40 protein-coding genes, 2 tRNA genes and 2 rRNA genes (2 of these 44 only partly in view) are annotated in these 57671 nt (G+C 36.0%); 25 read left to right on the top strand and 19 right to left on the bottom strand.

The annotated features are described in order from the left end of the window. A protein-coding gene (locus tag QE431_RS12045; protein WP_307296132.1) for a DNA mismatch repair protein crosses the window boundary here: on the bottom strand, window positions 1-1463 show its 5' portion. It extends 310 nt beyond the left edge of the window; 1463 of the gene's 1773 nt are visible here — the first part of the coding sequence; it begins with the start codon at window positions 1461-1463; the stop codon falls past the left edge of the window. 61 nt (window positions 1464-1524) lie between these two features. Further along, window positions 1525-2358, bottom strand: coding sequence for a universal stress protein (locus QE431_RS12040; protein ID WP_057116038.1), 834 nt, complete (start codon window positions 2356-2358; stop codon window positions 1525-1527). Between the two features lie 169 nt (window positions 2359-2527). Between QE431_RS12040 and mnmE the strand changes: the two genes are divergently transcribed. Further along, on the top strand, window positions 2528-3928 hold the full coding sequence (gene mnmE, locus QE431_RS12035) for a tRNA uridine-5-carboxymethylaminomethyl(34) synthesis GTPase MnmE (RefSeq protein ID WP_134142142.1): 1401 nt from the start codon (window positions 2528-2530) through the stop codon (window positions 3926-3928). A gap of 119 nt (window positions 3929-4047) precedes the next feature. On the opposite strand, the gene QE431_RS12030 is transcribed toward mnmE, so the two are convergent. Beyond that, window positions 4048-4467 (bottom strand): helix-turn-helix domain-containing protein, encoded by a 420-nt coding sequence (locus QE431_RS12030; RefSeq protein WP_307296128.1) that lies wholly within the window; start codon window positions 4465-4467, stop codon window positions 4048-4050. A gap of 103 nt (window positions 4468-4570) precedes the next feature. Here QE431_RS12030 and QE431_RS12025 point away from each other — a divergent pair, with 103 nt between their 5' ends. From QE431_RS12025 to QE431_RS12005, 5 genes are all read left to right on the top strand, one after another. Beyond that, window positions 4571-5338, top strand: coding sequence for an SDR family oxidoreductase (locus QE431_RS12025; RefSeq protein ID WP_307296125.1), 768 nt, complete (start codon window positions 4571-4573; stop codon window positions 5336-5338). Window positions 5339-5437: 99 nt separating this feature from the next. Beyond that, window positions 5438-6055, top strand: a complete 618-nt coding sequence (locus QE431_RS12020) for a TetR/AcrR family transcriptional regulator (protein ID WP_281865791.1) — start codon at window positions 5438-5440, stop codon at window positions 6053-6055. A gap of 56 nt (window positions 6056-6111) precedes the next feature. Next, window positions 6112-7443: a TolC family protein gene (locus QE431_RS12015; RefSeq protein ID WP_307296121.1), complete on the top strand. Its 1332-nt coding sequence runs from the start codon at window positions 6112-6114 to the stop codon at window positions 7441-7443. 13 nt (window positions 7444-7456) lie between these two features. Then, window positions 7457-8575 carry an efflux RND transporter periplasmic adaptor subunit gene (locus QE431_RS12010; protein WP_307296118.1) on the top strand — a complete coding sequence of 373 codons (1119 nt, stop codon included), beginning with the start codon at window positions 7457-7459 and terminating at the stop codon, window positions 8573-8575. A gap of 8 nt (window positions 8576-8583) precedes the next feature. Continuing rightward, window positions 8584-11634 (top strand): efflux RND transporter permease subunit, encoded by a 3051-nt coding sequence (locus QE431_RS12005; protein WP_307296115.1) that lies wholly within the window; start codon window positions 8584-8586, stop codon window positions 11632-11634. A 226-nt stretch (window positions 11635-11860) separates the two neighbouring features. Here QE431_RS12005 and QE431_RS12000 read toward each other — a convergent pair whose 3' ends face one another. Genes QE431_RS12000 through QE431_RS11970 form a run of 7 tightly spaced genes read right to left on the bottom strand, consistent with a single transcriptional unit; the run spans window position 11861 to window position 17266 of the window. Continuing rightward, the gene (locus QE431_RS12000) at window positions 11861-12397 is read right to left on the bottom strand and encodes a 4'-phosphopantetheinyl transferase superfamily protein (RefSeq protein ID WP_307296114.1); all 537 of its coding nucleotides are present in this window, start codon (window positions 12395-12397) and stop codon (window positions 11861-11863) included. Continuing rightward, on the bottom strand, window positions 12394-12648 hold the full coding sequence (locus tag QE431_RS11995; RefSeq protein ID WP_281865786.1) for an acyl carrier protein: 255 nt from the start codon (window positions 12646-12648) through the stop codon (window positions 12394-12396). The genes QE431_RS12000 and QE431_RS11995 overlap by 4 nt, the downstream gene beginning before the upstream one ends. Window positions 12649-12652: 4 nt before the next feature. Then, window positions 12653-13927 carry a beta-ketoacyl synthase gene (locus tag QE431_RS11990; RefSeq protein WP_307296110.1) on the bottom strand — a complete coding sequence of 425 codons (1275 nt, stop codon included), beginning with the start codon at window positions 13925-13927 and terminating at the stop codon, window positions 12653-12655. Next, window positions 13924-14361: a 3-hydroxyacyl-ACP dehydratase FabZ family protein gene (locus tag QE431_RS11985; RefSeq protein ID WP_307296107.1), complete on the bottom strand. Its 438-nt coding sequence runs from the start codon at window positions 14359-14361 to the stop codon at window positions 13924-13926. The genes QE431_RS11990 and QE431_RS11985 overlap by 4 nt, the downstream gene beginning before the upstream one ends. 14 nt (window positions 14362-14375) lie before the next feature. Next, window positions 14376-15428 (bottom strand): type III polyketide synthase, encoded by a 1053-nt coding sequence (locus QE431_RS11980; protein WP_307296105.1) that lies wholly within the window; start codon window positions 15426-15428, stop codon window positions 14376-14378. Continuing rightward, window positions 15425-16138, bottom strand: coding sequence for a methyltransferase domain-containing protein (locus QE431_RS11975; protein WP_307296102.1), 714 nt, complete (start codon window positions 16136-16138; stop codon window positions 15425-15427). The genes QE431_RS11980 and QE431_RS11975 overlap by 4 nt, the downstream gene beginning before the upstream one ends. Further along, complete coding sequence (locus tag QE431_RS11970) at window positions 16139-17266, bottom strand: NAD(P)/FAD-dependent oxidoreductase (RefSeq protein ID WP_307296100.1); 1128 nt, start codon at window positions 17264-17266, stop codon at window positions 16139-16141. A 309-nt stretch (window positions 17267-17575) separates the two neighbouring features. Here QE431_RS11970 and QE431_RS11965 point away from each other — a divergent pair, with 309 nt between their 5' ends. The 7 genes from QE431_RS11965 (at window position 17576) to QE431_RS11935 (ending at window position 30228) form a co-directional block, all read left to right on the top strand. After that, entirely contained in the window at window positions 17576-18178 is a 603-nt protein-coding gene (locus QE431_RS11965) for an RNA polymerase sigma-70 factor (RefSeq protein ID WP_057116027.1), read from the top strand. A 92-nt stretch (window positions 18179-18270) separates the two neighbouring features. Further along, the gene (locus QE431_RS11960) at window positions 18271-19476 is read left to right on the top strand and encodes a FecR family protein (protein WP_307296099.1); all 1206 of its coding nucleotides are present in this window, start codon (window positions 18271-18273) and stop codon (window positions 19474-19476) included. Window positions 19477-19577: 101 nt separating this feature from the next. Beyond that, on the top strand, window positions 19578-23165 hold the full coding sequence (locus tag QE431_RS11955) for a SusC/RagA family TonB-linked outer membrane protein (protein WP_307296095.1): 3588 nt from the start codon (window positions 19578-19580) through the stop codon (window positions 23163-23165). Between the two features lie 10 nt (window positions 23166-23175). Beyond that, a complete protein-coding gene (locus tag QE431_RS11950) occupies window positions 23176-24573 on the top strand; it encodes a RagB/SusD family nutrient uptake outer membrane protein (RefSeq protein WP_307296092.1) in 1398 nt (465 codons plus the stop codon). 60 nt (window positions 24574-24633) lie between these two features. Beyond that, the gene (locus QE431_RS11945; RefSeq protein ID WP_307296090.1) at window positions 24634-26640 is read left to right on the top strand and encodes a TlpA disulfide reductase family protein; all 2007 of its coding nucleotides are present in this window, start codon (window positions 24634-24636) and stop codon (window positions 26638-26640) included. Further along, window positions 26640-28055 (top strand): alpha/beta fold hydrolase, encoded by a 1416-nt coding sequence (locus QE431_RS11940; protein ID WP_307296088.1) that lies wholly within the window; start codon window positions 26640-26642, stop codon window positions 28053-28055. Before QE431_RS11945 ends, QE431_RS11940 begins: the two co-directional genes overlap by 1 nt. A 100-nt stretch (window positions 28056-28155) precedes the next feature. Further along, window positions 28156-30228, top strand: a complete 2073-nt coding sequence (locus QE431_RS11935; protein WP_307296085.1) for a thioredoxin family protein — start codon at window positions 28156-28158, stop codon at window positions 30226-30228. Between the two features lie 180 nt (window positions 30229-30408). Here QE431_RS11935 and QE431_RS11930 read toward each other — a convergent pair whose 3' ends face one another. Next, window positions 30409-31977 carry a helix-turn-helix domain-containing protein gene (locus tag QE431_RS11930; RefSeq protein ID WP_057116022.1) on the bottom strand — a complete coding sequence of 523 codons (1569 nt, stop codon included), beginning with the start codon at window positions 31975-31977 and terminating at the stop codon, window positions 30409-30411. A gap of 606 nt (window positions 31978-32583) precedes the next feature. Between QE431_RS11930 and QE431_RS11925 the strand changes: the two genes are divergently transcribed. From QE431_RS11925 to QE431_RS11910, 4 genes are all read left to right on the top strand, one after another. Continuing rightward, a complete protein-coding gene (locus QE431_RS11925; protein WP_134142162.1) occupies window positions 32584-33288 on the top strand; it encodes a hypothetical protein in 705 nt (234 codons plus the stop codon). Window positions 33289-33298: 10 nt separating this feature from the next. Next, window positions 33299-40123, top strand: a complete 6825-nt coding sequence (locus tag QE431_RS11920) for an Ig-like domain-containing protein (protein ID WP_307296076.1) — start codon at window positions 33299-33301, stop codon at window positions 40121-40123. A 61-nt stretch (window positions 40124-40184) separates the two neighbouring features. Beyond that, complete coding sequence (locus QE431_RS11915) at window positions 40185-41096, top strand: type IX secretion system membrane protein PorP/SprF (protein WP_057116019.1); 912 nt, start codon at window positions 40185-40187, stop codon at window positions 41094-41096. Window positions 41097-41098: 2 nt separating this feature from the next. Further along, complete coding sequence (locus QE431_RS11910) at window positions 41099-43060, top strand: OmpA family protein (protein ID WP_307296073.1); 1962 nt, start codon at window positions 41099-41101, stop codon at window positions 43058-43060. 147 nt (window positions 43061-43207) lie between these two features. Here the strand turns inward: QE431_RS11910 and QE431_RS11905 are convergent, their stop codons facing one another. Together QE431_RS11905 and QE431_RS11900 are read right to left on the bottom strand one after the other, a co-directional pair. Continuing rightward, window positions 43208-43675 carry an STAS/SEC14 domain-containing protein gene (locus tag QE431_RS11905; RefSeq protein WP_307296070.1) on the bottom strand — a complete coding sequence of 156 codons (468 nt, stop codon included), beginning with the start codon at window positions 43673-43675 and terminating at the stop codon, window positions 43208-43210. 106 nt (window positions 43676-43781) lie between these two features. Further along, window positions 43782-44540: an SDR family oxidoreductase gene (locus QE431_RS11900; RefSeq protein WP_134142169.1), complete on the bottom strand. Its 759-nt coding sequence runs from the start codon at window positions 44538-44540 to the stop codon at window positions 43782-43784. A 227-nt stretch (window positions 44541-44767) separates the two neighbouring features. On the opposite strand from QE431_RS11900, the gene QE431_RS11895 reads away from it, so the two are divergent. Together QE431_RS11895 and QE431_RS11890 are read left to right on the top strand one after the other, a co-directional pair. Beyond that, complete coding sequence (locus QE431_RS11895; RefSeq protein WP_134142171.1) at window positions 44768-45205, top strand: hypothetical protein; 438 nt, start codon at window positions 44768-44770, stop codon at window positions 45203-45205. Window positions 45206-45399: 194 nt separating this feature from the next. Continuing rightward, entirely contained in the window at window positions 45400-47163 is a 1764-nt protein-coding gene (locus QE431_RS11890; protein WP_307296062.1) for a mechanosensitive ion channel family protein, read from the top strand. A gap of 122 nt (window positions 47164-47285) precedes the next feature. On the opposite strand, the gene QE431_RS11885 is transcribed toward QE431_RS11890, so the two are convergent. Beyond that, on the bottom strand, window positions 47286-48248 hold the full coding sequence (locus QE431_RS11885; RefSeq protein ID WP_307296060.1) for a hypothetical protein: 963 nt from the start codon (window positions 48246-48248) through the stop codon (window positions 47286-47288). 437 nt (window positions 48249-48685) lie between these two features. On the opposite strand from QE431_RS11885, the gene QE431_RS11880 reads away from it, so the two are divergent. Next, complete coding sequence (locus QE431_RS11880; RefSeq protein WP_057116012.1) at window positions 48686-49288, top strand: murein L,D-transpeptidase catalytic domain-containing protein; 603 nt, start codon at window positions 48686-48688, stop codon at window positions 49286-49288. A gap of 3 nt (window positions 49289-49291) precedes the next feature. Here QE431_RS11880 and QE431_RS11875 read toward each other — a convergent pair whose 3' ends face one another. From QE431_RS11875 to QE431_RS11855, 5 genes are all read right to left on the bottom strand, one after another. Beyond that, a complete protein-coding gene (locus QE431_RS11875; RefSeq protein WP_307296057.1) occupies window positions 49292-51634 on the bottom strand; it encodes an ATP-dependent helicase in 2343 nt (780 codons plus the stop codon). Window positions 51635-51868: 234 nt separating this feature from the next. Continuing rightward, a complete protein-coding gene (locus QE431_RS11870) occupies window positions 51869-52114 on the bottom strand; it encodes a hypothetical protein (protein ID WP_307296055.1) in 246 nt (81 codons plus the stop codon). A 27-nt stretch (window positions 52115-52141) separates the two neighbouring features. Next, window positions 52142-52363 carry a hypothetical protein gene (locus tag QE431_RS11865; protein ID WP_307296052.1) on the bottom strand — a complete coding sequence of 74 codons (222 nt, stop codon included), beginning with the start codon at window positions 52361-52363 and terminating at the stop codon, window positions 52142-52144. Continuing rightward, window positions 52353-52556, bottom strand: a complete 204-nt coding sequence (locus tag QE431_RS11860) for a hypothetical protein (RefSeq protein WP_057116009.1) — start codon at window positions 52554-52556, stop codon at window positions 52353-52355. Before QE431_RS11860 ends, QE431_RS11865 begins: the two co-directional genes overlap by 11 nt. 4 nt (window positions 52557-52560) lie before the next feature. Then, window positions 52561-52740 (bottom strand): DUF3606 domain-containing protein, encoded by a 180-nt coding sequence (locus QE431_RS11855; RefSeq protein WP_057116008.1) that lies wholly within the window; start codon window positions 52738-52740, stop codon window positions 52561-52563. Between the two features lie 326 nt (window positions 52741-53066). Between QE431_RS11855 and QE431_RS11850 the strand changes: the two genes are divergently transcribed. From QE431_RS11850 to QE431_RS11830, 5 genes are all read left to right on the top strand, one after another. Next, a complete protein-coding gene (locus QE431_RS11850) occupies window positions 53067-53846 on the top strand; it encodes a hypothetical protein (RefSeq protein WP_307296044.1) in 780 nt (259 codons plus the stop codon). A gap of 560 nt (window positions 53847-54406) precedes the next feature. Further along, window positions 54407-55920 (top strand): 16S ribosomal RNA (locus tag QE431_RS11845). Window positions 55921-56045: 125 nt separating this feature from the next. Beyond that, window positions 56046-56119: transfer RNA gene (locus tag QE431_RS11840), tRNA-Ile, on the top strand. A 155-nt stretch (window positions 56120-56274) separates the two neighbouring features. Further along, window positions 56275-56348: transfer RNA gene (locus tag QE431_RS11835), tRNA-Ala, on the top strand. Between the two features lie 127 nt (window positions 56349-56475). Then, window positions 56476-57671: ribosomal RNA gene (locus QE431_RS11830) — 23S ribosomal RNA — on the top strand (it continues 1686 nt past the right edge of the window). The 16S and 23S rRNA genes sit together here with 2 tRNA genes alongside, the layout of an rRNA operon.

Below are 57671 nucleotides of genomic sequence, written 5' to 3'. Positions count from 1 at the left end.
ATGATCTGTTTTAAACGTTTAATTTCAGCAAAAAAGTAAGATTCGCTGTCTGATAAAGAATCAGATAATCGCATTGAAACTAATACTGGAAGTGGATGTATTTTAGCTTCTGAAGCACAAACAACTGAACCTATTCCGCCAAGCACCATATTAATCCCTAAGCTTCTTAAAAAGGTACTCTTTCCCGACATATTAGAACCAGTCAAAATCACGAAAGAAAGCGGATGAAAATTAGTGTCATTTCCAATTCGTGTAGCAGGATTTAATAACGGATGACTTAGATTTTTAAATTCAATTTTATATTCAGAATTAATTTCAGGGAAAACAAAATCAGAGTTGTTGTAAGCTAAATTAGCAAGACTGTTTAAAGCTTCCATTTCGCCAATTATAGAAATCCAATTATCGATTTCAGAAGCGTAATTTTCTTTCCAATTTAAAAGTGATCTTAAAACGTGAAGGTTGAACAAGAATGTTCCGTTAAAAAGAATCGCAGTAACAAAATTACTGATCGTATCCATTCTTGAAAATAGTTCTGAAAGCTGTTTCAAATGCTGGCTTGCTTTGGCATTTTTATAAACTAGCTGTTCTTGTAAGTGGATTAATTTTTTAGATTGAAAAGATTCTTTTTCGATTTTTTCCAACAATAAACTATACTGTTTGATGATTTTATCAATATTATCTGCCTTTGCTATTTCTCCCTGAATCCTTTTTAATGACCTTCCTAAAACAATTAAATTGGCAATAAAAATGTAAGTCAGGTATGAAAGTAAAATAGTTTTTGAAGTGATAAAATAGGCTGCTAAAACTCCAAAGAATAATGTTGGAAGAATAATGGAAAGCGCAACTAAAACTTTAGGTAAAGTATTATTTTTAAAAGAAATCCAATGTTTTATAGCTTCAAAAGATGCTTTAGAATCTTCACTAATAATTGCTAAAGCCTGAAACTCTTGTCTCCAGTCTACTTTGTTTTTTAGTTCGTTAACAGCTTCTTGGTTTTGTAAAATTGCAGTTTCAGGAAGAGTATGCAGTAATAGATCGGCAAGTGTTTTTTTTCCGATATATGATGCCGTTCTGTTTAGATTTTGAAACAAAGAATGTTCTCCAAAAATATCTAAATCATACGCATACGGATGATGAAAATCGATAAATTCAGCACCATTTTCAAAAGGTGTTTTTTCTCTTTGTAAAAAAGAAATTTCGTTTTGATTGATTTTAAGCAGTGTTTCTGCGAATAGTTTTTGAAAAGACAAACGAGAATGTATTCTCATTAAAATGATAAAACCAGCAAAAGACAGAACAGCTAAAATCACATAAAGTATTTCGTTTGTTTTGATGTAGTAAAACATAAAAAACAATAAAAGAAAAATACTCAATAACCTCAAAAGGCTTATGCTGTTATATTTTTTGTTGGTTTTATTATATAGTTCTGAATACGTGCTAACTTTGTCCTGATATGCTTTCATTAGAATAATTTACTGAAATACAAATATAGCTTTTAAGTGACAAAATCATCAGATATTAGAATTAATCTTCGTGCATAACTAATACAGGAATTGGTACTTCTTTTGATATTTTTTTACTAAAACTTGAATCGAAAAGACTTTCAAAGAAAGATCTTTTATGTGTGATAGTGGTTAAGATATCAATGTCTTTGTAAAGAATAAAATCTATAATTGTTTCTTTAACCTCATCACTTGGCAATACTAAAAATTCAACATTGTCATTGGCAAATTCGTTTTCCCATTCTTTTATAGTTGTATCTGCCACGTCTGAATTGGAAGTTTTTACATATAAACTTTTCACTTTAGCATCTGTTTTCTTCGCTATTTTCAAGATTTTTTTAAGTTCTTTTTTATCTTTTTCACGGTAGCGAGTGGTAAAACCAATAGTTTTTATTTTCTTGAATTTTGCCTCAACTGGAACGCACAATACAGGAACCTCAACTCCCGAAATTACTGATTCGGTATTAGATCCAGTAAAGAATTTAGTCCAATCAGAAACGCTGTTTGTTCCCATTATTACAAAATCTACGTTGTCTTCTTTAACCGCATTTTTAAGGTTGTATATAAGATCGCCGTCCATTAAACGGTGTCTGATCACAATATCATCTAATTTACGTTCGGCAGCGATAGCTCTTAATTTTGGAATTTCATCTTTGAACATTTCAAATTTGGCTAACTCGATCGAACTATATATAGAAGCGTAATTCTCTGGAAAAAATTGGCTGTCGTAAACTGGAATCTCAAATGTATGAAGCAAGATTAATTCGGCTTTTACAATTTTAGCAAATTCTAAAGCATGGACAAATGCATTTGTTGCAGCATCAGAGAAATCGGTAGGGAATAGTATCTTTTTCATTTTATTAGGATTATGGTTTATCTCTCAAATTTACTCATTCTAGCAGTAAAACAACCTGATAATTATCAGTATTTTAACACTTAATGATTTGTTAATAATTCTTAATTTGGTGATTTGAGGCTGAATTAGAAATTAAGATACATTCTGCCTTTTTTTATACCTTTGCAGCATGATAAATCAAGATTCTATAGTTGCTTTGGCTACACCTTCTGGAGCTGGGGCTATCGCCATAATTCGAATTTCGGGAGCTGAGGCTATTACGATAGGTAATTCAGTTTTTAAATCAATTAAAAATAAAGATTTAACCAAACAAAAAACACATACACTGCATTTAGGACATATTGTAGACGGAAGTAAAACGCTAGATGAAGTTTTAGTTTCGGTATTTAAAGGTCCGAATTCCTATACAGGAGAAGATACAATTGAGATTTCTTGTCACGGCTCAACTTATATTCAACAGCAGATTATTCAGTTATTACTTCGAAATGGCTGTAGAATGGCCGATGCAGGGGAGTTTACACTTCGTGCTTTTTTAAACGGAAAACTAGATTTGTCACAAGCAGAAGCAGTTGCCGATTTAATTTCTTCTGATAATGAAGCTTCTCACCAAATTGCCATGCAGCAAATGCGCGGGGGATTTAGTAATGAAATTGCAAAACTTCGTGAAGAACTTTTGAATTTTGCTTCCTTAATTGAATTAGAATTAGACTTCGCTGAAGAAGATGTGGAGTTTGCTGATAGAACACAGTTTCATGAACTATTAAACCGAATTGAATTTGTTTTAAAACGCTTAATTGATTCATTTGCAGTTGGGAACGTAATTAAAAACGGAATTCCAGTTGCTATTGTCGGCGAGCCGAATGTTGGAAAATCGACTTTATTGAATGCTTTACTGAATGAAGAAAGAGCGATTGTTTCGGACATTGCAGGAACAACTCGTGACACAATTGAAGATGAATTGGTAATTGGCGGTATCGGATTTAGATTTATTGATACTGCTGGAATACGCGATACAAAAGATGTTGTAGAAAGCATCGGAATCAAAAAAACTTTCGAGAAAATAGAGCAGGCTCAGGTGGTAATTTATTTGTTTGATGGATTAAAATTCCAAACTTCAAGTTCTGATTTTGTTTCAGAAATTGAACAAATCAAGAATAAATATCCATTAAAACCTTTGCTTATTGTAGTTAATAAAAAAGATATTTTATCTGAAGAAGAAGTTCAAAACATTACAACTAAACTTGAAAATCTAAATGCAAAACTTCTTTTAATTTCAGCTAAAGAAAAAATTGGGGTAGAGGATTTAAAGAATGAATTACTTTCTTTTGTAAATACAGGCGCGCTTCGAAATAACGAAACAATTGTTACTAATACAAGGCATTATGATTCGTTATTAAAAGCGTTAGATGAGATTCAAAAAGTAAAATTCGGATTAGAATCTGGTCTTTCAAGCGATCTTATGGCGCTTGATATTCGTGAAGCTTTATATCAATTCGGGCTGATTACAGGTCAAGTTTCAAATGATGAATTACTGGGGAATATCTTTGCTAACTTTTGCATCGGTAAGTAGAAGGTACAAAGAAATACAAAGTTTAACATTTGACAATAAATTTTTAAGAATAAAAAAAGCCAGAGAATCTAAATTTTCTGGCTTTTTCATAATTTTAATTGTGTATTAATTTTTTGTATTCAAAAATTGATATTTGTGGTGAGTTCATCAATGCTCTTTCTAATAAATCCTTCTTTATCAGCATTCATTTGGGCTACTAATTCTTTTCTACTCTCGGGTATTTCGGTATACTTTTCCGCCCATAAATTAATTTCAACAATTATGGGAATTAAATCTATTCCTTTCTGTGTTAACTGATATAATACTTTGGCTTTACTCTCTGGATGTTCCAATTTTTGGATAATTCCATTTTCCTCTAATGAAAGAAGGCGGGCTGCTAAAATATTAGTTGCTATCTTCTCGTCAGATTTTGCCAATTCGCCATAGGTGCATTTTTTGTGCAGCATTAAATCCCTTACAATGAGCAGTGACCACTTGTCGCCAAAGGCTTCAAGCGAATAACTTACAGGACAGTCTGATCTTTTTTTTGGAGTTTTCATAAAATAAATTTAAATTCACTTGCATTTCGCAAGTAAATGTTTTTATATTTGCACTTTCATTTTGCAAGCAAATATACAAATAATAATATTTATAATAAAAATTATGGAATTAAACGGAAAGACGATATTAATCACTGGCGGCTCTGCTGGCATCGGATTAGAAGCTGCAAAGCAATTTATTGAGCAGGGAGCAAAAGTTATTATTACGGGAAGAGATCAGGTAAAATTAGCGCTTGCCAAAAAAAAATATCCTTCTTTAATCACTATCAACAGCGATGCATCAAGTCAGGAAGCTGCTTTGAGTTTGTACAATCAAATCAGTGAACTTGGAGGTATTGACATACTTTATAATAATGCTGGAATCATGAATGGGCAGGATAATTTAGGTCTAAGCAGTTCTAAACATTTTGAGAAAGCCTCTATGGAAATTAATACCAATTATTTAGGCGTTATTTTATTAAATGATCTTTTTATGGACATGTTGAAATCGAGAAAGGAAGCGGCAATTATTAATACAAGTTCTATTTTAAGTTACACGCCCTCTAATCTTGTTCCTACTTATTCAGCATCCAAAGCTGCAGTACGTTTCTATACAGAAGCGCTGCGAGATCATTTACAGATAATAGGAAGCCGATTAAAAGTATTCGAATTACTGCCGCCACTGGTAAAAACAAATTTGTCTGAAAATATGGAAGGCAAATCTATAACACCAGATGTGTTGATTGATGCTTTAATAAAAGCAATAAAAAACGATACTTATACCATACGTGTGGGAGATACGAAAGCAATTTATTGGTTGAACCGATTTTTGCCGAAAGCTGCCTATAAATTATTGAACCATAAGGGTGTTGTGGCTAAACTTCGTTCTTGATTTAATCAAAAAATATTTTGCTGTATAAATAATGAACAACGTTCATTTTATTTTATATCTTTGCCTCAAATCATAATTTTGCTGAGCAATAGAAATAGGATGAGTACAGTAGATAGAAAAGCACGAGAAAAAGAAGCGTTAAGAGCATTGATATTAAAAGGTGCTAAAAAGCTTTTCGTTGAAAAAGGAATTGAACAGACAACCATTAGAAACATAGCAGAAGAGATTGATTATAGTGTAGGGACGGTTTATGTTTATTTTAAGGATAAAAATGCTATTCTGCACGATTTGCATTCAATTGGTTTTCAGGAATTAGGTAGTTATTTTCAGGACTTAATTACAATCGAAGATCCAAAAGAGCGATTAAAAAAAATGGGATTTACCTATATAAAATTTGCCCTTGAAAACTCTGAAATGTATGATTTGATGTTTAATTTAAAGGCACCAATGGAATTTCTTGAAAGTTCTGATAATGAGAATTGGGATGAAGGTGCCGTTACGTTTAATTACGTAAAAAAAACTATCGAAGAATGCATTGATCAGGGTCATTTTAAAGATCATGAGGTAGAGGGTTTGTCTTTTATGGTTTGGAGCTTAGTCCATGGTATGTGCTGTCTTGAAATCAGACAGAGAACAAAAGGAGTGAAATTTACCAACCCAGATACCATTTTATATGATGGATATAATGAATTTTTAAAAATAATAGAAAAGCTTTAAATTTTTTTTTGCTCAAAAAAATGAACAACGTTCAAATTATAAACAATGTATAATAAATGAAAATAAAATTAACTTTTGCAATACTCTTTCTGGGATTTTTAGGGTATTCACAGAACAAGCTCGACAGTTATATAGAGACTGGTCTTAAGAACAACGAAGTTATTAAGCAGCATAATTTTGACATCAACAAAAGTATGTACGCTCTGAAAGAAGCACATTCTTTATTTTATCCTACTGTTTCCTTAAACGGGACTTACACGAAAGCGGAGGGGGGAAGAACAATTGATATACCAATAGGCGATATGCTTAATCCAGTTTACAATACATTAAACCAGATAACCAACTCGAACGCTTTTCCAGCTTTAGAAAATCAGTCTGTTTTAATTAATCCTGATAATTTTTATGATGCTAAGATTCATACAACAATGCCGTTGCTGAATTTTGAAATTATTTATAATAAGAGAATTAAGAGCCAGCAGACTTCACTGCAAAAAATAGAACTCGCCATATATCAAAGAGAGTTAGTAAAGGAAATAAAAATTGCTTATTACAAATACCTGCAGTCTGTCGAGGGAATCAAAATTTATGAGGATGCCCTGGCCTTGGTAAAGGAAAATCAAAGGGTAAACCAGTCTTTATACAAAAATGAGAAAATAAACAGAACTGCAGTTTTACGAAGCGATAATGAGGTAATTAGAATACAAGCCAATTTAGAAACTGCCAAGCAGACCAGTAATAATGCCAAGTCGTATTTTAACTTTTTACTGAATCAAAAACTCGATACAGCGATTGAAGCAGAAGAAAATGATGCTCCACCAATTGATGCCAATGAGGAAAATACCCAAAATAGAGAAGAACTTCAAAAGCTTAATCAGGTAAAAGAAATAAATGAAAATGTAAGCAGACTTACCAGCTCGTTTTGGCTGCCAAAACTAAATGGTTTTGCTGACTTCGGTATTCAAGATTTTGATTTTGAAGTAAACAAACAATCCAGATATTATTTCGCTGGTGCAGCTATAGAGTGGACTATTTTTTCGGGCAATAAAAATAAATACAGGCTCAAACAAGTCGAAGAAGAAAGTAAAAAAATAAGTTCTCAAACTGATAATGTAAAACAGCAGTTACTGCTTCAGTTTCAGGTTTCACAGCATAATTTAAAGTCAGCTTTGGAACAGTTCTACGCCGATAAAAATCAAAAAGTAGCTGCTAAAAAATACAATGAGGATATTACCAAATTATACAAGCAGGGGCAGGCGATTTATATTGAACTTCTTGATGCTCAAAACCAATGGGTGAACGCGCAGCTGAATACCAATATATCGCTTTATAATTCGTGGATTGCTTTTGCAGAATTAGAAAGAGCTAATGCAACCTTTACTTTTAATTAATAAACTTAAAATCATGAAATCAAGAATTAATTTAACCGTTCCTCTTTCAGGCTCGGTTTACAAATATCTAAAAAACAGTTTTATACCACACAGTAAAAAAATACTGATAGTACTTTTTGCTTTACCTTTTTTTTATGCCTGTAAAGAGGAAAAAAAGGAAAATTCACCATTTGAAAGTGCTGATATTATTCCCGTTAAAACGGCTTCTGTCCAATCATTGGCACTTAACAGTAATATCAGTGCATCTGGTTTGGTGACAACCGAAAACCAAGCCAATTACGGATTTAAAATTGGAGGAATAATAAATCGTATCTATGTGGAAGAAGGTCAGTTTTTTAAGAAAGGTCAGCTTCTAGCATCCTTAGACGAAACAGAAATCAATGCAGGTTTGAATCAGACCGATCTGAACGTAAAAAAATATGAACGCGACTATAAACGAGCGAGTAATCTTTATAAAGATAGTGTATATACTTTAGAGCAGCTTGAAAACACAAAAACGGGGCTTGATATTGCCAGAAAGCAGAAAGATGCAGTTGCTTTTAATGCACGTTATTCTAAAATATATGCTGCTGCCGATGGTTTTGTATCTAAAAAAATAGCAAATGAGGGAGAAGTAGTTGGTCCGGGATCTCCAATTCTGGCTATAAATGAAACAAGCCAGAATAATAATTATGTGCTAAAAGTGGGATTAACAGATAAAGAATGGGCAGTTGTGAAAGCAGGGCAGAAAGCTGTTGTTACTCTTGATGGATATCCTGACGAACGTTTTGATGCCTTTGTTTTTAGAAAATCACAGGCGGCAGATGCAGCATTAGGTTCTTTTCAGGCAGAATTGAAGCTGAGCCTTAAAAAAAGCAAGGCAGCTGTGGGAATGTTTGGTAAGGCAGAAATAAAAGCAGAGCATTCTGAGGATTTTGTCATCATTCCTTACAATTCACTAATAGAGGCTGATGGAAACAAAGCTTTTGTTTTTATTGTTGAAAACAATAAAGTAAAACGCCAGCCGGTTACTATCCATAAATTCGAGAACAATAAGGTATTTATTAAAGATGGGCTTCAGAAAACAGATCAGATTGTGATCTCTAACAGTGCGTATCTTAATGAACAGTCAACCATCAAGATCATTAAATAAGCGCTATCATGAAAATAACAAACTTTGCTGTTAAAAATTATCAGTTTACATTGATTATATTTTTACTGGTTGCCGTAGTAGGCTGTCTGACATTATTTACAATGCCCAGAGCAGAAGATCCTTCAACACATCCTCCTCAGTATCTTATTACGGTAATCTATCCCGGCACCAGCCCTAAAGATATGGAGGAACAAGTCGTAAAACCGATCGAGAATAAAATTTACGGACTGGAAAACATAGAAAAAATCTTAACTACGGTAGAGGACGGAGTAGCCGCTTTTCAGGTGAAATTTAAATATGGAGTAGATGTGGATAACAAGTATCAAGAAATCTCAACAGAAATGAATGCCCTTAAAAGTAGTGAGCTTCCTAAAGATATTTATCAGATTAAAACCGAAAAAATAGCGTCTTCAGATGTGAAAATCCTTCAAGTTGCTTTGGTTTCAGAAAATGCATCAGATAAAAAACTTCGAGATGAGGCGGATAGGCTTAAGTCTAAAATTGAGAAAATAACCAACCTTAAAGATGTAAAATATTCGGGAATTCCAGAGCAGGAAATTCGTATAGATTTGCAAATGGAAAAACTGGCTCAGCTTAAAATTCCATTAAATGCAGTGATGGGAAGTCTGCAGAGCGAAGCAGCCGATATTCCTGGAGGAAGCATTGATCTGGATAGTAAAATATTTAATGTCAAAACCAGCGGCAAATTTAAAAATGCTGATGATGTAGCCAATACGGTAATTTACAATGCAAATGGAAAAATAATTTATATGAAGGATGTAGCCCAAGTAGGTTACAAGTCGCAGGTTGTAGACCATATTACCCGCATCAATGGTCATAGATGTGTACTGGTAACTGCGGGAATGAAAGACAATGTAAACATTACCGATGTACAGAAAGAATTTCTCCCAATTATAGATGAGTTCTCTCAAGATTTACCTCCAAACATAAAACTGGTAAAAAGCTTCGATCAGGCTAATATGGTATCGCAGCGTTTAGGACATTTGGGATTCGATTTTACACTTGCTATTGTTTTAGTAATCATTACTTTACTTCCGTTAGGGCTAAGAGCTTCAGGAATCGTTATGATCTCCATTCCTTTATCACTCGCCTTGGGTTTGATTGCAATGAATGCATTTGGTTTTTCTTTAAATCAGCTGAGTATTGTCGGTCTTGTAGTGGCTTTGGGGTTACTAGTTGATGACAGTATTGTGGTAGTCGAAAATATAGAACGATGGCTCAGGGAAGGACACTCTAAAATGGATGCAGTCTTAAAGGGGACACAACAAATAGGAATTGCAGTTGTGGGCTGCACCGCAACGCTTATTATTGCTTTTTTACCGCTGGCTTTTCTGCCAGATGTTTCGGGAGAGTTTATTAGAAGCCTTCCAATGGCGGTTATCACCAGTGTATTAGCCTCTATGATTGTAGCGCTGACTTTAGTGCCATTTTTAGGTAGCCGATTTTTAAAAACGCATGATCATGCAGGCGGTAATATTTTTCTCCAGTATCTGCAGAAATTCCTAACCAGGTCTTATCGTGATATCATGCCTAAAGCATTAAAATATCCACGAACTACTATTGCCATTTCTATAATTTTGAGTATTACTGCTTTTGGCCTTTTTAAAGTGACGGGTTTTAAGTTGTTTCCAACTTCAGAGAAGCCAATGTTTCTTGTAAATATCAAACTGCCGCTTCAAGCCAATATTTTAGAGAGTGACCGCGTTACCAAAATTGTAGAAGCGGAGTTGAAAAACCACAAGGAAATTGTGTATTATACCTCCAATGTGGGTAAGGGGAATCCCCAGATTTACTATAATGTACATCCTCAGGACAGAAAACCAGACTTTGCCCAGATTTTTGTCCAAATGGAAGATGAAGCAAAACCATCAGAGAAAACGGCTTTGATTGAAGAATTGCGAACTAAATTTAAAACGATGCCTTATGCTAAGGTTGAAGTAAAAGATTTTGAGCAGGGAACACCATTAGAAGCCAATATTGTGGTGAGGCTCTTTGGTGAAGACCAAGAAGTTTTACGGAGACTTTCCTCTGAGGTAGAAACTATCTTAAGAAATCAGGAAGGAACCGTATACATCAACAACGAGTTGAATACTTACAAAACGGACGTTAAAATAAAAATTAATAAAGAAAAAGCTAGAACATTGGGTGTCCTGACCAGTGAAGTAGATAAAGTAATCCGCCTTTCAGTAGCAGGACTGACCGTCGGGGATTATATTGATGACAGGGGAGATGCTAGAAATGTAACGCTGACATTGCCAAGAGATAAATTCTCGAACCTTGATGCTTTGAAAAATCTCTATGTCAATAATCTGCAGGGAACTCCTATAGCACTTAACCAGATTGCTGAAATTTCTTTTGAAACTTCGCCAACTGCAATTAATCATTTTAATAAATCCCGTTTTTCAAAAGTAACTGCTTTATCCGCTAAAGGTTATTACGCGAATGATTTATTGACTCATATTATTCCTAAACTGGATGAGTTGAAAATGCCAAAAGGATATTATTATAAATTATCAGGTGAAAAAGAATCGGAAGGTGATGCGCTTGGAGGAAACTTCCTGGCGGTAATTATTTTAAGCACCTTTTTATTTATTGCCGTATTACTGCTTCAGTTTAAAACCTTTAAAGGAATCATTATTGTACTTTCCATTATACCATTAGGAATTTTAGGAGGTGTTGTGCTGCTGCTCATAAATGGAAGTCCAATGTCGCTGGTTGCAATTATCGGCTTTATCGGTCTTTCGGGAATACAGGTGAAAAATTCATTACTGCTGGTTGATTTTACCAATCAGTTAAGGCAGGAAGGGCATTCAATAGATGAAGCCATCTCTATCGCGGGAGAAACCCGTTTTCTGCCAGTGGTGTTAACATCTATTACAGCAATCTGTGGTTTAATTCCCATAGCTCTGAATTCAAATCCTTTAATTGCGCCGCTTGCAATTGTTTTAATTGGAGGACTAATCAGTTCGACAATATTATCAAGGATTGTTACGCCTGTTATGTACAAATTAATTCCGCCAAGTATTGAAAACAAGTAATTATAGATTATTAGTAAAGTGCTAATATATAATCAGCTTTCATCATCAAATCAAAGCCTGCAGATATTCATTTGCAGGCTTTTGATTATAAAGAATTATACTTCCTTTTTTTATAAGATCTTTGAGGAATATCGTTGCAATTGATTTGTTACTGAATAGTTGGGGAATATAAACTGTAATTATGAAGTAAATGTTGTTTACGATATCTGTAAAAGAATAAACGAAATCAGCAGGTTTTAGCGAAGAGATTACTCTCTTGCTTTTGAATATTTATAGTTATCACTTTTTCAAATCGGCCGTGATGGCTTACTGAGACATCCTGAAACCTATTTTCTAAAGAAACAAAATAAGGAATATTATTTCTGTCTTTAAAAATTGATTTCTTTTCAATCTCTATCACACGGTTGAGGTTATCTAAAACGCAGGCTGCAATAGTATGAATGTAGTCTTTCGAAAGAAATGTTTTAGTGTAGTATGTATTTTCGGAACAAATAACTTTTCCACTTATAAAATCATGATTTTGTGACTCTATAAAGCATTCAAGTTTTTTAGGAATATATTCCCTTATTTTGGTTTTGCGATTATAGACTTTATAGGCAGCTTCTTTCATGCTCCAAAGTATCCAAACCATGCTTTCCGGATCTAAAGAGTTTGCAATTAGCAACTGTTCTTCGGGAGTAAATAGTTTTTCTATGTAACCCTTGCGTTGCCAATTGCTTTCCTTGCGAGATTGCTGGATATCTATGACATCATTGCCAATCATTTTTCAGCCAGTTTGGTTTCTATAATTTCTACCGCAGTTTTAACATCAAGCATTCGCTCCATATCGGTGTTATCAATTACAACATCAAAAGCTTCTTCAATATCAAGAACGATGTCAACCAGATTAGCCGAATTGATACTCAAATCATTAATGAAGTCAGTATTTTCAGTTAGGTTATCGTATGCTTCTGTATTTGTGGTATAAGGCTTTATAATTTGTTTTAGTTTGGCGATAAGTTCTTCTTTGTTCATATATCTATTTTTGAAATTTTTTTAAAATTATACAAGCATTTACATCGCCAAAACCAAAACTTGCTTTGGCAATTATTTTAGGATTTATAGTAATTGTTTTTGAAGGCACTTTTGAGGAATCAATAAGCGCCGTAATTTCCGGATGAAGATCTTCGCAATTGGTATTTCCAAAAACAAAACCTTCATGAAGCTGCAATACTGTGGCGACACTTTCGATACTTCCGGCTGCGCTTAGACAATGTCCGGTCATGCTTTTTAAGGAATTGATATACGGAAAGTTAGTGCCCTTTCTGTTTAGTGCTTTTGTCCAGTTTTCAATTTCAAAACTGTCCTTTGTAGTGGCGGTTAGATGTCCGTTTATAGCGTCAATAGCATCAGCAGAGATACCGGAATTTTCAATTGCAGTTGTAATACATCGCTGTACTGCTGTGCCGTTGGGAGCTGTCATACTTCCGTTACCGCGCTGTCCTCCTGAGTTTACACTTCCGCCTAATATTTCGGCATAAATAGTTGCTCCGCGTTTTAAAGCAGTTTCTAAATCTTCTATTACTAATGCGCCGGCACCGCTTCCAGGCACAAATCCTGCAGCCGTGGCACTCATAGGACGTGAACCTTGTTCTGGATTATCATTATATTTTGAACTGCAGACACGTAAGGCATCAAAACCCGCCCAAATATAAGGACCACTGTCGCCTGTACTTCCCGCCAGTATGCGTTTTGCCAGTCCGGATTGTATTCGATCATAGGCCATCATTATAGCCTCTGTACCAGTTGCGCAGGCAGATGAGTTGGTGGTAACCTGATTTCCGAGTCCTAACTTTCCACCCAAATAGGCACTTATGCCGCTGTTCATGGTTTGTGCTACAACAGTGCTGCCTAACCTTCGCACCTGTAATTCGTCTATTTTATAAATGCTTTCGCGGAATTTATCGATACCAGATGTTCCAGAGCCAAAAATAGTACCGCTGTCCCAATCGGGTTCTTCATTAACTTCTATTGATAATCCCGCATTTTCCCAGGCTTCCATACCTGCAATTACACCATATAAAATGCCCGTGCTGTTAAAACCGCGAAGTTCCAGTTCTGTAAAATATTGTGATTTAAGTTTTTCAGATATTTGAGGCTGACCAGCAATCTGACAAGAGAACTGCAATTCCTGTAGTTGTGCATCATGCCGAATTCCAGATATTCCGTTTTTTATGGAATGACTAAACGCTTCAATTCCAACTCCGTTGGGAGCTGCAACGCCTAATCCTGTTATCACAACTCGCTTCTTCATAATTTATTAGTAATCATACCAGCCAAAATACCTTTACAGACTTCTTGTCCGGCTTCGTTTTTCATAATGACATCACACTTCAGTTTTCCAAATCTGAAAAATGATTTTTGAGAAGTTACCGTTACTTTCTCATTTGGATATACGGGCTTTAAAAACTGCATATCGGCAGAGGTAAAAGCAATTACTGTATCTTTATTAAAACTATCACCGAGCAGGTAAATGCCAAGGCAAACCATACCAATCTGCGCCATGGTTTCTGTCAGGATTACACCTGGAGTTACAGGGTTATCTTTAAAATGACCTTTGTAAAAATCAAGGTTTTCATTAAAAGTATACGTTCCGGTAATGCTATTTTCATCAACATGAAGCAGTTCGTCAACAAACAAAAAAGGTTTGCTGTAAGGTAACTGCGCTATAATATCTTGTGCTTTCATTATTTATGTTCTAATTACCATTGCAATAAAACCCTTTGTGCTGAAAATCCCGGACCAAAACTAAGCATCAAACCTTTTTCTCCTGATTTTGGATTTCCGTCCATAATTCGTTCTAAAACATATAATACAGTTGCGCTTGACATATTGCCGTATTGTTTGAGAACTTCTTTGGTATCATCTATGTTTTTTCCTAATCCGGAAAAAAGCGATTCTACCGTATTGACTATTTTTTTGCCACCAGGATGAAATATCATGTGGTCAATGTCTTTAATTTCTAAATTATTTTTCTCCAAAAACGGGTGAATAATAGCACCAAAATGCGATGCAATCGTGTCGGGAACTTCAATATCTAGAACCATTTGTAAGCCTGTATTTGTCAGTTTAAATCCCATCATGTGTTCTGCTTCATAAAAATGATACATTTCTTCGCTCAAAATTTCCGGGCCGTAATCTTCTTCATAAGAAGAAAGTAAACAACAGGCAGCTCCATCTCCAAAAATAGCCGCGCTTACAATATTCGGCATCGAAAAATCATCAAGCTGAAATGTTGCTGTTGGTGATTCTACAGCTATAACTGCTGCACGTTTTCCGGGATTAGCTTTCAGAAAGTTTTTGGCGTAAATAATACCGGATATTCCGGCAGCACAACCCATTTCTGTAACAGGAAGACGGATAATATCCTGTCTCAAATTCATTTTATTGATGAGGTAAGCATCCAATGAGGGAATCATAATTCCAGTACAGCTTACTGTGATAATGTAATCAAGCGTCTGCGGATCCCAATTTGCTTTTTCGAGCGCATTCTGCAGCACCTGCTCGCCTAAAATTATAACTTCACGAGTATAAATGTCATTTTTTTCTTCAAATGATGTTGCAGTAAAAACTTCAGCTGGATCCATTATAGAATAACGTTTGTCAACGGCTGCACCTTCAAATATCTTTTTTACTTTTTTTATAAAACGTTCGTCTTGTCCGTGAAGCCAGCCCTCCAGCATTGGAATTATATCGGCCGTTTCACGTGAATATTGTGGCAGCTGCTTGGCAGCAGTAACTATTTTTACACTCATTTTTTCGTAATTATCCACTGGTAGCGGAAAGCCCATTTCCAGTTTATGGTATAGTTTTTTAAATTTGTTTTTTTAGAAAATTCTTCCAGTTCTTTCTTTCTAAATCCTCTTAAAATTGATACCAGTCCATCTTCGCGCGACATTCTGTTCAGATTAAAAATAAAACAGATCAGTTCAAAAAGACGGTATGCTGTTTTACTTCGATGCAGGTCATTGATAATGATTCCAGCTTCGGCATTCTTATTAAAGATAGTAATTATATTTAATATTTCCTCATTTGAAAAGTGGTGCAGGGTAAGGGTGCATAGAACAATATCATACTTAAAAGCTTTAAAATCTTCACTAAAAATATCCATGCATTTATAGTCAATATTTTGATATTCTGTAGATAATGTTTTGGCATAATTTACAGTAAATTCATTAGCATCTACTCCGATAAGTTGTAAATTAAGCTTGTTTTTTTGACCGAATTTTGCCAGCATTCGCAGCATATCACCATTTCCACAGCCAATATCAGCTATCGTAATTGTTTTAGTTTTGTCGAGCTTTTTTACTAATGTTTTTACGCCGTGAAGTGTAACTTTATTCCCGCCGAGCAATTGATTAATGTTTGCAATTTGATCAAGTGCCGCCCTTAATTCTTCTCCCTGAAGAGAAAAATCATCCATTATTTCGGTTTCCTGAGTTCTGTATTTGGTATTTATGGACATTTAATTAATTGCTATAGGTTTTCCGTGTGTTTGTTTAATTATTCCTTTCAAAAGAGCGGGAAATGATGCTGAAATTGTAATGAACAAATTGGTAATCGTTTTATAGGTTAAGATGCGGGCCAGGATTCTTCCCATAAATAATCTTTTTCCAAAGTGTTTCTTCCATTCTTTGGTGTATTTTTTTTCTAATTCTTCGCGGGAAAGTGATTCATTCGAAAAATATTCTACAACCAATTCTGATGCTATTTTTGCGCTGTGAATTGCCATCGCCATTCCGTTGCCGCACAGCGGATGAATAAGTCCTGCCGTATCGCCAATCATGATAATATGATTTTCTACAGCCTTTTTTTTCTCAAAAGAAATCTGGCTTATGGTAAGCGGTTTATCAAAAACAAGTTTGCTGTTTTCAAAAATAAATTTTAGATGTTTGTTTTTATAAAGTACATGCTGCTGGTAATCCTCAATATTTTTATATTGTTTAAAAGTAGCGTAATCTGCCAGATAACAAATGTTTATGAGATTGTTTTCTACTTTAGAAACGCCGCAATAACCGCCTTTAAAGTTGTGTAACGCTACAAGATCATTATCAAGATTGCCCGAATAATGTGCTTTTACAGCCAGCCACGGTGATTTTTTATGAAAGAAGTTCCGATCTAAAACCTGATCTACATTGGAGCGTTTGCCAAAAGCGCCCAAAACAATTTTAGCCGTTAATATTTGATTTGAAGTAGTAACGGTAAACATATCATTACTAAAAGAAACATCAGTAACATTTTCTTTAAAGATAGTGCAGTGGCTGGCTAATGCTTTATGATATAGGAAATCGTCAAGTGCATATCTGCTTATTCCAAATCCTCCTAACGGAAGTTCTGCTTTTGCTGTTTTGCCGTTATTAGCAGTAAATTCAAATTTAGAGATTTCTGTAGGATGAAGTTCTGAAACATCGGCGCCAAGCCAAACCAGATAAGGTAAAATCTCATTTGAAATATATTCGCCACAAACCTTATGTCTGGGATAACTTGATTTTTCAAGCAGTGTTATTTTCAAATTCTTTTGTGATAGATGTATAGCCGCTGTTAAACCAGCTAGTCCGCCGCCAATAATTAATACATCAGAATTTGTTTTCATAATTACCAATTTAGGCATTAAATATGAAACAACATAACCTTTATTAGATATATTTTTGCAGTCTAACTACATCCAAAGATTTCATTTCTGTAATAAGTTTATGAGACAAAAGGGGGCAATAATGAAATATTTTAACAAAACTAAAAATCATATGTTTTTTATTATTCATATTCAAACACTCAAAGATGATACAGCATTAAACTGTAATACTAAATTGTAACTCTTTATTAGATTAATCTCGTAAAAAGTGTTTATTTTCCTGCTTTTTTGCAATGATTTTAGGTATTTTATATCAATTGGTTTCAGATATTGCAGTTTTGTTTATTAAAAATATATATTTGCTACAATAAAAGCAGAAAAGAAATTAATCCACAGCAGCAACATATTAAAATTGACGAGGAATACTATAAGGAACTTTTTTATTCCTTATATCCAAGACTTGTAAGCTATAGTTTCAAATATTTGAAAGATAAATTTGAAGCAGAGGAAGTAGTTGAAAATGTCATGCTGCAATTATGGGAGGACCGTTTGAAATTTGAAAAAGTGGATGATGTGAAATCGTATATCTACAAAATGGTCAAAAGCGGTTCTCTAGGAGTCTTAAAAGAACAGCAAAAAAAGGTTAAGCTTGAGGATGAAGCTTCTGATAATGCGCTTGAATTTGATTTTAATATTCTCGAAGAGGAAGTTTATGCTGTCCTGATCACTGCCTTAGATTCTCTACCTGAAAAATGTAAAGAAGTTTTTGAACTTTCGTGCTTAGAAGGAATGAAATACAAAGATATTGCACTCCAGCTTAATATTTCTATAAACACTGTCAAATCACAACGTTCACGTGCTATTGAATTGTTAAAGACAAAACTTACAAATTACCCAGAATTACTGTTTTTTTTATTTTTTTTGAAAATTTAACTTAAATCTTTCCACCCTTTTTTAGTGTTTGGTACTCTTAGTTATATAACATTTACTTAAAGTGTTAATAATAGATACTTAATATTAAAAATATGTCTTTAGAAAAAAAAGAATTTCTAATCGCTGATCTTATAAGAAAAGAGCTTTCTGAGGGCGGTTTATCTACGGCAGAAAATGCTGTACTGCAGCAATGGCTTTCGGTGCCGGAAAATCAGCAGTATTATCAAAAGCTGATTCGCTTTGAAACCTTAAAATCCAAAGAGGCATTTTACAACAGTATTGATACAGATGCCGCTTTTGCAAGAGTCAGAGAAAAGATCAGGCAGGATCATACACCTGTAATTTCATTTTTCAACTACAGACAGTTTCTACAATACGCAGCAGTTTTTGTAGTCCTGCTTGGACTTGCTGCTGTATTTATTTTTAGAAATAGTGAAATCAATCCAAAAAATGAAGTAGTAGTTCGAAGCATTGCTCCAGTATACCATAACCCAACTTTGGTTTTGGCAGATGGGACAGTTGTTTCCTTAGAACCAAAAAAGGAAAAAATTGTTTCTAAAAATGGTGTGATCTCTAATGTAAATAGTGTTTTGGTTTATGATGCCAAAGATTTAAACGGAACAACTTCAACGGGGGATAATACTTTAATAGTTCCTGTGGGCGGTATCTATGCCGTAAACCTTTCGGACGGCACAAAGGTTTGGTTAAATTCAAAATCATCCTTGAAATATCCAGTTGAATTCAGCTCAGATAAAAGAATAGTTACTCTTGAAGGAGAAGCTTATTTTGAAGTAGCTAAAAATCCGCACAGTCCTTTTATTGTAAAAACAAAGTCAGGTAATGTAACAGTATTAGGAACACACTTTAATGTGAGTTCTTATACAGAAGATCAATTATTTGCAGCAACTCTTGCAGAAGGGAAAGTTAAGGTTTCAGGTATTTCCACTGAATCAGAAAAGACGTCTGTTGTTTTAACACCAGGACAGCAGGCAAGAATATATCATAAAAATGAAGAAATCAAAATAACAGAAGTTGATCCTGCGGCTTACACGGCATGGAAAGACGGCAGATTTTATTTTGAAAACGAAAGCCTGAAAAGCATTTTGACCAAGATGTCCAGATGGTACAACTTTAATGTCAAGTTTGAGAATAAATCCTTGGAGCAGATCAAGTTTACGGGTGTTGTTTTAAAACAAGAACCTATAGACCGCCTTCTGGATATTATCAGTAAAACATCGAATGTGAATTATAAAATAACCAAAATAAACCAAAACTATGAAGTAACCGTAACTAAGTAAATAAAAAAAACCGGAAAATATTGCGAGTATTTCCCGGCGAGTATTTGTTCAGTCGAAAAAAAGAAGTCAAAATCTATTAACCAACCAAAACATTTAAAAGTATGAAAAAAAACCTATCCGCAAAAGATTGTGGGGTAAAATCCGCTCTTTGGGATAAATTTCTTGCCATTATGAAGAAATCCCTAATATTATCAATATTTTTTACCCATATAGTCGCTTTCGCTTATGCGCAGAAAGTCACTATTAAGGCAAGAAACCAATCTGTATCGGCTGTTTTAAAAACTATTACCCGCAAGACCAATGTGGAATTCTTCTATAGCGATGATGTCTTTGATGCACAGAGAAGAGTTGATATAGCTGTCAATAATGCCGATGTTATGGCAGTAATTAAACAATTAATTGGTGAGGGTTATAAGGCAGAATTTGTAAACAGCAAACTGATTGTTATTGCACTAAACCCAAAAGTAAAGACAGTCCAAACTTCTGTAATGGAAGAAAAAGTAAAAATTAAGGGAGTTGTTACCAATTCAAAAAAAGAATATTTAATTGGTGCAACTGTCTGGGTAAAAGGTACAAAAGATGGTGCAGTTACCAACTTTGACGGCTCGTATGAAATCATGGCCAAAAAAGGTGATGTACTGATTTTTGAGTATATGGGTTATAAAAAACTAGAAGTTATAGTTTCTGACAGTTTGATTATCAATCCCATCATGCTAGAAGATATCAGTAAATTAGATGAAGTAAAAATCGTTTCTACAGGTTATCAAAATATTGATAAAGAACGTTCTACAGGTTCTTTTGCTGTAATTACGGCAAAAGATTTAGAAAAAATCCCGGTAAACAACGTATTACACAGGCTGGAAGGTCAGGTTGCCGGTCTGCAATTAGATTTATTAGATTCCGATAATACTTTTGTGTACGGAAGAAAATTTGGTTCTGGAGCTGAAAAAACAGCTTATAATATTGCTATCAGAGGAAAATCTACTGTATCGCCCACATCTAATGCAATGCCATTAATTGTACTTGACGGAACACCTACAGAATTGGACATAAGAACGATAAATCCAAATGATATAGAGAAAATTACTTTTCTAAAAGATGCGGCTGCGGCTTCTATTTATGGTGCAAGAGCAGCAAATGGGGTTATGGTAATTAATACCAAAAAAGGAAAGCAAGGACAAACCAGAATTAATTTTTCTCAAAATTACGGTTTCTCCAATAAGCCTTCTTTATCAAAATTACCCTTGATGAATTCTTCTCAGGTTTTAAATTTAGAGCAGGAATTTGTAGATAAAAATCTGGTTACAGATCCAGCAAGTGTAACATACATGCTTACTTCACCAGTTAGTCAGGGAATGGATTTGATGTTTCAGTACAAGCGTGGTCAAATAACACAGGCGCAAAGAGATGCCGGATTAGATGTTTTACGTGGTCGTAATACTTACGGTCAGACAGAGCAGTATTTGCTGCAAGCTTCAACCAGTCAAAATTACAACTTATCGTTCAGCGGTGCAGAGAATGACTATTCCTATTTCATGTCAGGATCCTATTCTAAAGAAGAAACTCAGGCAAAAGGAAGCGACGGACAACGTTTGACTTTATTGTCTAATCAGGATTTTAAGCTTTTCAATTATGTAAAAATGACAACTAGCTTAAGAGGTTCTATTTTTAAATACAATGAAAATTCTTTAGGACTTTCTCCTTTAGGAGCTTCATTGAATACTTTACTGCCTTACGATCAAATCGTTGGAGATAATGGTAACTCAGTTGATTATTACCGTCGTTATTATGCTGGGCAAACTATTCCGCTGGAACAGAAAGGGTATCTGCCGTGGACTTATAATTATATTGATGAATTAAATAATCTAGATAATACCATAGACGAGCAAAATTTTGGAGCTACCGTTTCCGCTACTCTTCCTTTATTAAAAGGTTTAGATGCTGTTGGTACATATTCTGTAGAAACTTCAACTTCATCAAATGATAATATGTATAACGAAAATACCTATTACGCTCGCGATAGAATCAATTCTGCTACTTCAATAAACAGTAACGGTGATTTAGTATACGGAATTCCGTTAGGAGGTATTTTTCAAAGTAATAGATTTGGAAAAACCAGCTCTACAATGCGAGGACAATTAAATTATGATGGCATTATTGGTCAAGATCATTTGATTAATGCCATGGGAGGTATTGAAGCAAGAGAAACTGGAGAAACCCAAGATTCACGAACACTTTACGGCTACAATTCAAAAACGCAGACTTCTGTAGATATTCCATCACAAAATTATGTAGATGTTAACGGATATAATTATACTCTAAGCAATGGTAATGTTCATAAAGATTTCCATAGAAGATTTTTATCTTATTATGCTAATGCAGGTTACACTTTCAAAAATAAATATACACTTACAGGAAGTGCACGTTTAGATGATTATAACAATTTTGGGGTAAGCAAAAAATTAAGAAGAACACCATTATGGTCTACTGGAGCAAAATGGAATATTAAAGAAGAATCTTTTCTTAAAGACGTAAATTTAGTTAATAATTTAGCTTTAAGAGCGAGTTACGGATTTAACGGAAATATCAATTTAGAGGTTTTTCCTTTTACAAATATTAGTATAAGTGATTTAGATACTTTTTCACAGCAGCCTTACGCTTTTATCTCGCAGCCTGCAAATCCAAATTTACGTTGGGAAAAAACAGGGATTTTAAACTTTGGAGTGGATTTCTCGCTCTTAAATAGCAGATTAAATGGTACAGTTGAATATTATAAAAAAGACAGTAAAGATTTAATCGTTGAATTCCCTGTATCTCCATTTTATGGCGTATCAAATAATATGCTGGTACAAAATGCAGCAACTTTAGCAGGTCATGGAATCGATTTAAGTTTAAACGGAACCATCCTTAAAGCAAAAGATTTTTCATGGGATTCTGCTCTAGTAGTTTCTTTCAATAAGACAGAAGTTACAGATTCTCGTTTCCAAAACTACAGCCAGTATTTAAATGGTTCAGGAGGTACACCACCTATTGAAGGCTACCCGTTGAACAGTATTTTTGCTTTTAGGTCAGCAGGATTAGACGCAACTGGAAGAACTCAGGTATATGATAAAGATGGTAATATCGTAAATTCTTTTACTTCTCTAAAAGATATTGCGGACATGAAGTACATGGGAACTAACATTCCTTCGTATTACGGAAGTTTCAGCCAGACTTTCAATTATAAAAAATTGTCATTATATATTTTGGCGACTTACAAGTTTGATTATGTATTATTTAAACCAACTTATGGAGGTTACGTAAACAGACAGGGCAGATTTAATCAATACGATTTAAATACAGATATCGATCAAAGATGGAGAAATCCAGGAGACGAAGCGACAACTTCTGTACCGGGAATTCAGGGGTCAACAGGACTAAGTTATGTACGATATATGTTTGCAGATGACAGAATTATTGAAGGAGATCATATCCGTTTCAGAGAACTTTCATTAAAATATGATTTGACAAGTCTGATTGACAGAGGAATTGTAAGAGGGGCTTCGGTAAATTTTACAGCTAGAAATCTTGGTTTCTTCTGGAGAAAAAATAAAGATGGCTTAGATCCTGACTTTTTACCTTATACAGGAGCTAATATGAAACTGCCTGCAACGGCGATTTATTCAATTGGTTTTAATGTTAATTTTTAATTTTTTAAAGATGAAAAAATATTTAAAATACATAGCAATTGCTGCAGCAGGAGTTCTTGTTTTAAGCTGTGATAATTATGTGGATATCAAAACAGAAGGGAAACTAATACCTGAAGAAACATCAAATTATAGATATCTTCTAAATAACAGTTCTACATTAGACAAAACTTATGGTAGTATAGATGTAGCATCAGATGATATTAGTTTTCAAAATGAAGCTCATACCACTGCATTAGCGGCTGCAGATTACCTTCGACCTTTTAGAAATTTGTATAAATGGTCTGATGTTGTCTATTTTGACGGTGAGACGGATTATGATATGAGTAATCTTTATAATGCATTATACACTGTTAATGTAGTTATCAATGAAGTAATGAAAAGTAAAAATGGAACGGAAGCCGAAAAAGCAGCCATAAAGGGTGAAGCAGAAGTACATCGTGCTTTTATTTTTCTAACGCTGGTGAATACTTTTGGAAAAGCGTATGATGCCAATACTTCGGCTACAGATCTGGGAATTGTTCTTTTTACAACACCAACTGTTTCAGATGACATTAAAAGAAGTTCTGTACAGGATGCTTACAATCTAATTCTTAGCGATCTTAATGATGCAGTAAATTCAGGATTAAAACCTGTAAATTCTGGCAACAATGTGGCCTTTCCATCCAGAGCAGCGGCATATGCACTTTTGGCGAGAACCTATTTGTATATGCGTAATTATCCGCTGGCTTTGGAAAATGCCGAAAAAGCACTAGCATTACAAAACACACTTAACAATCTGGAAGATTATGAATTTGCGGCTTATCCGTCAAGAAAACTTGATAAAGAATTGATTTTATCAAAATGGAATGGATATAGTTCTTACTCTTATGCACCGCAAATATTATCGTTAAGCAATGAGTTGATCAATTCGTTTGATACCAATGATTTACGCTACGTACTTTTTACACAGCCATCAAGCAGTTTTAATTCGGAATATACTTTAGGAAGAACATATTCTAAAGAAGGTTTGACAGGAGAAAGCAGAAACGCAGGCCCTACTGTACCTGAAATGATGCTGATAAAAGCAGAATGTCTGGCGAGAGCAGGTTCTGGCGATTTAGCAATGGCAGAAATAAATAAATTAAGACAAAAAAGATTCAGAGCTTCACAATACACTGCTATGACAGCAACAGACAGTAAAGACGCTCTAATCAAAGTTTTAGCAGAAAGAAGGAGAGAGTTAATGGCAACTGGAGGCTTTAGATGGTTTGATTTAAAACGCTTAAACAAAGAACCCGAATTTGCCAAAACCATTACCCATGATTTTGCAGGACAAACCTTCACACTTGCCCCAAATAGTGATCGTTATCAAATGCCTTTTGCTCCAATTTATTTTGAATATGCTCCAAACTTACAACAGAATCCATAATTTATTTAATTAAAAATGTGCACTCGATTTTTTCGGGTGCACTAAATTCAAAAAAAGAAAATGAAAAAATTAAAACTGGTACTATTTTTTCTGAGTATCACAACAGGTTTATTGGCACAAGATGCAGCACCGATGCAGAAAATTGTTCTGTCTCCTGAACATCCAAATCCAGGAGATGAGATCACTATAACTTATAATGCCGCCGACGGACCGCTGGCCAATGCCATGTATGTAAATGGGGTAGTGTATACCTATGATAATTTTAAATGGATTACGAATGATATTACTTTAAAAGCCGCAGGAGATAAAAAATGGGAAGCCAAAATGAAACTTTCAGATCATGCTTCGTTTATTAACTGCGTTTTCAAATCCGATACCATAGTTGACAGAGGACAAAGAATGCCTCATGCTTACATGTTTGCACAAGTTCCCGGAGCGTATACAGGCTGGGGAATTTTGAGAAGCAGGGCCTTTCAAAATGAAGTTCCAAATGTGGTAAGTGACAGCGCATACATTGCAGATCAGGTTGGTTTGATGTGGATCAACTATGAATTGCAATACCATCCCGAAAGCCGCAAAAAAGTTTTTTACTACGGATTAAAATTAAAACAGCTTTCAACTGGTACCGATCAGTCTGCAGCTATCAAGAAAGAATTACGAGGTTTATTAGCCGAAAAAAATCTAGATAATACAACACAATATGATATTCAAAAGACATTGTATTTATTAGATAATTCGACAAATAAAGTATTTACAGATTCTGTTCAAAAGGTTTTAGTAACGAAATATCCTTTTGGTGTTTTAGCCAGAGACAAAGAAATTCAAGAAATATTTAGGGAACCTGATTTTTCTAAAAAAGTAAAATCATATGATGAATTCAATAAAAACTTTCCGCAAAGCAAATTTGAAGATGTTTATACTGATGTAGAAAGTTTGTATTATGATAAAATGATTAAATCAATCGTTTATGGCTATATCGTAAATAATAAGGATTACAATTATGCTCTTAACAGTGTAAAATCAGTTTCTTTTACAAACTTATTGGACTATCACTGGCACTTAGTATCAATTCCTTTTGACAGAGATCACGAAGGAACTGAAAAAGCTTCTATAGAAACTTTAAAAAAGTATGCAGATATTTTTATGGGAGAAATGGAAAACAGATTAACCTATGTACCAAAAATGTTTGCTGGAAAATTATCTTTGAAAGAATGGCAGGAGCAGGCTTTACAAATGATGGCAAGAGAATATTTTACTTATGCTAAATTGGCTGAAGCAACAAAAAACTATGATGTAGAAGAAAAATATATGGCAAAAATTAAACCTTTATACGGTTATAATGATGCTGTATACAATGAGGTATATACCAGAATGCTGTTACGAAAAGGACAAACAGCCGATGCTAAAAATTATATGGCACTTGCAGTAAAACAAAATCAGGTAACACCACAGATGCTGGCTTCTTTAAAAGAAATTTACCTAAAAGAAGATGGTGCGGCTGCAGGATTTGAGGCTTACTTAGAATCTTTAAAATCTTTAAGCAATATTGAGCAACATAAGAAGAAAGTAATTTCAGAATTGATAAACCTTCCAATTGCAGGTTTTGATTTAGAAAGCAGCAAAGGCGGCAGAGTAAAACTATCTGATCAAAAAGGAAAAATCGTAGTACTTGATTTCTGGGCAATGTGGTGCGGACCATGTAAAAATGCTATGCCGGGAATGCAGATGGCAGTTGAAAAATACAAAAAAGATGCGAACGTAAAATTCTATTTTGTAGATACGCAGGAATATATAAAGGATTATAAAGAGCAAACCCAGGCATTTATCAAAGAAAAAGGATTTGATTTTAATATACTGTATGATGGAAAAAATCCTAAAACAGGAAAGTTAGATCTAGTATATGAGCAGTACTCGAAAGCATTTAAATTTTCTGGTATTCCAGAGAAAATGATTATTGATGCCGATGGAAAATTACGCTGGATGTCAAATGGATATTTTGGAAGCCCAAGCGAATTGGTAGATGAAATTTCAATTATTGTTGAGTACTTAAAGTCAGAGAAAAAATAATGAAAGGATTATTTAATTTAAAGAAAACAAACCTTCTTTTAAGATCGTTAATTTTCTTGATGATGACCAGCCAGTATAGTTTTGCACAAACTATCTGGCAGGGCCAGCATCATTCGTACCGTATTATTTTATCGGGAAATATTGACAGCTACCAAACAGATTCGCTGAGTGTCAGTATTCCTGAATTAGATATCAATAAAAAAGTAGTTACTGAAATAAAAGGAGACAGCCTGTCTTTTAAAAATGAGATGTATGGTTTCTCTTTTAAAGGAAAGTATAACCCAGAGAAAACGGCTATTTCAGGAATCTTTAATTATTACTCCATTCCAAATACAGCAGTTGTTTTAAAAAAGGAAAAAGAAATACAGCCTTTGTTTTTTGCGCAGCATCCTAAAAAGCCATATCCGTATCAGGTTATTGATATGACTTTTCTAGGAAAAAGCACCAAACTAACCTATGGAGCAACCTTAACAATTCCGCAGGATAAAAAGAAATATCCTCTGGCGATTTTAATTTCTGGAACTGGACAGCATGACCGCAACTACACCTATATGGGCAGGGAATTTTTCACCGTCCTGGCTGATGAACTCGCCAGAAAAGGAATTGCTTCTCTGCGTGTTGATGACAGGGGAATAGGTAAGACGTCGGGCGATTTTAAAAATGCAACAACAGGAGATTTTGCCGATGATGTTGATGCGCAGATTGCATACTTAAAAAGTGATAAAAATATTGATGCTTCTCATATTGGATTAATCGGCCACAGCGAAGGCGGTATTATTGCCTCCATTGTGAGTGCTAGAAATAAAAATGTAAAGTTTATGGTAAGTTTATCAGGTGTTGCAGTAAGCGGACTTGAAATGCTGAACCTGCAAAACACGGCAATTCTCAAAAATTATGGTTTTTCAGACAAAGTAGTGAATAAACAAATGGAAATGTATAACATCATGTTTAAAGCCGTTTATGATACAAAACCAACAGATTCTGTAACACCGGTACTGCAGCTAAAACTGGACCAGTGGCTCAAAACACAGGATTCGACTACTCTAAAAGAGATTCATATGTGGGGCGGACGCGAGAAAGATTTTATATACCGTTACGGTAAAGATGCAGAACGCAGATGGTACCGTTACTCGATTCATTACGATCCCAAGGATTATCTGCCAAAAATTGAAATTCCAGTTTTGGCTGTAAATGGAGATAAAGATATTCAGGTTCCCGCAAAGGAAAATCTGGAAAGTTTTAAAAAATACCTCAAAAGCAGCGACGTCACAACCAAAATCTATCCAGATCTTAATCATATGTATCAGCACTGCATAACCTGCAAGCAGAGTGAAAGTAAAGAAATCGATGAGGTTTTTGCACCCGAAGTTTTGCACGACATCTCTAATTGGATTTTGTCAAGGTATAAAAAATAATGATCTAATAAACATTTCTCCCGCCATTGTCAGGATTTGAATTTAACAATGGCTGCGGAGGATTGAAAGCTGCACAAGGCAATTCTAAATATTCCATAACATGAAAAAAATATTTCTTTTTATCGCAATTTTTTTTGCGGTAAGTAACCTTACTGCCCAAATTTACGATCCAGTTTCGTTTACTTCTTCCGTAAAAGAAATTGGAGAGAACAAATATACCCTAATCATAACGGCCAAGATCGATAAAGGCTGGCATATTTATTCTCAGAATGTGCCAAAAGGCGGCCCGGCACCCACAAGTTTTACTTTTCCTAAATCGAAAAATTTTAAAACTATTGGAGCTGTTGTTGAGCCAGAGGGACATGAGGTAGATGATCCAGTTTTTCAAATGAGGATTAAATACTTTGCAGACAAAGCAGTTTTTACCCAAGATATAGAACGAAAATCTGCAGATGCTTTTACCATCAATGCCAGCATATTTTTTATGGTCTGCAATGATAACAGCTGCCTGCCTCCAACCGATAAGGAAGTTAAATTCACATTCAAAAAATCAAATCTGCCGTTTCAAAACAATGAAACTTCAGCATTAAGTACAGTTCAAAAAAATACCGATTCGCCTGCCACAGATGAATCTACTGCTAAACAGGATACCACAAACAACACAACAGATTCTGTTTCTATTGCCAGCACAGACATTCCTAAAAACGTAAATAATACGGACCAAAAAGCATCAACAGGAAAAACAGCCCCTGATGAAAGCTTATGGACATTATTTTTCTTCAGCTTTTTAGGAGGTCTTGCGGCTTTGTTTACGCCCTGCGTATTTCCAATGATCCCTATGACAGTAAGTTTCTTTACCAAACAAAGTAAAAATAAAGCTGCAGGAATTAAAAATGCAGTGATGTATGGTATTTTTATTATCGTGATTTATGTGATTTTGGGAAGTCTGGTTACAGCCATTTTCGGTGCAGATGCCCTGAATGCTTTAGCTACAAATGTTGTTTTTAATTTAGTTTTCTTTCTTCTTTTATTGGTTTTTGCGTTGTCATTTTTAGGAGCGTTCGAAATTGTACTGCCAAGTTCATGGCTGACCAAAATCGATCAGAAATCAGAAATTGGCGGTGCTCTTGGTATTTTCTTTATGGCATTGGCATTAGCTGTAGTTTCATTTTCATGTACTGGACCAATTGTTGGTACATTATTAGTACAGGCAGCAAGTCAGGCGGGAATTGCACCAATTGTCGGAATGCTTGGTTTTTCATTAGCAATTGCATTGCCATTTGCTTTATTTGCAGCATTTCCAGGCTGGATGAACTCACTGCCAAAATCGGGAGGCTGGCTGAACTCTGTAAAAGTAGTTTTAGGCTTTTTAGAATTGGCTTTAGCCTTTAAATTCTTATCGAATGCTGATTTAGTTTTGCAGTTGCATTTATTAGAAAGAGAAGTATTCCTTGCAATTTGGATTGCTATTTTTACTGTATTGGCTTTTTATTTGTTCGGGAAAATCCAATTATCGCATGATACACCTGTAACTCATATTTCTGTTGGAAGATTGAGCTTAGGAATTATCGTATTGTCCTTTGTAGTTTATATGATTCCAGGGCTCTGGGGAGCGCCTTTACAGTATATCAGCGGATTTCCTCCGGCAAAACAATACAGCGAATCACCAAATGGTTTTGGAAATACAGTAACGCAAAACACAGAAAAAGCAGCTTTACCAGAAGGCGCGGAAAGTGGTCCAAACGGAATTCCTACTTTTCATGATTATGAGCAAGGTTTAGCTTACGCCAAAAAAGTAAACAAACCCATAATGATTGACTTTACAGGATATGCCTGTGTAAACTGTCGTAAAATGGAAGAACGCGTTTGGCCAGATCCTAAAGTCTTGAATGTTTTAAATAACGATGTTATTTTGATTTCTTTATATGTAGATGATAAAAGACCACTTCCAACTGACGAACAGGTTGTTTCTAAAATTACTGGTAAAGTCTTGAAATACAGAGGACAGAAATGGAGTGAACTGCAGATTTTAAAATATAAAACCAATGCGCAGCCTTACTACGTTTTAATGGATCATAAAGAAAATGATCTTAACAAACCCTCTGCTTATAATCCAGATATTAACGGCTACTATGAGTGGCTGCAAGAGGGGATTAGAAATTTCAAAAAATAAATCTGACTGCAAAAAGTATAAAACTGTAGCGTAAAATCGAAACCTTAACCGTTTAATGATTTAATTATAATTATTGGTTTTTCATTCATTATTATTTTAGAAGTATTTGAATTAGTAAGCTTGTACACTATTTGAAAAACCTAAAAGAGCTGTTTTGCCAACAGCTCTTTTTAATTTAATTTATTTTTTCTCTTCATTTTCTTTTTGCAGATATGTAATGAAGTTCATTGGAGAAACTCCAGTTACTTTTTTAAATGTAATTGTAAACCTGCTATGTGATGAAAAACCGCATTGATCGGCAAGATAACTAATTTTATATTTTAGGTAGTTTTCATCATTTTTTAATCGGTCGATGATGTAATTTATTCGCAGTTCATTGATGTAGCTAGCAAAATCTTTTGCTTTATGCTTGTTGATTACATAAGATAAATAGCGTTGGTTAATATTAAGTTCGGCAGCAACAGAATTTAGTGAGATATCTTTATTAAGATAATAGTGTGACTTTTTAAGCTCTTGTAATCCGTTTAAAATACTATTTTCAGTTGCTTCGGACATATATTCTCTTGACGTATCTTTTTTAGCAGTTACTGCTTTCAATACTTCTTGATCGTTTTCTTCATTTAATGTAGCCGCCGCATTTTTATCAATAAAATTTTTAAATTTTTTATAATCTTGTTTTCTTCTATAGAAATAGATTCCTATGGTAAGTAAAACAATGCAGATACATATCCCAATAATAATATAGGTGCTTTTTTTGTAATTGGACTGATTTATTGACTGCTTTTTATGAAGGGTTTTAATTAAATCATCTGCAATAATTTTGCGATTGTACTCATCGTCCTTCGTCAGTTTTACATTCCTTTCATTGTATTCAATATATTTTTGATTATCTGTTTTTTTATAAAATTCCATTAAAGAGGTATATACTTCCTGTTTAAGTGTGAAAAAATTAGAAGCCTCTGCTATTTCTTCAGCCTTTTGATAATTCAGGAGCGCCTTGGGATAATCTCCTATTGCAGTATAGACGCTGGCAAATCCATTATATATAAAACCTTTTAACGGGCTTTGTGATGACTGGGATGCTTCAAGTTCCTTATATGCCTTTTGATAATAAGTGAGAGAGGAGTCAGTTTTATTCAACAGCAGGAAATTTTTAGCTATCATTTCATCGTTTACAGCGGTCTGAAAATTGACATCAATACTTGCACCCGCTTTTTTAAACAATTGATTTCCTGCTTTAAGATTTGATATTGCTTTTGAATAATTTAAAGCATACATCTCATAATAGGCAAGTTCCTGTGATAAATTCCCCTGAAATTTATACATCTCGTTTTTATCCTTTATTTTTCTGCTGACAGCCACTGCTTTCTGGAGATGAATTTTTCCTATACTGTAAATTTCATTTTCTCTGTAGAGAGTTGATAGGAACCCATTTATTCGTGCCTGCATTGTATAATTTTGATCAATCAGCCCAAGACTGTCAGCTCGTTTTAATGAAGAAATTGCTTCATTGCGTAACCCATATTGGCGCAGGATAGTAGCCTTTAACATGCAGGCTTTAATTCTTTCTAAATTATTTTGCGAAATTTTATACAGATAGTCAGTATTATGCAAGGCTTTCTTTGGGTTCGAGCTCAATAAAACCTGAGCCGTTTCCGAGAAAACCTTATCGTATTTTGAATTTTGGGAATAAGTGAAAGAATTAAAAATAGTAAGAATAGTAAATATGAAAAAAGATTTTAGGTGCATATAGATTAGTAATGTAAATATTAAATAATTAGGCTAATAGCAATAGTATTATTTGTTTTAACAGCTGTTGTAAGAATTTTAGAAGAATTTTTGAAATCTACTTTTTACAATTATCCTTGAGATTTTGATTGTGTTATTGAAAGATATTTATACTAGTAAATTTAAAAATACAGCAATGTTCTAAAGTAGTCAAAATTATAATAAGTTAGTCAATTCTAGGCATTATTCACAAGATTAAATCTTTACGTTATAAATAATTTTGTGGAATAGTTTTGAGTGGGAAAAACAAACTTTTTCGACTGTACTACTTTTATTCTCTTGATTGAGCGTTCAAGCTTTATCAATTAACTAAAAAATGAGAAGCAGCATCTTTGCTTTGAATGCATTTGTCAGTAATTCTATATACTCACAGCTCTTATTGCTTCAAAAAGAACTTTACAATGTGCTTTTTTAATGTTCTGTAAACGAACTTTATATGTTTTTTTTCAGCATAGAATGTTTTTCTTTTTACGTAATAGATAAAGTGCCGGCCTAATTTGGCCCGATGTAGATATTTATTTTCGCACCCGGTTAGCGAAAAGCTATCGTAACTAAATTTTTCATTTTATGACATCGACTAATTACTGGAATTCATTCAGCTTCAAAAACGAAAAACTCTTAATTTATTTTTTATTGTACAGCTTGTTTTTTAGTTACAAGACTACAGCTCAAAACAATCTAAGTACAGTTTCTGAACAGTTCTATAAAACAATTTCTTTTGATGAAAAAATTGATTTTGGAAATGTTGATTCAGCCGCAACTTGGACAATTACAAATTCTAAAAGCAACAGCAGTAATTTTTTAAATGGCAGCGAAATCAATAATTACCAGTTTAAACAACCTGGTATATACGAAGTAAGCTTTCAGGAAAACGCAAAACATGACGGAGAATGTGATCATGCGGTTTTTCCAAAAAGATTTCGTGTTAAGGTAGAGCCTGTAAAGCTGTCTTTTGATTTTTCAAAAGTCAAATTCTCTCAAAAGCTTGAAAGGGGAAAAAATTATTCAGATTTAATAATCAGTGTTCCTGCAGAAATTATATCAATAGATAATTCAATTACCCAATTACCAGCTCCAAAGATGTCAGTTGCCGGAATAGGCGTATTGCTTAACGCAGAGCCAGTTGAAAAGGAGATTATTTTGACAGCTAAAAATCAAATACTCAAATATAAGGTTTCAGGAACTATAAACAATGAAACGTATTTAATGTTTGATTTTTATGATTTCAATAATGAAGTAAAGACCTATAATCTGCCGCAGAAAATAAAATAACCGATTACTTATGATAAAAAACTACTTTAATTTTAAAAAAATATTGGACTTAAAAAACACACTATATCTACTTGTTGTGTTTTTTGCTGGCATTGAGCTCTCAAACGCTCAATGTGCTACGCCTATAGCTGGCTGTTCCAATACAGACTTATCGAATTTTGGAGCAGCGTCAAATAACAATGCTGCTACTATTGAGTATGATAACTTTGTTTCGAGCTGGCATACTACCATTGTAAGAACCTCTGACGGATCTTTTCAGACTTGGGGTGAAACAATTTCCAATACAGGCGCAAACCAGTTAGCACCTGTAACGATTAACAGAACTAATTTTCCTGCGTTATCAGCAGGGGCAGTTCCTTTAAAAGCAGCATTAGGAAGTACTTCTTCTAATAATGTTCAAGGGATACTTTTAGCGACAGATGGTTTATATGCTTGGTCAAAACCAGGAATGGTGCTCGATGCATCGCTTACTACCAGTGCTGTTTTTCAAAAGCTTACTATAGGCGGAAATACTAATGGTCTTCCGGCTGGTGTAGCACCTGGTGATGTTAAGATGATGTTTGGAACTTACAAAACGCTTGCAATTACTACCTGCAGCGGCGATGTGTGGGTAATTTCACAAACTGCTGCCGTTAGGGGGAATGGAGCTTTGGGAAATAATACAACATGGTACAGAGTAAGGACTTCAGAGGCTGGTAATCCATTTTTGACTGATGTGGTGGCCTGCAGAGGTAATAATGACGGACTTATGGCATTGAAATCTGATGGGACTGTTTATGTGTGGGGAGTGAATGTATTTTTAGGAAACAGCACTGTTGCTGCAACTCAAAATTATGCCGCACCAATGAGCATTCCAGTTGGAATTACACCAAAAATGATTGGATCGACTGGTAATGGTACGCTGAGATCACATTATATTTTAGCAACAGATGGAAGTTTATACGCGTTAGGTAATAATACTAACAGACAATTAGGAGACTGGTCTACTGCAACTGAAAGATTAGCTTGGGTTCAGCCGCGATATAACTCTTCGAGTACTTCACTTATGAATGATGTTAAATGGTTTAGCCCTCAAGAACATGATTCGCAGTATGCTGCAATAAACGTTTTAACCAACGGCAATAAAATATATGCCTTTGGTAACAGCAACGGTTCGTTACTTGGAATAGGAAGTGGTACAGCTAATAATCCTACAACTCCGGGAGGCCTTCTGAATTCAGATAATATACTGGCGGTTGAGACTGGAGGACATACTTCGATGCTGGTAAAAAGCTGTGAAACTAAGTTTGGATATGTAGGACATAGAATCAGCGGAAGTATGGGAGATGGTACTAGTAATAGTACCAATGAAACTAGTTATACTTTCGCAACAGCGAATGTACAGATATGTGGTGCGGAATCCAATCCAGCTATCCAGCCGATTTCAACAGGAGGAGGACCAGATTCAAAATATTGTGTCGATGATCCTGTTTTATTAAATCCAACTCCTGCGGGAGGTACATTAAGTATTGTTAGTGGTCCTGGCAGCTTATCAGGAAATACTTTGAACTTTACTGCTGTAGGAACGGTTTCAGTTCAATATACTGTAACTACCTCGTGCGGCGGAACATCAGTTACAACTCGAAGTTTTGATGCCGCGCTTTGTCCTGCCGACCTTGAAATTACAAAAGTGGCAGATAATTCTGTAGCAAGTGTTGGAAATACTGTGGTTTTTACCATTACAGCCAAAAATAATGGACCATATAAAGCTACGGGGGTAACTGTAAATGATGTACTCCCATCAGGATATAGTTTGGTTAGTGCGGTGCCTTCGTCAGGTACCTGGTCAGCACCCAATTGGACGATTGGTTCCCTTGCAAATGGTGAAAGCGCTTCTTTATCAGTTACAACAACGGTAAATGCGACAGGATTATATACTAATACTGCCAGTATTTCTGGAAATAACCCTGATGGAACTGCAGGAAATGATGCAGCAACTGCTGCACCTGTAGTTCAGGCAGATCTTTCGGTAACAAAATCGGTAAATAATGCTACTCCAAGTGTTGGATCAACAGTTACATTTACAATCACAGCTTCCAATGCAGGGCCAAGTACAGCAACAGGAGTTAAAGTAACAGATGTTCTTCCATCAGGCTATACTTTTGTAAGTGCAACACCTTCAACAGGAACATGGTCAGCGCCAGATTGGAATATTGGAAATCTTGCCAATGGAGCCAGTACTACTCTTACAATGGAAGCAGTTGTGAAAAGTACAGGAATTTATGCTAATACAGCAAGTATTTCAGGTGAGGAGAGTGATGTGACTCTAGGTAATAATTCTGAAACGATTACACCAACAATTAATAATGCTCCAGCAGCTGTAAAAGATATATATACAGTTGCAGAGGACAATACAGTTACTTTAACACCGCTTATCAATGACACGGATGCGGACGGCGATGCACTTTCTATTGTTTCAATCAACGGAACTGCATTAACAGGTTCAGCACAGGTTATTACGGTTCCAGACGGAATAGTTAATATCTCAGCTTCAGGAGTAATTACTTTTACGCCATCAGCGGACTTTAATTCGGCAGCAGCGGTAAGCTTCCCTTATGTGGTTACCGATGGAAGTCTGACAGCTTCAGCGAATATAGAAATCACCGTTACGGCAGTAAATGATGCTCCGTCAGCTGTAAAAGATGAATATACTGTTGCAGAGGACAATACAGTTACTTTAACACCGCTTATCAATGACACGGATGCGGACGGCGATGCACTTTCTATTGTTTCAATCAACGAAACTGCATTAACAGGTTCAGCTCAGGTTATTGCCGTTCCAGACGGAACAGTCAATATCTCAGCTTCAGGAGTAATTACTTTTACGCCATCAGCGGACTTTAATTCGGCAGCACCGGTAATTTTCCCTTATGTGGTTACCGATGGAAGTCTTACAGCTTCAGCGAATATTGAAATCACCGTTACGGCAGTAAATGATGCTCCGTCAGCTGTAAAAGATGAATATACTGTTGCAGAGGACAATACGGTTACTTTAACACCGCTTATCAATGACACAGATATTGACGGCGATGCACTTTCTATTGTTTCAATCAACGGAACGGCATTAACAGGTTCAGCTCAGGTTATCACCGTTCCAGACGGAACAGTCAATATCTCAGCTTCAGGAGTAATTACTTTTACGCCATCAGCGGATTTTAATTCGGCAGCACCGGTAAGCTTCCCTTATGTGGTTACCGATGGAAGTCTGACAGCTTCAGCGAATATAGAAATCACCGTTACGGCAGTAAATGATGCTCCGTCAGCTGTAAAAGATATATATACAGTTGCAGAGGACAATACGGTTACTTTAACACCGCTTATCAACGACACAGATGCTGACGGAGATGCACTTTCTATTGTTTCAATCAACGGAACGGCATTAACAGGTTCAGCACAGGTTATTACGGTTCCAGACGGAACAGTTAACATCTCGGCTTCAGGAGTAATTACTTTTACGCCTTCAGCGGACTTTAATTCGGCAGCACCGGTAAGCTTCCCTTATGTGGTTACCGATGGAACTCTTACAGCCTCAGCGAATATAGAAATCACCGTTACGGCAGTAAATGATGCTCCGTCAGCTGTAAAAGATATATATACAGTTGCAGAGGACAATACAGTTACTTTAACACCGCTTATCAATGACACGGATGCGGACGGCGATGCACTTTCTATTGTTTCAATCAACGGAACTGCATTAACAGGTTCAGCTCAGGTTATTGCCGTTCCAGACGGAACAGTCAATATCTCAGCTTCAGGAGTAATTACTTTTACGCCATCAGCGGACTTTAATTCGGCAGCACCGGTAATTTTCCCTTATGTGGTTACCGATGGAAGTCTTACAGCTTCAGCGAATATTGAAATCACCGTTACGGCAGTAAATGATGCTCCGTCAGCTGTAAAAGATGAATATACTGTTGCAGAGGACAATACGGTTACTTTAACACCGCTTATCAATGACACAGATATTGACGGCGATGCACTTTCTATTGTTTCAATCAACGGAACGGCATTAACAGGTTCAGCACAGGTTATCACCGTTCCAGACGGAACAGTTAATATCTCAGCTTCAGGAGTAATTACTTTTACGCCTTCAGCGGACTTTAATTCGGCAGCACCGGTAAGCTTCCCTTATGTGGTTACCGATGGAACTCTTACAGCTTCAGCGAATATAGAAATCACCGTTACGGCAGTAAATGATGCTCCGTCAGCTGTAAAAGATGAATATACGGTTGCCGAAGATAATACAGTTACTTTAACACCGCTTATCAACGACACAGATGCTGACGGAGATGCACTTTCTATTGTTTCAATCAACGGAACTGCATTAACAGGTTCAGCTCAGGTTATTGCCGTTCCAGACGGAACAGTTAATATCTCAGCTTCAGGAGTAATTACTTTTACGCCATCAGCGGACTTTAATTCGGCAGCACCGGTAAGCTTCCCTTATGTGGTAACCGATGGAAGTCTTACAGCTTCAGCGAATATAGAAATCACTGTCACGGCAGTAAATGATGCTCCAATAGCAAATGATGATACAAATAATGTAATTATATCAACAGCAGGCGCAACAACCATCAATGCTTTAACAGCATCAGATGTTGACGGAACAATCGCTAATTATACAATTTTAACTTTGCCGCCAGATGGAGCATTAAGTTTAATGGGAACCCCGATTGCTGTAGGCCAGATATTGACACCGGCAGAAGCAGCGATGATTACCTATACTCCAAGCGGTACATTTACAGGAAACGTTACGTTTACTTTTACCGCAGCAGATGATTTAGGATTAACCGCAGTAATACCTGGAACAATCACAATTCCGATCGGTAATAATGCACCAGCAGCACATGATAATACCAATTCAAATATTCCTTCTAGAGCAGGAGCGACTGCAATTAAAGCGTTGACGGCGACTGATACTGACGGAACAATTATAAATTATATTGTAAAAACATTACCAGCTCATGGAGTATTAGCTTTATCGGGAGTGCCTGTTACAGTTAATCAAACTTTAACACCTGCAGAGGCTGCCATGTTAACTTATGATCCAAGCGGTGCATTTTCTGGAAATGATACATTCACTTTCACTGCAACAGATAATAATGGAGCAGTTGATGCAACTCCAGCAACCATTACAATTACGGTTGATAAAACTACATTAATAGCAACACCAGATCCAATAGGTACTGTAGTGGGTATAAATGAAGTAGTGGAAATAGTAAATGTTTTAACAAACGATACTTTAAACAACGATCCATTATTACCTGTAGACGTTAAATTAGATGTTTTAGTTAAAGATCCTAATAATGTACTAACATTAAAACCAGACGGAACAGTTGAGTTAATTCCAAACGCTCCGGCAGGAAATTACTCTTTAACTTATGAAATCTGTGAGAAAGTAAACCCTTCTAACTGTACTTCAGCGATAGTTTCAGTTACGGTTGAAGCTCCTAAAATGACAGTTACAGCCAACAGTTATTGTTCAGACAATACGCCTTATGTTTCATATAATGTAAAAGCTGATAATTTCACACCAAAAGGTTTATTGACCATTAACTGGATCGACAGCGCTAATAATATTGTAGCAACTCAAACCAACATGCCTTTAAGCGGAAACGTATTATGGCCGGGTGCTGTGGTTGACAGCAATAATAAACCAATTGACTGGCCGGGATGGGTATTGGTTAACGGACAGTGGATTGAAGGTAATGACGGTTTTGAATTAACAAGACCAGCTGTTACAATGCAATTTACATTAAATCCTACAGAATCAGTAACAGTAAATTATCCTGCACCATCTTCTGGCTGTAATGCAAGGCCTTATTTCGGAATTGAAGCAGAAAATGATAATGATAATATAACTGCTGACGGAATTAATGGTTCAGCTGAATTAATTAATGTTTTAGACAATGATAAATTAAACGGTGCTCCAGTAAATCCAGCAGATGTTATTTTAACACCAAATAATTTTCCAGCAGGAATTACTTTAAACAGTGACGGAACAATTGATGTAGCTCCGGGAACTAAAGGAGGAAGCCATACATTAACCTATCAAATTTGTGAAAAAGCAAATCCATTAAACTGTAGTGATGCAACGGTTAATATTTTTGTGGAAGTGCCGTCAATCACGTTGGTTATGAAAGTGGAATTAAACGACCAAAATAAAAATGATAATGCAGAAGCTGGCGAAACTTTAACCTACACATATACAATTACAAATAACGGTAATGTACCTCTTCAAAATATTACAATTTCCAATCTTTTACCAGGAATTGTAATCACTGGAGGACCAATAAGTTTAGCAGTAGGCGAAAGCGATTCTCACACTTTTACAGGAACTTATACTCTAACCCAGGCTGATATTAATGCTGGAAAAGTAGTGAATCAGGCAACTGCTTCAGGAACTACTCTAAGCGGTATAAAAGTAGAAGACAAATCAGATTCTAACAATGATAACGGAGATGTTCCAACAGAGATTGATGTGAACGGCTGTCAAGTAAAAATATATAATGCTGTTTCTTTGAACGGAGATGATATGAACGAGAGATTTTACATCAGAGGAATTGAATGTTACCCAGACAATACGGTTCAGATATTTAACCGCTGGGGAGTTTTGGTTTTCGAAAGAGATCACTATAACAATAACGATGTTGTGTTTAAAGGTTTCTCAGAAGGCAGAACCACAATTAAAGAGTCAAACGGACTGCCGGAAGGAACTTATTATTACATAGTAAGATACAAGGATAATAATTCAAGCCCTAAACAAGAGGCAGGATATTTATATCTGACTAAATAATATTCCTAATCAATTACAATGGCTTAGCCATAGGTTAAGCCATTATCTTAAAAATAAGTAAATGAAAAAAATAGTTTTAGTTTTATTATTTTGTTCTGCCATCGGTTTTGCACAGCAGGATGCTCAGTATACACAATATATGCACAATACCATAAACATAAACCCTGCTTACGCTGGTTCAAGAGGAGTTATGAGTGTTTTTGGTTTGTACCGCACGCAGTGGGTCGGACTTGACGGCGCACCAGAAACAAGTACTTTATCATTAAATACGCCTATAAGTAACAGTAATATAGGATTAGGATTTTCCTTAATTAATGATAAAATAGGTCCAACAACTGAGAATAATTTTTCGGTAGATTTATCCTATTCAATTCAAACATCGGCTGCAGCCAAACTGTCTTTCGGGATTAAGGGATCTGGTAATTTTTTTAACCTTGATCCTAACAAGCTGACTATGGAACATCAGGGAGATCCACAGTTTTCTGATTTCAAAAATAAGTTTACACCAAATGTCGGCGCAGGTATTTATTACCATTCAGATAAAGGGTATATCGGATTGTCAGTTCCTAATTTTATAGAGTCAAGACGTTATGATGACAACGATACTGCGATCTACAAAGAACTTATTAATTATTATTTAATTGCAGGTTATGTATTCAATTTAGACCGTTATGAAACGATAAAATTTAAACCGGCAGCATTAGTAAAAGTAGTCGACGGGTCACCATTACAGTTCGATGTTTCTGCCAATTTTATGTTTAATGATAAATTTACTGCAGGAGTGTCTTACAGATGGAGTGCAGCTTTGAGTGCTATGGCTGGTTTTCAGCTAAATAAAAGCTTATACATTGGTTATGCCTACGACCGAGAAACAACCAAATTAAATAATTACAATTCGGGTTCGCATGAAATCTTTCTGCGTTTTGAATTTATGAATAGTTTTAGCCGAATTACATCACCAAGATTTTTCTAATTATGAAAATGAAGAAAATATTATATACATTTTTTTTGTCTCTCTTTTTCTTAAATGCAGTAGCACAAAAATCAATTCTTGCCAAAGCTGAAAAAGAATACAATAATTACGCTTACGCGGATGCTATTGAAATTTATGAAAAGCTTGCAGCTAAAGGTTATGAAGATGAAAAAATGTTTCAGAGACTAGGAAATGCCTATTATTTTAATGCCGAGCTGCCAAAAGCGGCCGCGTGGTACGATAAGCTTTTTGCCTTAAATGCACAGCAGGAACCAGAGTATTTATACCGTTATGCACAGTCCCTTAAATCAATTGGAGATTATGCAAAAGCAGATAAAATGCTGGAGGTTTTCAATAAAAAAACAAATACAGACAGCCGTGGCATTTTGTTTGAAAATAACAAAAACTATCTGGAACAGATTAAATTAAATTCTGGCCGATTTGAAATTTCAAGTGTAAATGTAAATTCTGAGAGTTCAGATTTCGGAAGTGCTTTTTTAAACAATAATTTGGTTTTCAGTTCAGCTAGAAAAATTGGTAAAGCAAAAGGGAAAACATTTAAATGGACCAATAAATCTTTCACCAATATATACATTGCTCCAATAGATGCAGACGGAAATGTTTACAATCCTGTTCTTTTAAACAAAGAGATTAATTCAAAATTCAATGAATCAACTCCCGTATTTACAAAAGACGGCAAGACAATGTATTTTACCCGAAATAACTATTTAGATGGGAAACGCGGGAAAGATGATAAAAATATTACGCTATTAAAATTATACAAAGCAAATCTAGTAGATGGGAATTGGGTAAATATTACCGAACTCCCTTTTAACAGCGATAGATACAGCACTGCACATCCAGCTTTAAGTTTAGATGAAAAGAGATTATATTTTGCCTCAGATATGCCGGGAACATTCGGCCAGTCAGATTTATTCAGCGTACTGATCAACGCCGACGGATCATATGGCAGGCCGGAGAATCTCGGTCCATCAATTAATACAGAAGGTAGAGAAACTTTTCCTTTCATTTCAGCAGACAACGAATTGTATTTTGCCACTGACGGACGTCCTGGACTTGGTGGACTTGATATTGTCGTTTCTAAAATTTTGGAAAACGGCACCTTCGATCAGGTACAGAACATCGGGGAACCTGTTAATACAAAATTTGACGATTTTGCATTTATTATAGATAGTAATAGCCGTAAAGGTTATTTTTCTTCAAACAAGAAGGGTGGAGCAGGAAGTGATGATATCTACAAATTTACAGAAACCAGAAAATTGGTCTGCGAAAGAACTTTAACAGGAACAGTGCGCGACAGCCGACAAGGTGAAAAAATTGAAGGTGCTAAGGTTACTTTGTATGATCAAAACAACAAGCTGCTGCAAGAATTCATCACAGGAACTGATGGAGTTTACAGTTTTAAAGTCAACTGCGGTCAAAAGTATTCCGTTAGGGTAGAACGAAAAATGTATCCCGTTAAAGAAAATACGATCTTAATTTCTGCAGTTCTGGATAACAAATTGGATTTCACTTTAGAAAAAGTAAACATAGCGGGCATAGAAATGCCGGAACTAAAAACTATTAAAGTGGGAACAGATTTAGCTAAAACGCTAAATATTTCAATGATTTATTTTGATCTTGGAAAATGGAATATTACAGATGCAGCTGAAATAGAATTAAAGAAAATTTTAGCAGTAATGCAGGAATATCCGCAGATGAAAATCGATATACGTTCGCATACAGACAGTCGCTCATCTGCTAAATCAAATTTAATTTTATCCGACAAAAGAGCAAAATCAATTGTATCGTGGCTTGTTAAAAATGGTGTTGATTCCACTCGACTGAGAGGAAAAGGTTATGGAGAAAGCAAATTAATCAATAAGTGTAAAGATGGAGTAAAATGCTCTGAAGCAGAACATTTATTAAATAGAAGAAGTGAGTTTGTAATTTTGTCTATGTAATTTAACTGTATCAGTTTGTAATAAATAATCCCGCAGAACGCAATTGTTTTGCGGGATTGTTATTTTTAATAATTCTTTATTGATATTGTCAAGTGTTTTGGATAGACAGTTTTTAATCCTTCGTTAGTTCTACTATATTTTGCATTTTCAATCAAATTTCCTAAGATCTAAATCTGTATAGCCATTAGAAAAATCTTTTTCACCAAGGTCATCAGCATCTCTGTAAGATGGCGAGTTGTCAAAATATTGGATTTCATTACCGCTAACCCAGAGCAAGGCTTCTTTAAGTCTATCTTTCGAATAGGTTCGGAGTTCACCAGACACAATAAAACTAAAACTTCTGGCGAAAGACTGAACCTTTTGTGAGTTAGTAACAATCGCCGTGCGGTTCCATTTTCCGAAATTTCGCAGTCCGATCAAAGCATCTTCCACCCAAACAGGCATAATAAAATCTGGAAATTCTCCGTCTATAAAAAACAAAAAGTTGATCTCGTTGAATTTCTCAGATAATGATTTTACTGCTGGTGCTATGACAGTTTTGTAATCATCGGCCGTTAACTCTACCGTGGATTTGAATGCCACAGCCGTATCTGTAGTTTTTAGTATCTCTATCATATGGCAAGATTTATTATTTTATTTGAATAATTTCAGCATTTTGAAATTAGATATCATTACATCTTTGAACAGATGCCGGAGTGGAGTAGGGAACAAACCCTATGTTTTAAATAAACTGTTGATGCGGACGTATCTGCATGCTAACAATATCACATCTTTTAGGCTGGGAGAGACAAAAAAGAATACTCATTGCGATATCCTCGGCTTCCAGCATTTCCAGTTTTTCAATTTTTTTCTCGTGTTCTTCCCTGTTTCCAGGCTGCATGTTGCTGGTTACTGCACCAGGTTCAATAAGTGATACTTTGATTCCCAACGGATTAAGTTCTTTTCTAAGGGAAGTGCTGAAACCTCGTATAGCCGATTTGGTAGCCACATACACGGTGCTGGTTTTCTCGCGGCTTTCAGCGCTCATGGATCCTATGTTAATAATATGTCCTGATTTCTGAGCCGACATTCTTTTGGCTGCTTCCTGAGCAAAAGCAATGTATCCCATTACATTGGCATCCACGATATACTTAAAATCTTCATATGAGCATTCGGTAACTCCAGGGGCAGCAAGGGCAGCATTGTTTATTAAAATATCAATACCTCCAAGGCTTTGATCCGTAATAGCCATTATTTTGTCAATATCCTCTTTTTTAGTTACATCTGCTGGAGTGCCATATAGTACTGCATCAGGGAACTGTTGTTTAATATCAGCAACAGCTTTTTCAAAATCTTCAGGATCTCTTCCAAAGATTAGCACATGCCCTCCGAGTGCGGCTAATAAATCTGCTGTTGCTTTTCCAATACCAGTTGTGCCCCCAGTTATTACAATTCTTTTTCCTTTTATCTTTTGTCCTAAATAATCTGATAATTGTTTCATAATGTTGATTTAAATATTAAAGGTGGGTAAATTATACTATCAAATTTAAAAGAAACATTTTCAGCATCAGTTATAGGTTTTTTAGTTCTAATTGTATTATTATCAGGTGATTGTATGTGGAAATTTTATAATATTACGATATGAAATCTAGAACAGTTCGACTTTGTTTTTTTGTAATTATGTTAAATTTTATTTTTTAAACAATGTTTAATTTAAGTTGAAGGAATATGAAATTATCGCACGAAATAATTAATGGGATTTATATTTTTCTGGCAATTGGTTTATTTTTTATACTGCTGGAAATTATAGATTTATCTCACCTGTTTTATCTGCGTCTGCTAAACATATTTTTTATTATTTATGGTGTTAATAGAACCCTTAATATGAATCGTAGAGAGGGTAACAATAATTTTATGTTTAATGCAGTGTCTTCAATGCAGACTGCTTTTACGGGTGTAGTGCTGAGCATTGCAGCGCTGGTGATCTATAGTTATGCCAAAGGAGGAGATGGATATGTTATATCTTTATCTCAAGCATTTATGTTTGGTGGTGATCCATCGGTACCTGCTTATTGTCTTTCGCTATTATTTGAAGGAAGTGCCTCGTGTATTATTGTTACACTGATACTAATGCTGTATGGTAATAATAAATATAAAGCAGATTAAAATTAGATAATTCTTTTTTTTCATGAAACTAGAAATAATAAATCTGCATATTTTAAAAAATAATTATGGCGCATGAAGATCTACTCTTTTGGTGCATGATTCAGATTTGCAATTCTCTTTTTTTTTAAAGGATTTCATTTTTCTTTTATTATTTCCTAATTTTAGTAGATAAAGTGGTGAAAAAGAAATAATATATGATTTTAGATATTAAGCGTTTACTGCTGTGTATGCTGTTTGCACTACTGCTGCCAAATACAACAATGGCTCAGTTGTTAGGTGCAGCTAAAACTCCTGTTGAAGAGTCTGTAAAAGTACCTGAAGATTCTCTGGGAAGAAGAACGCCGCAGGGAACGGTTAATGGATTTATTAAAGCTATAGGCGAACAGAACTATCTAAGAGCCAGTCAATATTTTGTTTTAAGTAAACGTTCGTATCGTAGAACTGCTGATCGAATTAAAATAGCTAAGACCTTTCAGCAGCTGCTGGATCAGGGAGGTAATCTTTCTCCATCATCCATTGTCAGCAATAAAGAAACTGGAAGAACAGATGATGATCTAGCAGCAGGTGTGGATCTTGTTGGAAATATTGCAGCAGGCAAAACAACCATACCGTTGTACGTAGAAAACCAGTCAGATGACAGTGAGCCTGCCTTATGGCTCTTTTCGGCTGAAACTGTAGAGTCAATTATGTCTGCCGATATCTCGGGCGAAAAGACTTTTTTGGATCGCGTGCTCCCGTCGGTTTTAAAAGAGCGAAAACTTGGTAATGTTCCCATAGGGCACTGGGCAGTAGTAGTGGTGATGACTGTTGTATCTTACCTGCTATCCAGACTGTTACTTTTTGCAGCTGGTTATATTATACAAAAAGTATGGCGGAAAGCAGCGAGTGAAAAAGGAAAAGCTGTTATAGAAGCTTTTTCGCTGCCGGTTATGATGTATCTCACTGTTATTTTATTTGTAGCCTTAACCCAGCGAATGGGAATTTCGATCATTGTACGCCAGCGCTTCAGCATTATTATAATCACTATTGGAATTGTCGCTTTTCTAATTCTGCTCTGGAGGCTGACTGATTTCGTAAGCCTTTATACCCGCAGCAGAATGAATAGGCGAGGACGTATTTCTGCCGTATCTGCCATATTATTTCTAAGCCGTACCACCAAAGCTGCTATTGTTTTCATAGGTATAATTGCGTTGCTGGGAATTATCGGCGTTGACGTTACAGCAGGACTTGCGGCATTAGGAATAGGAGGTATCGCCCTGGCCTTGGGTGCTCAGAAAACTATAGAGAATTTCGTTGGAAGTGTCAGTCTCATTGCCGACCAGCCCCTGCGGGTAGGTGATTACTGCCGAGTAGATGATATTAAAGGCACCGTAGAATCAATTGGAATGCGTTCCACAACACTTCGTACTTCTGCGCGAACCATAGTAACAATTCCCAATGGACAATTATCGGCCAGTAAAATAGAAAATTTTGCCCACCGTGACCGCTTTATCTTTAATCCCATCTTTAATTTTAGGATGGATACAGCTCCAGACCAAATGCGCTATCTTCTGGTAGAGCTCCGCTCATTGTTATATGCACATCCCGCAGTACTCAATTCGCCACCTGTAGTACGATTTACAGGAATAACAGCCGATGCTTTGAAAGTAGAAATTACAGCATATATAGAAGCTGTTAATTTTGATAAATCACAAGAAGTTCAAGAAGATCTGTTACTGCGTATGATGGATATAATCGAAAATAGCGGCACTGCATTAGCTTATCCTTCTCAGACATTATATATGTCAAAGGATACTGCTTTATCCAGTGAAAAAACAGCAGAAGTTTTACAAAAGGTTAAAAAGTGGAAAGATAATAATGAACTTCAGCTGCCTGAATTTGACCCCGCGCGCGTTGAGGAATTAAAAGGAAGCATTAAATATCCAGACGAAGGAAGTTATAAACCTGATGAGTCATAACGTAATGTAGGGAATTGCTTTTAGATTGAAATTTGAATTCCTGCTATTTGTAAGATTTCCATTGATTTTAGGTTGCTACACCATTGGCATTTGCACAATTAAATTATGCTGTAAATTGTAAATTATTTTCCAACTTGTGTTCTGGAGGCAATTAGGCGGAAGAGAGGTTCATATTTTTTAATATGAAGGTCAAGGTTTTTATTGCTTTCTACAGGTCCGATACTACCTTGAATACAGTATAATTTTCGGTCTTGGGTAAACATAAACTGCAGCATGCGTATTTTTATTTTTTCGTGAGGTATGTTTTCTTCTACTTCAACCATTATTGCAGGTCTGCCGTCAATTTTAATTGCTTCTGTACGAATCAGTTCAGTCTGGGGTGGTATAATTTCTGAGACTGATTTTTTATCCAATTTAAAATTTTGGTCTGCAGGCAGATCATATATGAGTAGCAGTATTTTTTCAATCCCTTTCCCGTGAAAGCTCGTAAACTGCTGCACAGTTTGAGTCATTTCTGCTTCTTGGGCCTGCCAGCTTGCAGGGATAGGTATTTCCAGATCGGTTTCTGCAGCCTTGGGATGATCTTTTGTAGTAAAAATTTTTAAATGTCCATCTGTAATTTCTTGGTGTGGTACATCATGATAAGCAAATGAAATAATTCCTTTTGACTGAAGCGTATTTAATGTGCTCGATTTACTACTGATTTTTTCAAGAAAATCACGTGCATGCTGCTCCCTTTCAATAGGTCTTTCTGTCTGCTCGGTAAGCATAGCATTCAGTTGATTTTTTAAAGCATTGAAGCTTTCCTCAGGTAATTCATTGGACAGAAACTGCTCTATATTTTGTTCTGCTCGGGCAAACAAAACTGCTGTGCTCTTTGTTGCTGTTGTAATTTCACTTTTAAGTGCAGGAAATTGTTTGGCAATGTTTTTAAGTGCAGCACTTCGGCCCTTTAAAAAAGCATAAGTTTCCACGGCTAGTGCAATCTTTGGACTATACTCCTGCACCTGCCCAAAGCCAAGCGCGGGAAGTACAAAGTACAAAACCAGTAGATTTTTTTTTATTTTATTTCTTGATATAATCATTGGAGGGGAATTATTTAAGTTCCTTTTTTAATTATAACTAGTGATTAAAAGCTAAGCAGTATTGATTTTATCAAAATTGAGAATAGCACTTATTATTTTTATTATAAGGTTTTTATACAACTTTATATAATTGCCATATGACCTTGCTTAATTTGCAAAGAAAAATAAATCATAAAAGAGATTTATACCCCGACAGCACTTGAATGTTCTTAAATTAAATAGATTTAACTTCAAAAAACATACTGAAATTCTGGATTATCCTAATAATTTTTTATTTTAAGAAAAAAAACAGAAGCTAATTAGCATGATTTCAAATATTTATCATATATTTAACATCAGAAACATGGGAATAGTGTAAAATTTTATCATAATTTTGCAACATCAAAAGTAATTGATAGTACCCCAATCTACTGTTTAACTTAATATAATGCCTGCATATGAGAATATTTTTAATGGCACTGCTTTTTTCTTTAAGTTCGTTCACTACCTACAATAGAGCGGATACTAAGGAAATATTAACGGAAGTAGAATTTGTAAGACTTACTGAGCACGTAAGCGAAATCAAATCCTTTACTGCTTCTAACCGCGGATACAGCAATAAGATTGCTTTTCTAGTGGATATGAAAATCAAATCAGGAAGAAATCGTTTCTTTGTATATGACCTTCAAAATGACAAGATACTAGATCAAGGACTTGTTGCTCACGGATCTGGATCGGAGACTGGAATTAAAGGAGATATCTTGCAGTTCAGCAATACGCCAAACTCTAACTGCACATCGCTTGGACGCTACGGAGTGGAGAAGCCTTATAATGGTGTTTTTGGAAAGGCTTTCAGGCTAAGCGGACTGGATCAGACCAACAGCAATGCAATGAAAAGAGCAATAGTATTGCACCGTTATAAAGAAGTTCCTGATGAAGAGAAAGAATACTATATTATAAACAGTCACGGCTGTCCAATGGTAAGCGATGTATTTTTTAAAAGACTGGAAAAAGTGATCGAAAGTTCAGATTCTAAAATCATGCTTTACGTGTATTACTAAATCCTAGCTCCAGGGTTTCCACCATTTTTTTTCTTCTTCCCCGCTATCCTTATCCTTATTTAAGCTGGAATCCTGTGTTTCTTCAAATACGTTTTTCTTCGGCTCAGGTTCTGTTTTTTCAAAGGGATTTGGAGCAGATTTTAAATGTTGTTGCAGGTCTTGGGGAGTAAAATCAGCAGTTTCATCAGTATCGGCATCTTCGACATATGTTAAGTGTTTAAAGCTGAAATCTATTGGTTTTTCTTTTGCTATTGCAGCAAATTCCACAATATATTGGTTTTTTTCAACATCTACAGTTTTTACTTTCCCCTTATTCCAGACCGGATGCATAACCAGATTACCCTCCTTAAATGTTGTTTGGGTATCACTTTGTAAAACATTGGATTTTGTTTCATTGTTTTGAATAATCTCTGGCGAAAGTTTTCCTTTTCGTACATAAAACTCCTCACTGATTTCAAAGAGAAACCTTGAAGGATATTTGTTGAGGCCCGTAGTGAAATTAAAACCCTCCGAATCAGTCATATAAAATCTTTTCTCAGCGCGTGTAACTGCCACATACATGAGTCTTCGTTCTTCCTCGATGGCACGTTTTCTTCTTTCTTTAATAGATAGAGCGCTCGGCAGTATTCCTTCAGTAAAGCCGCATAAAAAGACATAAGGAAATTCAAGACCTTTAGAAATATGAATGGTCATAAGTCTTACCTTATCCTGCTGCTGGGTATCGGCATCCAAATCTGTATACAAGGCAATTTCCTGCAGATACTCGACAATGTTCACAGGAGCATTATTTTCCTTTTCTAGGAGCAGCATTGAATTTACAAGTTCTTTAATATTTTCAAGCCTGTCCTCATCACCATCTTTTCGGTAAAGATCAGAGAGTCCGCTCTTATCCAGTATGATTTTTACCAGGTCAGATATAGATTTGGTTTTAGCAGTTTCACGAAGTTCATTAATTAGTGCCAGAAAATCTACGGCACCTTTTTTAGCGAGTTCTTTATCGGCTATGTTTTTTTCCAATGCCTGGAGCAGAGAGAGATTTTGCTCTCCGGCTAAAAGACTAAGCCTTTCTAGAAATTTCTTGCCAAGACCCCTTGTGGGCTGATTGTGCATGCGTAGAAAAGAAAAATTATCCCCCTGAACAATAAGGCGTAACATCGAAAGGACGTCTTTTATCTCTTTTCTCTCAAAGAAACGGATTCCTCCAAAAATGGTATAAGGAATATTGTCTTTTATAAGCGCTTGCTCTATATTTCTGGAAAGATGGTTGGAACGGTATAATATAGTTATATCAGAGTATGAAGCATCTTCGGACTGCAATATTTCTTTTATTTCAGAAGCTATCCAGCGGCTCTCCTCAAAATCATTTTTTCCGTGGAAATGCACTACTTCAAAGCCTTCGGGCTTATCGGTGATCATATCCTTATCAACCCTAATAGTATTATTTTTGATGATATGATTACCAACCTTCAAGATATTAGGAGTGGAGCGGTAATTGCGATTCATAATGATGGTCTGCGTATCAGGAAAGATAGTGTCAAATTCCACTAGATATTCAGGTTTGGCTCCACGCCATTCATAAATAGTCTGATCTGGATCCCCAACAAGAAAAAGGTTCTGATGTACGCGTGAGAGCATTTCAACTAAATGAAACTGGCTTTCAGAACTGTCCTGTGCCTCATCAACCTGAATATAGTGCAGGTTTTCCTGCCACTTTAAAAGTACATCAGGATTGTTGTCTAAAATGAACGCCGTGAAATGTATAAGATCATCAAAATCCAATGCATAATTTCGTTTTTGCTTGTCAAGGTATATCTGGAAAACACGGCTTGATAACGAATCACTCTCATCAGGCTCAAAGCTTTTGTTTTCAAGTATATAACCAAGGTAATTTGAAGTGCTTTTCTGCTTAGATATAAAGCGTAAAACTTGTTTAAAAGTCAAGTGTTTCGAATTGATCTGAAGCTCTGTGAAAACATCCCTGAGTATGCTTTTCTGATCTTCGGCATCCAAAATGATAAAATTCTTCGGATAATGTATTTTGTTGATTTCCTCGCGCAGGAATCTTACGCAAAAACCGTGATAGGTAGTAATAAAACTCACATCATAGTTATCTCCTATGAGAGCCTTGACACGTTTTTTCATTTCCTGAGCGGCTTTATTGGTAAAAGTCACGCAGAGTATGTTGGAAGAATTAATCCCTAGCCTGTCTACAATATAGGCAAATCGGGAAGTCAGCGCCTTTGTTTTTCCTGATCCTGCTCCAGCGATAACGCGTACGTAGCCTTCCGTGGTTTTAACGGCCTGCAGTTGGTTAGGATTAAGATTATCTAGAATCGGGTCATTCATTTTAAAACGGTAATTTTTTTGATCTATTTATTTTATTTTAAGCAGACTGATCAAAAAGTCTGTCATACAAATTTATGCAATTAATTTGATGTGAATCATCACGGTAAATAATTGCTTTTACGGCATATAAAAAATCCTGAAGAGAATCAGTAGTTTAAAGTACAAAACTCTTTTCAGGATCTTATGTTCACATCTTTTTGTTGTGCTATATAAGACAACTTTTTAGAAGGAGGGTTAATTATCTTCGTCATCTTCAACTGCCTTCTCTTCATCTAAGGTTCTTCTGTTAGCATCAGGATCTCGTTCATCTGGACGGGGGTTAGGATGTTTTGAAGCATCACTATGTATTACCGTGGTATCATTTTCATGCTGGTTGATGGCGGGATCTTTTTTCTCAATAAGTTCTGAATTTATGGAATCATCTGATGCGTGATAGGTACGTTCATCCTGATCGTAATTATCGAAGTTTTCTCTTGACATAATTATATAATTTAGTTCTTTACTATTTTAAAATTTAAATAATTTTGAAGGATCGGTAGCTTCTTTAATACTCTTGCCTTCTGGATTATTTTTATTCTCTTTTTCCTTATCGTGCCATGGTCCGTCTTTAAGATGCACCGTTTCTGCTGCACTTTCTCCTGAAGATCCTTGATTCGTAATGCTTGGAGCATTTAGTATATCTTGATCTTCGGATTCATTATGAATTTCTTTATACTTGTTACTTTCCATGATTTTCTGGTTTTTCAGTTTTCTCTTTGTGATTTTTTAAGAGCTCCCTGGCCTGTTTGAGTCCTGTAGCAATTGCAATTCCTTCTTCCGCACCATCTAGAAGCAGGGCATTGGCTATTTCTACTGCTTTTTCCCTAAGCTCGGTCGGCTGATTCTTGTAAGATGGGGGATAATCCCCGTTATACCAAGGCATAATATCAGATGTTTTGTGTCAGATGTTTAGTAAAATCATCTACACTGGTTCCAGCGGCTCTGACAGCATTTTTCAAAACTTCTTCAGGCACATTTAATTTTTCGGACCAATATTGAATTTCTTGCGGTTCTGAAATATCGATATGAGCATCATCCACTTTTCCTATGTTTGCATTATCTTCCATAATTTTAATTTTTTTAGTTTATGCCAAAGTTACTATCAGGAAAAAAAATCCTGTTATATTATAAAATCCTATTTTTATAGGATTGCAATGATTTACAATGTGTTAAGGGTATTCTCGAAGCAGCAGATTTTCCACATAGCACTCATCTGAGAAGCTAGAACAACTTAAGTGGATTAATCCTGGCATATTACCATAATTGATTAAATTCGGCGGGAGATTAATAAAGAATAATTATATCAGTATTTTGACGTATAAATAATTGAAAGGATTGTAATACTTTTAAGGGTTGGAATTTAAAATATTTTATAAACTTAACATTTTCAATTATGGAAGAAACTGATAAATTGCTCACTTTAGAAAATAAATCTGATAATTCCAAAGAACAAAATAATGAATTGGTATTCTCGTACCTCACATTAAGAAATCTTATAGGCTTCAGCGGATTACTGCTTCCTGTAATTTTATCAGTATTTCCCAGAAGGCCATCTGATTTTTATGGTTTTGAACCCTCTATCAGCGACTATTTCTATACTGACCGTGGTGATATACTAGTAGTAGTTTTGTGTGTTTTAGGAACATTGCTTATTACTTATAAAGGTTATAACTGGAAAGAGCAGCTTTTAACATTTATTGCAGGAATCTGCGGAATGGGTGTTGCATTTGTGCCAACTGCAAAAGTCTGTTTGGATTGTCAGGACAGTGTTCATACCGGCAGCGGAGGAGTATTTGATTTTATTACTGGAAAATGGTGGCATTTTGCCTTTGCTGCAACTTTTCTATTCTGCCTTGCTATAATGTCCTTAGTGTTTTTTGTAAAGAAAAATGAAGATATCCCTATTAAATCATCTAATGGCTCCCTGACTCAAAAAGGAAAGCGTAATATTATCTATAAAATATGCGGCTGGGTGATTATTGGTTCTCTGCTGATTATGGGAATATATTTTATAGCGGGATGGAAATTTAAAAAGATTCCTTTTGTTTTTATTTTTGAATCCATTGCTGTAATAGCCTTCGGGATTTCATGGATTACAAAAGGACAGACATTATTGCCAGATGGTGAACATTATATTAGCAAACGAATACATAAAATGAAAGGACTACTTTAAAGATGTCTTTTTAATAAATGAGTTACTGTAATAATTTTGCAGGATTTTAAATTATAATTTATTTGAGTTAAAGATTCTTGAGGGCAGATAAATCCTGTAATTGAATTTTTGCTACAATAACTTATAATATATACTTTTATAAGGTTTTGACTTTTGTGAATATTGTATTTTTACATTTCATAAGTATGTAAATACATTTGTGAGCTGAATAATATAAGTGTTTTTATATTTTCTTTTGCTTAAAAATAGATATTGTAAGAAAAATTACCTGAATAATTTTAAAAATTTAAATACTTAAGTCTAATGTTATCAGAAACTTAGAGAAAAAACATGAAAAATATTTAAAAAAAGTCATTAAAAAGTATTGTAAATACTGATAAACTCCCTACTTTTGCACCCGCTTTGAAACACAGGCGGAATGATAAAGAAGACACGTTCGTAGACATATTGAATTGACAGCCGTTTTAACAGAGATGTTAAAACAAAAGAATAAGAGTAATAGAATCGTAAGATTCGAAAAGAACCGATAGATAAATCATCGCAGTATAATATTACAATATACGATGAAGAGTTTGATCCTGGCTCAGGATGAACGCTAGCGGCAGGCTTAACACATGCAAGTCGAGGGGTATAAGTCTTCGGATTTAGAGACCGGCGCACGGGTGCGTAACGCGTATGCAATCTGCCTTTCACAGAGGGATAGCCCAGAGAAATTTGGATTAATACCTCATAGTATTACGACCCGGCATCGGGATGTAATTAAAGTCACAACGGTGAAAGATGAGCATGCGTCCCATTAGCTAGTTGGTAAGGTAACGGCTTACCAAGGCAACGATGGGTAGGGGTCCTGAGAGGGAGATCCCCCACACTGGTACTGAGACACGGACCAGACTCCTACGGGAGGCAGCAGTGAGGAATATTGGACAATGGGCGCAAGCCTGATCCAGCCATGCCGCGTGCAGGATGACGGTCCTATGGATTGTAAACTGCTTTTGTACGAGAAGAAACACTGATTCGTGAATCAGCCTGACGGTATCGTAAGAATAAGGATCGGCTAACTCCGTGCCAGCAGCCGCGGTAATACGGAGGATCCAAGCGTTATCCGGAATCATTGGGTTTAAAGGGTCCGTAGGCGGTCTTGTAAGTCAGTGGTGAAAGCCCATCGCTCAACGGTGGAACGGCCATTGATACTGCTGGACTTGAATTATTAGGAAGTAACTAGAATATGTAGTGTAGCGGTGAAATGCTTAGAGATTACATGGAATACCAATTGCGAAGGCAGGTTACTACTAATGGATTGACGCTGATGGACGAAAGCGTGGGTAGCGAACAGGATTAGATACCCTGGTAGTCCACGCCGTAAACGATGGATACTAGCTGTTGGAAGCAATTTCAGTGGCTAAGCGAAAGTGATAAGTATCCCACCTGGGGAGTACGTTCGCAAGAATGAAACTCAAAGGAATTGACGGGGGCCCGCACAAGCGGTGGAGCATGTGGTTTAATTCGATGATACGCGAGGAACCTTACCAAGGCTTAAATGTAGATTGACCGTTTTGGAAACAGAACTTTCGCAAGACAATTTACAAGGTGCTGCATGGTTGTCGTCAGCTCGTGCCGTGAGGTGTCAGGTTAAGTCCTATAACGAGCGCAACCCCTGTTGTTAGTTGCCAGCGAGTCATGTCGGGAACTCTAACAAGACTGCCAGTGCAAACTGTGAGGAAGGTGGGGATGACGTCAAATCATCACGGCCCTTACGCCTTGGGCTACACACGTGCTACAATGGCCGGTACAGAGAGCAGCCACTGGGCGACCAGGAGCGAATCTATAAAGCCGGTCACAGTTCGGATCGGAGTCTGCAACTCGACTCCGTGAAGCTGGAATCGCTAGTAATCGGATATCAGCCATGATCCGGTGAATACGTTCCCGGGCCTTGTACACACCGCCCGTCAAGCCATGGAAGCTGGGGGTGCCTGAAGTCGGTGACCGCAAGGAGCTGCCTAGGGTAAAACTGGTAACTAGGGCTAAGTCGTAACAAGGTAGCCGTACCGGAAGGTGCGGCTGGAACACCTCCTTTCTAGAGCCTCAATTGTTAGCTGAAAGGCACGATGAGGAAAAAAGATGGTTATCTGCAGGTATCTGAATTGGAGATTGTATTACTCTTGCTGTTAATTTAAAAGAAATGAAAATTAAGTAAAACAGAGTCTCGTAGCTCAGCTGGTTAGAGTACTACACTGATAATGTAGGGGTCGGCAGTTCGAGTCTGCCCGGGACTACTTTTTTAAGATTGTTAATTGTAAATTATGAATTATAAATTACAAAAGACGGAATAAAAAAAGACTGTAAGCTTGATTAAAAGGAAATTTTAGGGGTTGAGGCCTTATGAGAACTAATTCATAACTCATAACTAATAACTCATCACTAAGAAAATGGGGGATTAGCTCAGCTGGCTAGAGCGCCTGCCTTGCACGCAGGAGGTCAACGGTTCGACTCCGTTATTCTCCACAGGTCCGAAAGGACAAAAGTTCATTGACATATTGAGATAAGAAAATAATAAGAAAGTAGAAAGCGTTTTTTGTTATTAGTAACAAAAAACAAAAAAAAACGGTCATAATTGATTTTAAGACTGGTACAATAAGCAAAATAAGGGCGTATGGGGGATGCCTAGGCTCTCAGAGGCGATGAAAGGCGTGATAAGCTGCGAAAAGCTGCGGGGACGGGCACACACCGACTGATCCGCAGATACCTGAATGGGGCAACCCGCTATGCTGAAGGCATAGCACACCGATAGGTGGGCAAACCCGCTGAACTGAAACATCTAAGTAGGCGGAGGAGAAGAAAACAAAAGTGATTCCGTAAGTAGTGGCGAGCGAACGCGGATTAGCCCAAACCGGTGCTGTTACGGCAGTGCCGGGGTTGTAGGACCGCGGTATTTTATGTACAAGGAACCGGAAGCTTCTGGAAAGGGGCACCATAGAGGGTGACAGTCCCGTACGGGCAACGAGTATAATAGATAGCGGTATCCTGAGTAGGGCGGGGCACGTGAAACCCTGTCTGAATTTGGCGGGACCATCCGCTAAGGCTAAATACTCCTGAGAGACCGATAGTGAACCAGTACCGTGAGGGAAAGGTGAAAAGAACCGTGAATAACGGAGTGAAATAGATCCTGAAACCATACGCTTACAAGCGGTCGGAGCCCTTTCGTGGGGTGACGGCGTGCCTTTTGCATAATGAGCCTACGAGTTAACGTTGCTGGCAAGGATAAGTGTTTAAGACATGGATCCGCAGCGAAAGCGAGTCTGAATAGGGCGCTTTAGTCAGTAGTGTTAGACGCGAAACCGTGTGATCTACCCATGGGCAGGTTGAAGCTGTGGTAACACACAGTGGAGGACCGAACCGGTTGACGTTGAAAAGTCTTCGGATGACCTGTGGGTAGGGGTGAAAGGCCAATCAAACTCGGAAATAGCTCGTACTCCCCGAAATGCATTTAGGTGCAGCGTTATTTTAGTTATACAGAGGTAGAGCTACTGATTGGATGCGGGGGCTTCACCGCCTACCAATTCCTGACAAACTCCGAATGCTGTATAATGATTGATAACAGTGAGGGCTTGGGTGCTAAGGTCCAAGTCCGAGAGGGAAAGAACCCAGACCATCAGCTAAGGTCCCCAAATATATGCTAAGTTGAAAGAACGAGGTTTGTCTGCCCAGACAGCTAGGATGTTGGCTTGGAAGCAGCCATTCATTTAAAGAGTGCGTAACAGCTCACTAGTCGAGCGGACGAGCATGGATAATAATCGGGCATAAGCATATTACCGAAGCTATGGATTT

The organism is Flavobacterium sp. SORGH_AS_0622 (assembly GCF_030818825.1).
Taxonomy (GTDB): domain Bacteria; phylum Bacteroidota; class Bacteroidia; order Flavobacteriales; family Flavobacteriaceae; genus Flavobacterium.
This window is presented reverse-complemented; position numbering and strand designations above follow the sequence as displayed.

Coding starts and splice junctions, on each gene's coding strand:
- QE431_RS12040 (WP_057116038.1), bottom strand. CDS start 2,358: ATGAAAAAGATACTATTCCCTACCGATTTCTCTGATGCTGCAACAAAT.
- mnmE (WP_134142142.1), top strand. CDS start 2,528: ATGATAAATCAAGATTCTATAGTTGCTTTGGCTACACCTTCTGGAGCT.
- QE431_RS12030 (WP_307296128.1), bottom strand. CDS start 4,467: ATGAAAACTCCAAAAAAAAGATCAGACTGTCCTGTAAGTTATTCGCTT.
- QE431_RS12025 (WP_307296125.1), top strand. CDS start 4,571: ATGGAATTAAACGGAAAGACGATATTAATCACTGGCGGCTCTGCTGGC.
- QE431_RS12020 (WP_281865791.1), top strand. CDS start 5,438: ATGAGTACAGTAGATAGAAAAGCACGAGAAAAAGAAGCGTTAAGAGCA.
- QE431_RS12015 (WP_307296121.1), top strand. CDS start 6,112: ATGAAAATAAAATTAACTTTTGCAATACTCTTTCTGGGATTTTTAGGG.
- QE431_RS12010 (WP_307296118.1), top strand. CDS start 7,457: ATGAAATCAAGAATTAATTTAACCGTTCCTCTTTCAGGCTCGGTTTAC.
- QE431_RS12005 (WP_307296115.1), top strand. CDS start 8,584: ATGAAAATAACAAACTTTGCTGTTAAAAATTATCAGTTTACATTGATT.
- QE431_RS12000 (WP_307296114.1), bottom strand. CDS start 12,397: ATGATTGGCAATGATGTCATAGATATCCAGCAATCTCGCAAGGAAAGC.
- QE431_RS11995 (WP_281865786.1), bottom strand. CDS start 12,648: ATGAACAAAGAAGAACTTATCGCCAAACTAAAACAAATTATAAAGCCT.
- QE431_RS11990 (WP_307296110.1), bottom strand. CDS start 13,927: ATGAAGAAGCGAGTTGTGATAACAGGATTAGGCGTTGCAGCTCCCAAC.
- QE431_RS11985 (WP_307296107.1), bottom strand. CDS start 14,361: ATGAAAGCACAAGATATTATAGCGCAGTTACCTTACAGCAAACCTTTT.
- QE431_RS11980 (WP_307296105.1), bottom strand. CDS start 15,428: ATGAGTGTAAAAATAGTTACTGCTGCCAAGCAGCTGCCACAATATTCA.
- QE431_RS11975 (WP_307296102.1), bottom strand. CDS start 16,138: ATGTCCATAAATACCAAATACAGAACTCAGGAAACCGAAATAATGGAT.
- QE431_RS11970 (WP_307296100.1), bottom strand. CDS start 17,266: ATGAAAACAAATTCTGATGTATTAATTATTGGCGGCGGACTAGCTGGT.
- QE431_RS11960 (WP_307296099.1), top strand. CDS start 18,271: ATGTCTTTAGAAAAAAAAGAATTTCTAATCGCTGATCTTATAAGAAAA.
- QE431_RS11955 (WP_307296095.1), top strand. CDS start 19,578: ATGAAAAAAAACCTATCCGCAAAAGATTGTGGGGTAAAATCCGCTCTT.
- QE431_RS11950 (WP_307296092.1), top strand. CDS start 23,176: ATGAAAAAATATTTAAAATACATAGCAATTGCTGCAGCAGGAGTTCTT.
- QE431_RS11945 (WP_307296090.1), top strand. CDS start 24,634: ATGAAAAAATTAAAACTGGTACTATTTTTTCTGAGTATCACAACAGGT.
- QE431_RS11940 (WP_307296088.1), top strand. CDS start 26,640: ATGAAAGGATTATTTAATTTAAAGAAAACAAACCTTCTTTTAAGATCG.
- QE431_RS11935 (WP_307296085.1), top strand. CDS start 28,156: ATGAAAAAAATATTTCTTTTTATCGCAATTTTTTTTGCGGTAAGTAAC.
- QE431_RS11930 (WP_057116022.1), bottom strand. CDS start 31,977: ATGCACCTAAAATCTTTTTTCATATTTACTATTCTTACTATTTTTAAT.
- QE431_RS11925 (WP_134142162.1), top strand. CDS start 32,584: ATGACATCGACTAATTACTGGAATTCATTCAGCTTCAAAAACGAAAAA.
- QE431_RS11920 (WP_307296076.1), top strand. CDS start 33,299: ATGATAAAAAACTACTTTAATTTTAAAAAAATATTGGACTTAAAAAAC.
- QE431_RS11915 (WP_057116019.1), top strand. CDS start 40,185: ATGAAAAAAATAGTTTTAGTTTTATTATTTTGTTCTGCCATCGGTTTT.
- QE431_RS11910 (WP_307296073.1), top strand. CDS start 41,099: ATGAAAATGAAGAAAATATTATATACATTTTTTTTGTCTCTCTTTTTC.
- QE431_RS11905 (WP_307296070.1), bottom strand. CDS start 43,675: ATGATAGAGATACTAAAAACTACAGATACGGCTGTGGCATTCAAATCC.
- QE431_RS11900 (WP_134142169.1), bottom strand. CDS start 44,540: ATGAAACAATTATCAGATTATTTAGGACAAAAGATAAAAGGAAAAAGA.
- QE431_RS11895 (WP_134142171.1), top strand. CDS start 44,768: ATGAAATTATCGCACGAAATAATTAATGGGATTTATATTTTTCTGGCA.
- QE431_RS11890 (WP_307296062.1), top strand. CDS start 45,400: ATGATTTTAGATATTAAGCGTTTACTGCTGTGTATGCTGTTTGCACTA.
- QE431_RS11885 (WP_307296060.1), bottom strand. CDS start 48,248: ATGATTATATCAAGAAATAAAATAAAAAAAAATCTACTGGTTTTGTAC.
- QE431_RS11880 (WP_057116012.1), top strand. CDS start 48,686: ATGAGAATATTTTTAATGGCACTGCTTTTTTCTTTAAGTTCGTTCACT.
- QE431_RS11875 (WP_307296057.1), bottom strand. CDS start 51,634: ATGAATGACCCGATTCTAGATAATCTTAATCCTAACCAACTGCAGGCC.
- QE431_RS11870 (WP_307296055.1), bottom strand. CDS start 52,114: ATGTCAAGAGAAAACTTCGATAATTACGATCAGGATGAACGTACCTAT.
- QE431_RS11865 (WP_307296052.1), bottom strand. CDS start 52,363: ATGGAAAGTAACAAGTATAAAGAAATTCATAATGAATCCGAAGATCAA.
- QE431_RS11860 (WP_057116009.1), bottom strand. CDS start 52,556: ATGCCTTGGTATAACGGGGATTATCCCCCATCTTACAAGAATCAGCCG.
- QE431_RS11855 (WP_057116008.1), bottom strand. CDS start 52,740: ATGGAAGATAATGCAAACATAGGAAAAGTGGATGATGCTCATATCGAT.
- QE431_RS11850 (WP_307296044.1), top strand. CDS start 53,067: ATGGAAGAAACTGATAAATTGCTCACTTTAGAAAATAAATCTGATAAT.